The organism is Pseudomonas sp. 18175 (assembly GCF_050432925.1).
Taxonomy (GTDB): domain Bacteria; phylum Pseudomonadota; class Gammaproteobacteria; order Pseudomonadales; family Pseudomonadaceae; genus Aquipseudomonas.
Map to the genome: position 1 here is coordinate 1 of NZ_JBKFTO010000032.1, position 57,671 is coordinate 57,671.

Sequence of the window (57,671 nt, forward strand, 5' to 3'; positions counted from 1 at the left end):
TGCAGCACCCAAGTTTTCTCATCTTCGGTATAGCGACGTTGTTTCAAGCGACAGTCCTACGCCCTCCAGTTTTGAAGAAGCGACAACTATCCTGACATGGAGGGTCTTCCAAAAGTGACCCGCCGTAAGGGCGGAACCCATAGCAGCCGTTACCCAAATAACGGATATGTACCCCGAAAAAATGCCATCGCAGGCAAGCCAGCTCCCACATTTGTATTGCATTTCTCCAGAGCAAGCGTAGTCGCTGATGCAGCTACAGATACCACCCCCACGGCTGGTCACTGACGTACTCCGTCACCTGCTTAACCTCCAGATAATTGTGCAACCCCCATTCCCCCAACTCACGGCCGATACCACTGTGCTTCATCCCACCCCACGGCGCCTCGACAAAGGTGGGCTGTGAGCAGTTGACCCACACAATCCCGGCCCGCAACTGATTGGCCACCCGCGTGCTGCGTTGCGGGTCGGCACTCATCACCGCCGCCGCCAGCCCGAAGCGGCTGGCGTTGGCCATCTGCACCGCTTGCTCCTCGGTCTTGAAGCGCTTCACACACAGCAACGGCCCAAACACTTCCTCACGCCACAGGATGCTGTTATGCGCCGGCTCATCGAAAATCGCCGGCTCCATAAAGTAACCCTCGGCCAAGTGGCCAGGGCGCTTGCCGCCAGTGAGCAAGCGTGCACCGCTGGCCACCCCCTGATCGACAAAGCCGAGCACCTTGTCGTACTGGCCCTGGCTGACCAAAGGCCCAAGCAACACACCCGGTTCCAGGCCCGGGCCGATGGTGATCTTGCGGGTTTCCTCCACCAGCCGTTCGATCAGGCGTGGTGCGATGCTGTCCTGCACCAAAAGCCGCGAGGTGGCGCTGCACACCTGGCCCTGGTTCCAGAAAATCCCGAACAGAATCCACTCCACCGCGGCGTCAATATCGGCGTCATCAAACACGATGAATGCCGATTTACCGCCCAGCTCCAGGCTGATGTTCTTGATGTCCCGTGCGGCCGCCGACATGATCTTGGCCCCGGTGGGCACGCTGCCGGTAAAGGCCAATTTGTCTACGCCTGGGTGTTCGGTCAGCGGGCTGCCCGCGTCGATGCCCAGGCCAGTGACCACGTTCAACACCCCGGCGGGCAGGCCGATGCGGTCGGCCGCTGCGGCCAGTTCCAGGGCGGTGAGGGGCGTCAGCTCCGAGGGTTTGAGCACCACGGTGGCGCCAGCAGCCAAGGCCGGTGCGACCTTCCACGCCGCCATCAGCAGCGGGTAGTTCCAGGGGATGATCTGCCCGGCCACGCCGATGGGCTCATGGCGGATACGGCAGCGAAAACGCTCGTCCGGCAGCGGCAGGGGTTGGTCCTGGCGTCCATCCAGTTCACGGGCAAGGCCTGCGTAATAGCGGAAACAGCCGATAGCATCGCCCACGTCCCACAGCGCTTCGGGCAGCGGCTTGCCGTTGTCGCGCACTTCCAATTCGGCGAGGGCCGGTTGGGCACGTTCCAGTTCGTCGGCCAGGCTGTCGAGCCATTGGCCGCGTTCTTCACCGCTGGTTTGGCTCCAGCCATTGTCGAAGGCGCGGCGTGCGGCGCGTACGGCGTGGTCGATGTCTTCTTCGGTGCCGGCGGCCACGCGCTCGAACACCTGCTCGGTGGCCGGGTCGATTACGTCGAGGTAACCGCCCAAATCCGGGCTGACCCACTGGCCGTTGATATACAGATGGTCACGCATGGGCAGGCTCCTGGGCGCGGCGGTTTTGCAGGTGGCGGGAAGTGAACAGCAGGATCAGCGACACGCAGATGATCACGGTGGACACCGCATTGATCTCCGGCGTTACGCCACGGCGAATCGACGAGAAGATGTAGATCGGCAGCGTGGTTTCAGAACCTGCGACAAAAAACGCGATGATGAAATCGTCAAAGCTGAAGGTGAATGCCAGCAGGAAGCCGGCCATGATCGCTGGGCTGATTTGCGGCAGCGTTACACGCCAGAAGGTTTGCATTGGCGGCGCATAGAGATCCGCCGAGGCTTCCAGCAAGGCCTTGTCGAGGGTGTCGACGCGGCTGCGCACGATCACCATCACCAGGGCCATGGTGAACAGCGAGTGGGCGGCGATCACGGTGAAGAAACCCATGTTCAGGCGCGGTATGCCCGGTATCAGTCTCGCCAGCACAGGGTTGATCAGGTCGAACAGGCTGATGAAGGCGATCAAGGTGGAGATGCCGATCACGATGCCCGGCACGATGATCGCGCAGTAGGTCAGCGCATCGAACAACAAGCGCACTCGCGCCCCGGCCCGTTGCAGGCCGAACACCGCCAGGGTGCCGAACAGCGTGGCGATCAGCGCCGAGCACAAGGCGATAAATGCGCTGTGCCCCAAGGCCTCCATGATGAACGGGTTGCTGAACGCCCGGCCGAACCACTGCACCGAACAGCATTCGAACGCCAGGCCACTGCGCCCGGCGTTGAAGCTGAACAGCACGATCAGGGCGATGGGCGCATACAAAAACAGGTAAAGCGACGTTGAGTAACTGCGCAGCCACATTTCACAGGCCTCCATCGGCAGGGCGGCCGCCGTAGCGCGCCACCAGCTTCAAATACACGCCGATGATCAACAGCATCATCGCCACCAGGGTCATGGCCAGCGCACTGCCAAACGGCCAATTGCGCGATTGCAGGAACAGGTCCACCAGGGCATTGCCGACAAAAAACACCTTGCCGCCGCCCAGGATTGCCGGGATCAGGAACTCGCCCATCAACAGGATGAACACCAGCATCACCCCGGTGATGATTCCCGGTGCCGACAGCGGCAGGGTGATGCGCCGAAAGCTTTCAAAGGCGCTGGCACCCAGGTCGGCAGAGGCTTCCAGCAGGCGCTTGTCGAGTTTTTCCAGGCTCACGTAGATCGGGAACACCATCAGCGGCAGGTAGCCGTAGACGATGCCGATCAGCACCGCCCACGGCGTATTGATCAAGCGCACATCCTCCAGGCCCAGGCTCGCCAGCAGTGCCGGAATGCCCTTGCCGCTGAGGATGAAGATCCACGCGTAGGTGCGGATCAAAAAGCTGGTCCAGAACGGCACGATCACCAGGGTCAGCAGCAGCGAGCGGTTGCGGCTGACCTTGACCGCCAGGAAATACGCCAACGGGTAAGCCGCCACCAGGCACACCAAGGTGCCCAACGGCGCCAGCATCAGCGTGTTGCCGAACGCCGCCGCCCGCGAACCGAGGTTGAGGTAGTTGGCCAGGGTGAAGCCACCGGCATAACCGCCAACGGCACTGCGTTCGCCAAAGCTGAAGACCAGGATGATCACCAGCGGCATCAACAACAGCAGCAGGAACCACAAGGTCGACGGCAACAGCATCAGCAAGGTGATGCGCCGCCCGAGGCTGCGCCGGGGGCGCGTGGGAGCGGGCAGGGTGGTCACCGTGGACGGGTGAGTGGCGGCATGCATGGGGGACTCCTCGGTGGCCATGGCTAGACGATCAGGCAGACTTGAACCGCGCCATCAACTCGGCGCGGGCGGGGCTGGTGAGCGTGGCAGCAGCGCCGAACTCCAGCGGGCTGAGGGCTTCGGCGGCGGGGTACATGATCGGGTCGTCGAGCATGGCCGGCGGCAGCAAGGCGTCGACGCGCTTGTCACCGCTGGGGTAGCCGTGGCTCAGCACTTCGAGCTTGTTGTGCTGCGGGTCGAGCAGGTAGTTGATGAACGCATAGGCGGCGTCCTTGTGTTCCGAGCTCTTGGGGATGGCGAAGAAGTCGCTCCACAATTCGCCGCCTTCCTTGCCCAGGGTGAAGTGCATCTGTGGGATGTCGCGGTGCAACTGCGACGCGTCGCCGGTCCAGGACATGGCCAGCCAGGCATCGCCGCTGCGCATCGACGGCTGGATGTCCGAGTTGATCGCGAACAGGTGCGGCTTGACCTCGATCAGCAGTTTTTCGGCGTCGGCCAGCTCTTTCGGGTCCAGGGAGTTGAAGCTGTAGCCAAAGCTCTTGAGGGCGTTGCCGATGGCCGTCAGTTGGTAGTCGTGGACCATGGTGCGACCGCTGGCCGGGCCTTGGGCGGCGGCCCAGAATTCCTTCCAGCTGGTGGGGCCGCTCTTGAGTTTTTCGGTGTCGTAGCACATGCCGGTGGTGCCCCAGTTCTTCGGCACGGCGTAGACCTTGCCGTCCACGGTGCCCTGGGCGATGAATTTTTGCTGGAACGCCGTGGCATCAAAGTTGGGGATGCGCGACAGGTCCAAAGGCTCGATCAGGCCCAGGCCCACATAGGTGCTGATGGTGTAGTTGGTCGGTACCAACACATCCCAGCCGCTGCCGCCGGCCTGCAATTTGGCGAGCATCTCTTCGTTGGAGCCGAACACGCTCATGGATACCCGCGCGCCGGTGGTCTTGGCGAAGGCATCGAGGTTTTCCTGGCTGTGGTAATTGGGCCAGGTGGCCAGCGACAGGCGATCGCCCAGCTTGCCTTGTTCGGCGGCTTCTGCGGTGGAGGTCAGTAGCCCCGGCATATTGGTTGCGACGACAGCGGCGGCCAGCCCCAGGCCGGTGCGGCCGAGGAATTCACGGCGGCTGATGGAACCGTTCTGCCAGCTGCGCAGGGTTTTTAGAAAGGTTTTCTGGTCCATGACTTGCTCCACATTCGTTTGAGAAAAGTGCTTTACAACGCCATGGCCAGGCCATTGGCATGATCCCAGCCGACGCTGACCGCTGCGCCGTGTTCGAACGCCTGTAGGCCTTGATCCTGCTGGCGTGGCACGCGCACGCAGACCACGCCGAAGGCCTGGGTGCGCACGCGGTATTCGGTGGAGTTGCCCAGGTAGATGCGGTCTTCGACGCAACCCGGCAGGGACACTTCGCGGGCCAGTTCGGCGCCGGTGGCGGCAATGCTGATCAGCTCCGGGCGCACCGCGATGCAGCCTTCGGCGTCTGCCCCCAACGCCTGGCCGGTGGGCGTCAGCGGGCTGGTCAGCTCCAGGCCCTGGGCCGTGCGCAGCACCACCGCGTTGCCTTGTAGGCGGCGCACGGTGCCGTTGAACAGGTTGGACTCGCCAATAAAGTCGGCGACGTAGCGGCTGGCCGGGGTTTCGTAGAGTTGCTCTGGCGTGGCGGTCTGGATGATCGAGCCGTTGCGCATCACGCTGATGCTGTCACTCATCGACAGGGCTTCTTCCTGGTCGTGGGTCACCAGCACAAACGTGATGCCGACTTCCCGTTGCAGGCGCAGCAGCTCCGATTGCATCTCCTTGCGCAGCTTGCGGTCCAGGGCCGCCAGCGGTTCGTCCAGCAGCAACACGGTGGGTTTGTTCACCAGCGCCCGGGCCAGGGCCACACGCTGTTGCTGGCCGCCGGACAGCTCGCTGGGCTTACGCTGGCCGAAGCCGCTCAGGCGCACCATTTCCAGGGCTTCATCGGCCATGCGCAGTTGGGTTTTCTTGTCAGGACGCGGGGTACGGTAGCGCAGGCCGTAGGCGATGTTCTGTGCCACGGTCAGGTGCGGGAACAGCGCGTAATGCTGGAACACCATGTTCACCGGTCGCTCGAAGGCCGGCACGCCCGCGACGTTTTGGCCGGCCAGGCGCACTTCGCCGCTGGTGGGTTGTTCGAAGCCTGCGATCATGCGCAGGGTGGTGGTCTTGCCGCAGCCCGAACCGCCGAGAAAGGAATGGAACGAGCCGCGGCGTACCGAGAAATTCAGGCCATTGACGGCCTGCACCGGGCCATAGCGTTTGACCACGTTGCAAAATTCGATGTCGCTGGGCGATGTGTCGTTCACGGTCGGGCTTCCTCGAGGCGGGTTTGCGTCGAGGGCCAAACTAGCAACGGGGGTTTTGTGCTGTATATATCCCTTGGGGGATAGACCTGAGTATTTCAGGCGACCGCTACTAATTCCTGGCCAGTAAGGTCGCGGATAAACAACCCCAGCAATTCCGACTGGCTACCGATACCCAGCTTGGCGTAGATATTCTTGCGATGGATCTTCACCGTGCCCGGGCTGATGCTCAATTGCTCGGCCACCGAGGCGCTGGAGTGGCCGCGCAATAGCAGTTGCACGATCTCCTGCTCACGGCCGGTGAGGATATGCGCGCCGAACTGGTCGAAGGCTTCGCGGATCTTGAAGTCCAGGTCCTGCGCCGGGCGCGGCTGCTGGGCCTGACGCAAGCGCCAGGCTTCACCAATCACCTGTTCCACCACTGCCTGGGCACATTCGATCAACTGCATCTCATCACGGCTGAATGCGCAGCTGGCGGTAGAGCGCATCAACGACAGTACCGCTGTGGCTCCCGCGCCAAGGTCGACAAAAAACGCAATTTCTTCGGCCAACCCGGTTTGCTGGTAATAGGTGAGGTAGTACTCGCCGAGGTAAAAGTGGTCCGGCGCGAACTGGCGCAAACGCCACAACCCCGGCGCCTGGCCACGGGTACAGGCCAGGTAGAACGGGTCCAAAAGGTAGGGCCCGCACTGGTAGTCGTCCACATACACACCGCGCTTGTCGGCGCAGAACGTGTCGAACATCGCCAACGGTCGGTGGTTGCCTTCATAAACGAACAACACGAAGTGATCCACCGGGCACACCTGGCGCAACCAATGGCTGAGCCCGACAAGCCGTGGGTGGCCGGCAGGCAGGCCCAGCAGTTGGGCGACACCGGTGGTCCAGAGTTTCAGTTCCTTGGGGCGCATGGCGGGTTCAGGTGAGGAGGGAGTGGCAGTGAATGCACGAACTGCGCCATGGCTTTGCAGGCCCGCAGGCACTGGGGCGGCGTGACCGGGAGTGCCCCACGCCGGAGCGAGATGTTACCGAGTGCTACATTTTTGTTTCCACGGCCTTCAAGGCCGTTGCGGTTTCACCGAGGTGCCGAAGGTATTGCCCATGCGCACACTGGTGGCTGCCGGCGTGGACAGCCCCACGGCATTGGGGGCGCGTTTGTCGACGGGGATGTTCTGCGCCTCGCGGTTTTTCTTCGTGGCCTTGGCGGCGTTGCTATCACTGCCCATCTGCTGGCTCAAGCAGCCGTAGTCGGGGGCCTTGTAGCCATCCACCGAAACCTCGGTGCAGGTGCTCGCGGCCTTATCGGCATAGGCAAACAAGGGCAGGGCGCTGCACAGCAACAGGCTGGCAAGGGTGGGTAACCGCTTCATCGGGGCCTCCTGGCGGGCCCGAGGGAGTGGGCCGGTAAGGCTTGCAAGTGTAGTGCAGTGGGCTTGTGGTCACCGTGATGTTTTTTTTGCTATCACCGTAACATCAGATTCATAAACGAGCCTCAGGATGACGGTTTTCTAGGACACGTCGGCCGTGCAGCGATGCAATGCAGGGGGTGAGCAGGGGGCCTGGCGGCGCGCCGTATGCGCCCTGGTCGTGCTGTTGCTGTTGGGCGCAGGCCCGGCAGCGCAGGCGCAGGCACCGCTGCTGAGCCTGAACCTGCCGGCCCAGGACCTGGAACACGCACTGCAAGCGTACAGCCGCGCCACTGGGATCGCCGTGCTGGTGGACCGCGAGTTGACGCAGGGCCGCCGCTCCATCGGGGTGCGCGGGCGCTTTACGGCGCAAGAAGCACTGGCGATGTTGCTGACGGGGAGTGGCTTGATGGCGCGCTATGCACGCGTTGACGCGTTCACCTTGCAACTGCCCGACGTCAGCCAGCCACCCGTGACCCGGGGGGCGGCGGCCCGCAGTGCGGCGCGGATCAACAACAGCTACGCCACGGCGTTGCAGCAGGCCATTGAGGCCAGCCTGTGCCGCACGCCCCTGACCCGGCCCGGCAGTTTTCGCGCGTTGGTGCAGGTCTGGGTCAACCGCGATGGGCTGATCGAACACAGTCGGCTGGTCAGTTCCACCGGCGATGAACAACGCGATGAAGCACTGGTGCGCAGCCTCGGCACGACCCGGGTTGAACGCCCGGCCCCCAGCTCGCTGCGCCAGCCAGTGACTTTACTTTTGATGCCCGACACAACAGGAATGCGCATGGAATGCACAGCAGCGAAGGGAGCCTCGGGCGGATGAAAAATACCGGGCACAGTGCGATGGTCCGCTTATTCCTGGCGTCCTACGAAGACTTCAAGGTGCGTTTGCGCAAGCGCCTGGGCTCCGAAGACCTGGCCAATGACGTACTGCACGAAACCTACCTGCGGGTCGACCGCATGGACGTACCGCCAAACCTTTCACAACCCAACGCCTACCTCTACCGCATGGCCCTGAACATCGCCGCCGACCGCCGCCAGGCCGACGCGCGCCTGCTCACCGGCAGTGAAGTCGAGGAACTGCTGCAAACCGCCGACGAAGCCCAGGACCCTTCACGCGTGGTGGGCGGCCAGCGCGAAATCCAATCCCTGGTCAAGGCGCTCTACGAACTGCCGGCCCGCCGCCGCAAAATCCTGATCGCCGCCCGACTCGAAGAAGCCCCTCACCTGGAAATCTCCCAGCGTTTCGGCATCTCCACACGCATGGTCGAAAAGGAAATCAAGGCCGCCCTGGGCCATTGCGCCAAGCGCCTGGAAAGAAAAGTGATTCAGCGGTTCGGTCCCGGGGCCGGAAAACCGTCTTAGTGTCGAGTCCCTGATAAATCCGTGAGTATGTGCGCGCTTGAATATTTTCAGCTTCCCCACCGCCCGGCAAACCGCTGCCAGCCCCCTGCACGATGAAGCCCGCGACTGGCTGCTCCTGCTGACCTCGGGCCGCGCCACCGTCGCCGACGCCAAGGCCCTGCACGCCTGGCGCGCCCAGAGCCCGGAGCACGCCCAGGCGTTCGAACAGGCCAAGGCGCTGTGGCAGCAACTGTCACCCGCCCTCGATCACGTGTCGCAACCACGCACGGTTAGCCGCCGGGCCTTCCTGGGCGGCGCCGTTGCCGCCTCGGCCGCCGTGGTGATGGTGAGCGTTGGCGTGCCCGGCGGCTTTGCCGGACTCACCGCCGACTACCGCACTGAAGTCGGCGAACAACGCCAGGTGGTATTGAGCGAGGGCGTTAGCCTGGAGCTCAACACCCAGACCCGCATCAGCCGCGTAGGGCAGGGCATTGAGCTGCTTGAAGGCGAAGTCGAAGTCGTCGCCCACGTTGCCCAGCCGCTCAAGGTCCAGGCGGGCGAAGGCTGGGTGAGTGCGGCGCAGGCGCGGTTCAATGTGCGCAATACCGACCACAGCGTATGCGTGACCTGCATCGACGGCTGGCTCTCGGTGGACGTGGCCGGGCGCAACGTGCGCCTGGAGAGCGGGCGGCAATTGACCTACGGCCCGGCCGGGGTGAGTGACGTCGCCAGCGTGGATACCCAGGCCGTGGTGGCCTGGCGTGAGCAGATCCTGGTATTCAATAACGCGACGCTGGCGACGGTGGTGGATGAGATCAACCGCTATCGGCCGGGGATGCTGGTGCTGTTAAACAAGGAGCTGGGCCAGCGCCGGGTGCAGGCGCGGTTCAGCTTGCAGCAGTTGGCGGGGGTGGCGTTGTTGATTCGGGATGCGTATGGGGCCAAGTGTACGGAGTTGCCGGGGGGGGTGGTGTTGTTGAGTTGATTTGTGAATGCCGAGTGTTACAGAGGTCGCCCCGGTTTTATCTTTTTAGGCGTGCGCGAAACGTAGTACACGGATAAATAAATAGTTTATTGAGAAAAGGGCAGCTTCAATGCTTTTGAGGTTGCCCTTTTTTCTTTATATAGTCATCTGGGTGTGTTGCGTTTATTGTATGGGTTGCTGTGTTTAATGTTTGAATATTCGGCTTGCCTGAAACATCTGTCAGCCATGTTTTATTTTTATATAAGAGTGGTCTTTTAAGATTGCAGTGCTTGTTTTGATGGGTGAGGGTAAGGTCGATATATCCTTTTGTGGGAAATATCTCCAATACTGCGATGAAACTTCCCATGTGCAATGCAGGGGCTAGTAAGGAATATCTGAAATAGTTCATTGTAGTTGTGAGGTTGATGGCCATTTCTTGTGTCGGCTCATGTCGTACGAGTGTGCCGTTTCTGCCGGGAACCTGAATCTATTGGCGCTGGTTGAATGTCTGGACAAACCTGTCGGCTGGGTACGTCTAGGTTTCAGTCTTAGTCTTTTGTTGCAAGAAATATCTGAAAGGGATGCGTTATGGCTTCAAACAGTTTTCAAAATGAAGTGCCCAAGGCACGGGTCAATATCAAGCTTGACCTGCATACCGGTGGCGCGCAGAAAAAAGTCGAATTGCCACTCAAGCTCATGCTTATGGGCGACTACAGCAACGGCAAGGAGCAGCGCCCGCTCTCTGAGCGAGGCAAGGTGGACATCAATAAAAACAACTTCAACAGTGTGCTGGGTGAGTTCTCGCCTAGCCTGAAACTCGCTGTGAATAACACGCTCGCCGATGACGCGTCTGACACCTCTGTCGATCTTGTTTTTCAGAGCATGAAGGACTTCGAGCCCGAGCAAGTAGCGCGGCAGATTCCGCAGTTACGTGCGTTGTTGGCCATGCGCAATCTGTTGCGTGATCTCAAATCCAACTTGCTGGATAACGTGACCTTCCGTCACGAGCTGGAGCGCATTCTCAAGGATGACGCGCTCAGTGACGAGCTACGTGCAGAGTTGGCCGCGTTGGCGCCCAAAGATAAGCGCTAATCGATATCAACTGTTTGAAAAGGAAATTTCGTCATGTCTGCAGAGAGTTCCAGCGCCCAACCTGGCAACGCAACAGTATCGTCTGAAGAGAGTAATGGCGTGTATAGCGCTCTGTTTAACAAAATTAACCTTAGCCCTGTTGCCGCGTTAGGCGGTCTAGAGGCTTTTCAGAATGCTGAGGCACTTTCCGAAGTGTCGGCGGATGAACGAGTAACGGCGGCTGTCAGTGTTTTTCTAAAGCTGCTCAAGCAATCCCCGCAAAAAATTGAACGCTTGGACAAGGCGTTGCTGGACGAACATATCGCCTTGCTGGACATGCAGATCAGCCGCCAACTTGACGAGGTCATGCACCATCCGGACTTTCAGCGCGTCGAATCGACCTGGCGTGGTGTGAAGTCGCTTATCGATCAGACTGACTTTCGTCAAAACGTTCGCATAGAACTACTGGACATCAGCAAGAATCACTTGGTGCAGGATTTCGAGGACGCCCCGGAAATTGCCCAAAGCGGTCTGTACCTGCATACCTACACCCAGGAGTACGACACGCCAGGTGGCGAGCCTATTGCTGCGGCGATCTCCAATTACGAGTTCGACCGCAGTCCCCAGGACATCGCCTTGCTGCGCAACATCTCCAAGGTCGCCGCCGCCGCCCATATGCCGTTCGTGGGCTCCGTAGGCCCCGCCTTCTTTGGCAAGGCGTCGATGGAAGATGTGGCAGCCATCAAAGACATCGGCAACTATTTTGACCGGGCCGAATACATCAAGTGGAAGTCCTTCCGTGACAGCGATGATGCGCGTTACATCGGTCTGACGATGCCGCGGGTCCTGGGTCGCCTGCCCTATGGTCCCGACACCATCCCTGTGCGCAGTTTCAATTACATCGAAAGCGTCAAGGGGCCGGACCACGGCAAGTATTTGTGGACCAACGCCTCGTTTGCCTTCGCCGCCAATATGGTCAAAAGCTTTATCACCAACGGCTGGTGTGTGCAGATACGGGGGCCCCAGTCAGGTGGGGCCGTCACGGATCTGCCTATCCACCTATACGACTTGGGCACCGGCAACCAGGTCAAGATTCCTTCCGAGGTGATGATCCCGGAAACCCGCGAATTTGAGTTCGCCAACCTCGGTTTCATTCCTCTCTCGTACTACAAGAATCGCGACTACGCATGCTTCTTCTCGGCCAATTCTGCGCAAAAGCCCGCGCTGTACGACACAGCCGACGCCACTGCCAACAGTCGAATCAACGCACGCCTGCCCTACATCTTCTTGCTGTCGCGCATCGCCCATTATCTGAAGCTGATCCAGCGCGAAAACATCGGCACCACCAAGGACCGCCGCCTGCTGGAGCTTGAGCTGAACAAGTGGATCGGCGGGCTGGTGACCGAAATGACTGATCCGGGCGACGACCTGCAAGCGTCTCATCCGCTGCGAGACGCTAAGGTCACCGTTGAAGACATTGAGGACAATCCGGGGTTCTTCCGCGTCAAGTTGTACGCAGTGCCGCACTTCCAGGTGGAGGGCATGGACGTAAACCTGTCGTTGGTCTCGCAGATGCCCAAGGCCAAAGCCTGATCCATTAGTAGGGAACGATGTTATGAAAATCGATCGCCCTCTATGGGCTGCCGGCGCCTTACTGTCACAGCAGCAATTTCAGCAGCAGGCGCGGTTGGAGTCTTGGGCCAACCAACAGCTTGCTCACCTTTGCGTGACACACCCCTGGGGTGTCCAGGCTGCGGGTTTTGATCAAGAGGCGTTGCGCCTGGGCAAACTCAAGGCGACGCAACTGCGTGTACGCATGCCGGATGGTACCTGGATCGATACTGAATGCATGGACCCACTACCGCCTGCCTTGGAGTTGGCGCAAGTACTGCCGGACGACGCCCAGGATGCTGTGCTGCACCTGGCCTTGCCCCTGGAGCAGGCCAACGGTAACAACTGCCTGTTTGACGGCGGCCACGCTGATCAGCCGATGCGATATCGCCAGGCGTGGCGCGAAGTACAGGATATTTATGGGGATGAGGCGCAGTCGATCGGCGTGCTGGAGCATGCGCTGAGTCTGCGTCTGCACAGTGACAATAATGGCGATTACCTGACGTGTCCGGTCGCCCGGCTGATTCGCGATGGCCAGGGGGCCTGGAGGCTCGACCCAGACTATGTGCCACCGCTGCTGAGCTTCGCAGCCCATGCGGGGTTGGTAAACCAGCTGGACAACCTGTTGACGCAGCTTTCTGCCAAGCGGCAAAGGCTTATGGGCATGCGCCGGGAAAGCAATCAACGGATGGCGGATTTCGCCGTTGCCGATGTGTCGTTGTTCTGGTTGCTAAACGCCTTGAACTCCTATCAGCCGGTATTGGCGGACCTTCGCGATTTCCCCGCACGACACCCTGAACAGGTTTACCAGCCGTTGATCAAGCTGGCCGGAAGTCTGCTGACGTTTTCCCTGGAACACGACATCGACAAAATCCCCGCCTACCGGCACGAACAGTTGGACACGGTATTTGTGCCGTTGATGCGCACCATCTCCGTGTTGCTGGAAGCCAGTTTGCCGTCGCGGGTGGTTGCCTTGGAATTGGAACAGCAGGGCGCCAATCGCTGGCAAGTGACGTTGAACGATCCGCGCCTGCGCGAACGAGATGGTGCCGATTTTTATCTGTCGGTGCGTTGCCGGCTGTCGCCAGCGCAGTTGCAGGATCAGTTCCCGCGCCTGTGCAAAATTGGCACGCCGGACCAAGTCAATCACCTGGTTAATGCCGCGCTTGATGGGGTTCCGCTGCAACCCCTCAGCCATGTACCCGCCGCGATTCCGTTACGTCTCGAAAATCAGTATTTCGTGCTGGATCTCAATCACGCCAAAGGGCAGGCCGTTCTCGATGAGGGCGTCTGCACCTTCTATGTGCCAAGCACGTTGGCTGATGTGAAGCTCGAACTGTTTGCGGTGCTGCGCTCATGAACCTGAACGCTTCCAAGGAACACACCGCTATGACGGTGGACATTGATGAGCTGTTGCAGGACACCTACCTGTTGGTTGTTGAACTGCGCCAAGGTGCTGGCGTGCGAAGCAACGCTGAGCTGACTCGGCTTTGTATGGAGCAGGTTGAACAGGTAAGGCAGCGCTTGGCATTGGCCGGGCTGAAACAGCGCAGCATCGACCATATCATTCACGCGCAATGCGCATTGCTCGACGAAACCGTGCTCAGTTGCGCCACCGACGAGGCCCATGCCACCTGGGCCAGTCAGCCTTTGCAGGCAAGGATTTTCAATCGCCATCAGGCAGGCGAGTTTCTCTACGAGGACATGCGCGAAGTCATGCGTGAGCCCGCCCCCGACCTGCATGTGCTGACCGTATTTCAACGGGTGCTGACGCTGGGCTTCCGTGGTCGTTACGGCGAACTGAGTGATCCTGAGCGCGAGCAACTGTTGCTTGCTGTCAATTCACAGGTTGTACCGCTGAATGCAAGCCAATCACTGGTGACGCAGGTGGCGGGTGGCAACTGGCGCGCAAGTTTGGCCTGGCTGCGTTCACCGCAGGTTCATGTTCTTGCCGTTGTCCTGGTGCTCGCGTCCACATGGTGGGGGTTGGATTACCTGCTAAGTGACGCGCTTGATCCGCTCTTGGCTGGTCAGAGGTGAGGGCGAGATGACCTTTAACCTGTATCGAATCCTCTACCTGTGGGCGGGAGCTCTTGCTCTCGCTTTGCTGGTCATCCTTCCCCTCGGCATAGGGATGCGTACGTTCGGTGTGTTGATCGCAGTGGGCTGTGTCGCGTGGGCTTGGACTCAGTTGGGGCGGCGTGTAACTGAGCAGCGAGGTTTGATCACACTGGCCAATAATGCGGTGCTACCTGCGGCCGCGTTTCGCAGTCCTGTCGTGTTGGTGTGCGGTGATGGCCTGGATGGGCTATTTGGTCCGGTGCCGGCCGAGCAGTTGGCGCTGCGAGTCACAGAACAGGGTTGCTATGTTCGCGTGGACAATCTGGAGCAATTACCGGTTGTGGCCGATAGCCTTCTGGCGCTGCGTCCAGGCTGGGGTGGGCAACTCGGTGTAATGCTCACCGTCAATCCAGGCGCGCACAGCGACCGCGCCGTTCTGGCTGGCGCGATACGCGCATTCAGTCATCAAGTGTCGCTGGTACGTAAGCGTGGCATCGCACTGCCGCTGCTGTTGGTGAGCTACCTGCAAACCCCACGGGGCGAAGAACCTTGGTTCAGTTGGAGCAACGGTCAAGCTGACGCGTGTGTACGTGGCGCGGGTTCGTGCTCCAGCGTGATTGAGTGGCAACAACACAGCGCTGACTCTTCAGCACAAGCGAAGCGGATGTGCGCGACCGTACAACTGAACAGCGTTGCGATGTGGTTGCAGGAGGCGGTGTTGTCACAACTCGCGACGTGCAGCGCTCCCGTGGTGGCGATGGTCTGTGCCGTCAAGTTGGCCCCCGCAGTCCCCCATTCGATCAGCGCCAATCTCTGGCAGCAATGGCTGAGCAGCAAGGTCGCGCTAGCTGACAACAGGTCGGTAACAACGGATGCGCGTCTAACGTTTCCCGACCCCTTGCTTCACCTGCTTGCGCTCGGCCCATTGCAACGCCCAGCACAACGCGCAGCGATCAGCGCATTGTGGCTCTTCGCTGTTGCAGGCGTTATCGCACTCGCCAGCTCTGCTTGGCAGAACACGCTGTTGGTGCGTCAGGTCAGTGACGATCTTCGTCGCTATGCGGCTATTCCCCAGCCGACTCAGCGTGTACAGCGCGCATTTCTCCTGCGTGAAGATGCCGTAAGTGCTCTGCGCCAGCACGCCCGGCGGCTGGACGCTTACTACAGGCACGGCGTGCCCTGGGCCGTTGGCATGGGCTTGTATCGCGGCGAACGCCTGCGTGCACAGCTGCTGGCCGTGCTGGGTGCCCATGTGGAGCCTGCGCCGACCCCGCCTGCTGCACAGGTGGCGAGCCCGGTCCGGCTTGACAGCCTGTCGTTGTTCGCCACTGGCAGCGCTCAACTCAAACCAGGCTCAGCCAAAGTCCTGATCAGCGCATTGGTTGAGATCAAGGCACAGCCCGGCTGGCTGATCGTGATCTCAGGGCATACCGACGCTACCGGCGATGCGCAACACAACCTTCGGCTTTCAAGCGCCCGCGCCGCTGCCGTGCACGCCTGGATGCGACAGATGGGCAGCATTCCCGACAGCTGTTTTGCGGTGCAGGGCTTCGGCGCCAGCCAGCCGATCGCCAGCAATGACACCGAGGCGGGGCGCGCTGCCAACCGCCGCGTTGATATCCGTCTGATCCCTGAGGAAGGGGCGTGTGCGCGCTCTGACGTGGGGCCGGACAGACAACCTCTGTCGCATCCCGCGACAGTTAAATTTCCGAGAAAGGAGCTTCATATGGCAATTCCCGTTTACCTCTGGCTGCAAGACGACGGTGGCGCAGAGATCAAAGGTTCGGTGGACGTGCAAAAGCGCGAAGGCAGTATCGAAGTGGTTGCCCAGGACCACAGCCTGTACATCCCCACCGACAACAACACCGGCAAATTGACCGGTACACGGGTGCACACCCCGTTTCTGTTTTCCAAAGAAATCGATGCGTCCAGTCCTTACCTCTACAAGGCAGTGACCACAGGGCAAACCCTCAAGAGTGCGGAGTTCAAGTGGTACCGCATCGACGATGCCGGGCAGGAGGTGGAGTACTTCATCACCAAACTGGAAGACGTCAAGGTGGTGAAAGTCGCTCCCAAAATGCACGACGTCAAAGACCCGAGCAAAGAGAAGCACAACCACATCGAGCAGGTTGAATTGCGCTACGAGAAGGTCACCTGGACCTACAAGGACGGCAACATCATTCACTCCGACTCCTGGAATGAACGCCAAAGCGCTTGATATGCATACAGCCTGCGGTGTGCAGGGTTGAACGTCCGTTCGCGGACGTTCAGCCAAGCACATCAAGGTACAAACCCATGGCTGGCTGATTGACGACACGCCCAGATCACCGAGCAAGGAAGTAACCGTATGACCCAGAACGCCACCCGCTTGCTTCGCCGTCTTAACCCTTACTGCGCCCAGGCGTTGAGTGCGGCTGCCTCGCTGTGCCAAACCAGAGCCCATGCGCAGATCACCATTGAGCATTGGTTGCTCAAGTTGCTGGGGCAGGGGGAGGGTGATCTGACCGTGATCGCACGCCGTTACGAGTGGAACATGGAGACGCTGTGGTACGGGTTGTTGGAGCACATCGACCACCTGCCACGCAGCGTGCAGAGCAAGCCGCAATTGTCGCAGCCGTTGCAGCAATTGATCAAAAACGCCTGGTTGCGTGCCTCGCTGGACGAAAATAACGAGCATCTGCGTTCTGCACATTTGCTGAGCGCGCTGATAGAAACACCCAGCCTGTTGGCGTGTGACGCTGCCTGGCCACTGCTGAGCCTTAGTGAAGCTCAGTTGCAGCGTTTGATGGTGCTGCTGGATCAGACCTCCGAAGAACGTCCGGGTGTACAGGAGGCCACTGCTTCAGACATTCCCCCAGGCGCTCCAGATGACCTCGTCGTTCTCCCTCCCGCTTCCACCCACAATGAGGTACTGGAGCGGTTTACCCACGACCTAACCGTCCAGGCTGCAGAAGGGAGGATTGATCCGGTATACGGTCGTGACGACGAAATTCGCCAGGTCATCGATATTCTCAGCCGGCGGCGCAAGAACAATCCGATCCTGGTAGGTGAACCCGGTGTCGGCAAAACGGCGTTGGTCGAAGGCCTGGCCCTGAGTATTGCCCAGGGCAAGGTACCGAACAGTCTAAGGTCGGTCAGCGTGCGCACATTGGACCTCGGGTTGCTGCAAGCCGGGGCAGGGGTAAAAGGGGAGTTTGAACAACGCCTGAAAAATGTGATTGATGCCGTGCAGCACTCCGACGCGCCGGTGCTGTTGTTTATCGATGAGGCCCACACCCTGATTGGCGCCGGCAACCAAGCCGGTGGTGCCGACGCGGCTAACCTACTCAAGCCCGCACTGGCCCGAGGTGAATTGCGCACTATCGCTGCAACCACCTGGAGCGAATACAAACAGTATTTCGAACGCGATGCCGCGTTGGAGCGGCGTTTTCAAATGGTCAAGGTTGACGAGCCGGATGACGCCAGCGCCAACCTGATGTTGCGCGGCCTCAAGGTGCGCTACGCCAACCATCATGGCGTGCATATCCAGGATGCGGCGGTGCAAGCCGCAGTCAGCCTGTCGCGCCGTTACCTGACCGGGCGCCAACTGCCGGATAAAGCCGTCGACCTGCTGGACACTGCCAGTGCCCGGGTGCGCATGAGCGTCGACTGTGAACCCCAGGCATTGATTCGCCTGGGTGCCCGGCAGGTGGCCCTCGAACTGGAAGCCCAAGCTCTGGAACAGGATCAGCGTCTGGGTGGCCACGGCGGCGATGAGCGCCTGACGGTTATCGCCGTACAACACGCAGAGCTGCAACGCCAATACCTCGAACTGGAGCAACAATGCCGGCAGGAACGTGAGCTGGTACAGCAACTGATTGAAGCGCGCCAGGCGCAACCGCCCCAACGGGAAACCTGCACGCAGTTGCAACGCCAGCTAAACGAAATCCAAGGCAACCAAGCATTGTTATCCCTGGACGTTGATGCCCGCAGCGTGGCCGAGGTCATTGCCGATTGGACCGGCGTACCACTGGGCAGTTTGCTTAAGGACGAACAGACCAACCTGTTATTGCTTGAGCAGCAACTGGGCGAGCGCGTGATTGGGCAGGCGCCGGCTTTGAGTGCCCTGGCGCAACGCCTGCGTGCTGCCAAAACCGGGCTGACCAATGACCGGGCTCCCCTGGGGGTGTTCCTGCTGGTGGGCACCAGCGGCGTAGGCAAGACCGAAACCGCCCTGGCCCTGGCCGATAGCCTGTTCGGGGGCGAAAAGTCGCTGATCACCCTCAACCTTTCCGAGTACCAGGAAGCCCACACGGTTAGTCAGCTCAAAGGCTCACCGCCGGGTTATGTCGGTTACGGTCAAGGAGGCGTGCTCACCGAAGCCGTGCGCCAACGCCCCTACAGTGTGGTGTTGCTCGATGAGGTGGAAAAGGCCCATCGCGACGTTCTCAACCTGTTCTACCAAGTCTTCGATCGCGGCTTCATGCGCGATGGCGAAGGGCGCGAAATCGACTTTCGTAACACCGTCATTCTCATGACCTCCAACCTTGGCAGTGACCTGCTGCAAACCTGCGTGCAGGAGCAGCCTGACGCACCAGACTCCGTGCTGCATGAACTGCTGCGGCCCATTCTGCGCGAGCACTTTCAACCCGCATTGCTGGCACGTTTTCAGACCCTGATCTTCCGGCCGCTACAGGCCAACGCACTCAAGCGCATTGTGGCGATCAAGCTGGGCCAGGTCGCCACACGTTTGCAGCGTCATTACGGCCTCAATTGCCAAATCGACGACGCCTTGAGCGACGCGTTGGTTGCCGCCTGCCTGCTGCCCGATTCCGGCGCCCGCAATATCGACAGCCTGCTTAACGAGCAAATCCTGCCGGTGCTCAGTCAACAGCTGTTGGAGCGCCAGGCGATACAGCAACGCACCCAGGGTGTGCGGCTCGGCTACAGCCACGATGAGGGCATCAGCCTGTGCTTCATCGATGCTTTGGATACGGCTAAGTCCGGCGCCGTGGAGGTATGAGCATGCAAACGTTCTTTGACCACAGCCGCCACACCCTGCGAGTGCGCAACCTCAACGCTCAGCTCGACGTTTTGTCCTTTGAGGGCCACGAACAGCTGAGCCAACCGTTCAACTACTGCGTGAAATTCACCAGCACCGAACGTGACCTGGCCGCCGACTCACTGCTAGGGCAAGACGCCCATTTCAGCCTGCACGCGCCGCCGCAAAAGCTGCCCCTGCTGAGCCTGAACCCACCACCGATCAAACCGCTGCGTACCCTGTATGGCGTGGTCACCGGCTTCAAGCGCCTGTCCGGCTCCAACGACCAGGCCACGTATGAAATCACCCTGCAACCGCGTCTGGCCCTGTTGGATCGTGGCCGCCAATTCCGTATCTACCAGCACCAGTCCGTGCCACAGATCGTCGAAAACGTCCTGCGCAGCCGGCATGGCTTTGAGGGCCAGGACTTCCTGTTCAGGCTGGTGCGCGACTACCCAAAACGCGAACAGGTCATGCAGTACGGCGAAAGCGACCTGCACTTCATTGCCCGCCTATTGGCCGAAGTCGGCATCTGGTACCGCTTCACCAGCGACGAGCGCCTGGGGACTGATGTGGTCGAGTTCTGCGACGATCAGCGCCACTACCAGTTCGACGTCAAACTGCCCTACCGCCCGCAATCCGGCCTCGGTAGCACCGGGCAGGATGCGGTGTGGCACCTGCAATCGCAGCACAAGGTGGTTGAACAACAGGTGCATTTCCGCGCCTACCACCACCGCGATGCCCGCGCGCGCCTGAGCGGCGAAGTCGATCAAACCCGAGGCGCCACCACCACCTACGGCGAGGCCTACCACTACGCCGAACCCTACACCGCCCTCGGCGACCGCCTGGACCAGGACGAAGACCTGCAAAGCGAAAGCGGCTACTTCTACGCCCGCCTGCGCCACGAACGCTACCTCAACCCCCAGACCCAACTGCGCGGCACCAGCAGCAGCGCCATGCTCGCGCCGGGGCAGGTGCTCAAGATCACCGGCGGCGCCCCCCAGGCCTTCACCCCCGGCGCGGTTATTACCAGGCTTACCCTGACGGCCGCCCGCGACCAAAGCCTGGAAACCACCTTCGACGCCATCCCCTACTCAGAAACCGTGTGCTTTCGCCCGGCGCTGGAACAAAAGCCCAACATCGCCGGCACCGTCCCGGCCCGCGTCACCAGCCCCCAGGCCAACGACCTCTACGGCCACATCGACCTCGAAGGCCGCTACAAGGTCAACTTCCTGTTCGACCGCGACACCTGGCGAGCCGGCGCGGAAAGCGCCTGGCTGCGCCTGGCCCGACCTTACGCAGGCGACACCCATGGCCTGCACCTGCCCTTGATTCCGGGCACCGAAGTGGCAGTGGCGTTTGAACAAGGCGATCCAGACCGGCCCTACATTGCCCATGCGTTGCATGACAGCGAACACGTCGATCATGTGACCCTGCGCAACTACAAACGCAACGTGCTGCGTACGCCCGCCAACAACAAACTGCGCATGGATGACACGCGGGGGCAGGAGCACATCAAAGTCAGCACCGAGCACAGTGGTAAGAGCCAGCTGAATTTGGGGCATTTGGTGGACAACCAGCGTCAGCCCCGTGGCCAGGGCGCTGAGCTGCGCACCGATGGGCATGCGGCTATTCGGGCGGGCAGCGGCGTTTTCATCAGCGCGGATGCCCAGCCAAAAGCCCAGGGGCAGATGCTTGAAATGAGTGCCGCGGTAGGGCGGTTGCAGCAGGCCGGTGAGCAATTGGAAACCTTGTCGGCCGATGCCCAGGCCGCCCATGCAGCCCCGGCCGATGTGCAGGCACAGCTGAGCATGCTCAAACAGGATCTGGAGCAGCTCAAATCCTCCGTGTTGATGCTCAGCGCGCCCGATGGCGTGGCCATGACCAGCGGCCAGCACCTGCAACTGGCCGCCCAAAAAAACCTGATGATCAACGCCGGTGCACAGGCGGATATCAGCGTGGTCAAGCGCCTGTTCATCGGCGTGGGGCAGGGGGTGAGCCTGTTTGTGCGCAAGCTGGGCATCAAGCTGATCGCCAACCAGGGCGAAGTGAGCATCCAGGCACAAAACGACACGCTGGAACTGATCGCACGCCATGGGTTGAGCATTACGAGCACTGAAGACGAGATCCATATCACGGCGAAGAAGAAAATCACCCTCAATGGCGGTGGCAGTTACATCACTTTGGATCAGAGCCGCATCGAGTCCGGGACTCAGGGGGATCACCTCATCAAAGCGGCGTATTTCGATTTCTTGAGCTCTGCGCAGCAGGTTCTTGATATGCCGCAGCCACCTCAATTGACCGAGCATAAATCCAAGGTCCAAGGGCCTTCGGTTTTCTCTGGCTGATCCCTTTTACTGGCAAGGAGTGAACCACAACATGGCTAACTTGTTCTCTCGGATACTCGATCTTTTCAGCCCAGGCCGCCAGGAGCCCATTTACGTATCGGATCCTCCAACGTGGCCGACGCAGATACCGTCATCCGCCCAGTCTCAATCCGCTGGGCAAGTGAGCAATGACACCCTGACCCCCTTGAAAAACTGGAGCCATCCCTTCAAGGACAAAAGTAACCCCCTCTCCCAACTCACCCACATGGCCAAGGCCGCCGCAGGTTACTACCCGCTGGGCCGCAATGGTCTTTGGCACGGCGGTGTGCATTTCGACAGCGGTACCGCCGGCACTCTGGATCAATCCAGCGTGCATTGCCTGGCCGATGGTGAGGTCGTGGCTTACCGCATTGACGAGCACTCGCCCACCACTGACTACTTCGTCAATGAACTGCCCGTGAAATACCCCTTTTCGCGCAACTTCGTGCTGGTTCGTCACCGCCTTGATGCACCCAGCATTGAGGGCAGCACGGATGTACCGCCCAGCCTGATCTTCTTTAGCCTGTATATGCACCTGCAAGACTGGGCGGTATACCGCAACGATCCTGCCATTTCCCGCCCTACGTTTTGGCCCGAGGGCCAGACCCGCCGCGTCAAGGCGAGCACCCGAGACGTCATTCCAGGTCAACCCGAACAGATGGGCTTGAATGTGCGCAACCAGGCGCAGAGGGGCAAGGTGCTAACGCTACTGCCAAGGGGCGCGGAGGTAAGCGTCAGCGGCGAGGGGGAGTACCGCAAGTTGGAAAACACCAACGGGCCGGACATGCTGAAAAATTCCGATGGCTCATTGCGCGGCTATGTCGCCTATGAACATCTGGAACTCATTGCGACGGGAAACTATCGAGTCAAGGTGTCTTCCCTTAACGTTCGCGCCGAGCCCAATGCCGGGCTCAATACGCCCGTTATTACGCAACTCCCTCAGGGCACCGAAGTTGTGGTGAGCGGCGAGGGTGAGTTTCGCAAGCTGGAGCGCGTGAACCTGTACGTACACTTCAACTCGCTGGAAAGCACCCTGGAACCGATCGCCGGCCGCATTGTGGTGCTGGACCGACCCATAGCGATCAAGGCGGGCGACCTGGTTGGCCACCTGGGCGAATACCAAGACAACTGCGATGAGTACCCTCAAAAGAAACTACATCTGGAAGTCTTCAGCGATGACAGCGTGGAGCAATTCATCCCAGCCTGCCGCACTTGGGCACAACGCCTGCCCGACAGCGGCAAGACCCTGCTGAAACTGGTCAAGGGCACCGCCGTCATAGCGCATCAGGAACATTTCAGTGCAGCACGCCCACCGAGCCTAAGTGCCACCAGCACGGCGAGCAATGCTGATCTATGGGTGCCCAAAAGCGTGCTCGATGGCCTGCCCGCTGAAAACAAAATCGCAGTCGCCGCAAGCGCCGGGCGCAAAGCCTGCAACTGGTATCGACTGGATGGGCTGCTGCACGACGCGAACAGCGTGTTGCTCAACGGTTGGGTGTGCGAAGAAGTGGGGGTGACGCCGTGGGTGAGTCCCTGGGCGTGGGAGGGTTTTGACGTGATCTTCAACCACGACATGCCTCGGCAAGCCCTGGCCTCTTTTTTTCGAGCGGCAAAGCGCTTTAGTGAGGAGCAACTCGAACGTTATGGAAGCTTGGCCGATATGGCCGATGAAGGACCGCTGAAAAAGCGCCTGTACGACATCATCGACCGCGACCGTAATGGCGTGATGACTGCCGAAGAATTACAGGCTGCGATAAGCCTGCCGGCACACGCGCAGTCGCTGTCGCAACTGATCGTCCACTATGAAAGTGAGTGGATGCACGAACCGCATAAGTGGGATGCGTTGGATGAAGTACTGGGCCATAGCGGCTCGACGCCGTTGTTGAACTGGTTGGCGGAGAAGGATCGGATCAAGGAGATCAGTTGGTGGAATGAGGTGGCGGAGAAAGTCGGGTTGCCGGGGCATGGGCAGGTTTATCACCTACACCCCATAGGTATAGCGAGTTGCTTTGGCGTTAGTTCTAAGCGTCAACTTATAACTCTCGCAATGTTAAAAAAGTCAAAGTCGACTATATCGGACTCTTACTGTGAAAGGGTTCTACCATTTCTTAATAAGTATGCGGAGCTATATGAGGTCAATACACCACTTAGGATTTCTCATTTTTTGGCTCAAGTAGGCCATGAGAGTGGGTTTAAGGTTAGAGAAGAAAATCTTAACTATTCAGCTGTTCGAATGAGGGAGATATTTGGTTGTAGGAATAATCAGGCCGGATATGATAAGTCAAAAGATGAATGCGTTTCCTTTCCAAGGCTTCGCCCTAAGCTTTGGAGTGACGCAGGCGTTTATGCTAATAATCCTGCTAACTTAGGAAGTTATGTTTATGCTAACAGAAATGGTAATGGGGATGAGGGGAGTCAGGAAGGGTATAAGTATCGTGGGCGAGGAATTATACAGTTGACCGGTAAAAATAATTATCGTGAATACTCTCGTATACATAATATAAAGGATCCTTCTGACGTGAGGGATTTCGTTTCTGATCCGGATTTAATCGTTTCCGAATTAAAGTATGGGGTCGAATCAGCTTTCGTTTGGTGGAGTATGGTTGGGATGAATGATGAGATCGAAAGTTCATATGCGGCGAGAACGGAAGCGGATATTTTTGGGCATGTCGCGGATATTTCGAAAAAGGTGAATGGTGGCACTATCGGGTTGGAGGATCGTATCCGTCTATTTAATGAGCTGCGTAAAATGATTGATGTGGAGTTAAATGGCTGATGATTAATCTCTTTATTTTAATTTTATGTTGTTTTTCAATGTTCGCCCTCGCGGAGGGTAGGATCTATTCTTTAGACTCGAATGACCACGGGTGGAGTTCGGCGGAATTCACATGGGAGGGGGAAGGCGCCGGTGAGCGAACTATAAAAGGATATCTTAGAAGCAAGGATGGAGTACGGTACGGACTTCCTGATGAGTGTGAGCCTGAGGGGGGGAATGCTGAGCTAGTAGACGCTTATATGGTAAGAGGAAAAAAAGAGTACTTTTTGTTTGTTTGCGCCTGGTCGGTTCAACACCCCGGTATTGGAATTAATGGAACTCAGTATGAGTTTTTCGTTTATAGGGGCGAGAACCTAGGGCGGGTCGTAAAGGATATGGATCTATCATCAAGTCTATCTGCTTATGAGGGGAGCTTAGAGGGTGGCGGGATTAGTCATGCCTGGTACACGGTACGGAGGATTTCTATCAGTAAGCTACTTGAGCTCGAGGCTGGAAATTTGGTTGACTCCCTTGCTCTGGCGCATGAAATTGTGCAGGGTCGCTTGAAAGATAATGACATTCAGGCAATTAGAAATTACTTGACGTCTGAACGTGTTTATCAGTTGTTTAGAGATGCCCCCATCAATAATCATACTGCTGCGATCTATAATGACCTTGGATATGCTTTGTGGGTGGCGGGTAATGATTTTATGTCTTATGAAATATTAATGAAAGTTGAGGCGGTCGATCCGAATAGAATTGTTCTGAAACTAAACATCGCTGATGTTTTATGGTCGATTGATCGGGGGGCGTCTAGAGATTACTATGAGAAATATGTTGATTTGATGAGGGGGGAAGGTAAGGAAACGCTAATTCCCACAAGGGTGTCTGAACGTTTGGTTGCTCAGTGAGTGGTGGGGAATGCTTGGATGGGATTAGTGTATTAATTAAATTGCTGGCTGAAAGGCCGATGTGTTCTGCAGGTGCGAAGCCGCGAGCTGTAGAGGTTGTTTGGGTTAATATGAAAAATGGCTTGGTTTGAGGAAATAGTTTATGACTTTTCAGGTTGCTGGGGGGTACATAAAAAATAGCAATTTTGTATTTGTAAGCGAGATTGTTTTGTGTGGGAGAGATAATGTTAGGTTATATCGGTGGCGGTACAGTTGACTACGTTTCTGCGAGAAGAATAATAAATGCTTTGGATGAGGCGGAGTTGATAGCTTCATATGCGGAGCGGTTTGAAACTATTTTAAGAGCAACGTCAGCGTTGCCATTGGATTTGTAGTCATGAGAAAAAAATATTTTGTAGGGTTGGTGTTTTTTTTGATTTTTACTGGTTTGGTGGTTGCTGAGGAAATTGTAGAAGGTACTAGTCCGGGAAGCGTTGTGCTTCATACAAAACGGGGGAGCGTAGTCTATGAAAATATAACGGGCAATAGATATGGTGTCGATAGAAGTCTTGTGCCTATTAATGGCAGGCCCGGGCTGTTGGTTCTTTCCAGGGATAATCTGTATTTTACATTGTCGGTAAAAGGACGAGGCGATAGTTGTTGATTGTACTTACTCTGACTTAAGAAGCCGTATTAATGGTGCAAGAATGACTGCTGGCATATGTGGGCTTGATGAGAAATTGGTTGAAAGCTATGATGATGTTATATATGGTTATTCAAGTTTTTGGAGTAGATCCGTTTACTCATTCGACACCGGAAGTTTATTTGCTGGAGAAGTAGGGAAGCATTTTTATCTGGGAAAGATAGGTGGTGTCGAAATTTTTGATAACTATCCAACAATTGATTCCTTGGAAGACTCGAAGCCCAAAAAAGTAATTAAAAGTAGTTCTGGGTGTGCGAATCTTGGCATGGTTGTTGGGTTTTTGGTTTTTGAGGATGCGAATAAGCCAGTCCTCAAATATCTTGATTTGCTCCGTTCTGAAGATCCTATATTTTTGCAGCGTATGGGAGAGGAGGATTTAAAGAAAATGGCAGTTGGTAAATGCAATATTTAAGTGGGTATGTTGCATTTTTGATTGCCGTCGCGATGGTTCATGACGGATTTCAAAAAAACAAGTGCGCGATTTTTTCGGTCTAATATGGGACGAGCTCTAGTTTTAGATCAGGATGTTAACGCGCCTGGTAACGTGGTGCGTAGCCATTAAAAATGCAATTGATGTTTTGCGGAGTAGAAATCCTGGGCTCAGTTCAGATCCGGATCACTGGGGCGAAAATCGTTTGCAATATGAGAATGAGTCGGTAGAGATTTATGGGCTGTCTCGCAGTATGAACTCCCCAAGAGAATGCTATAGTCATCTCCGTGGCTTATTGTAAGAGGTCTAAAATGAAAAGTTTTGTGTTGTTTTTATTTTGCTTAATGGTCTCATTTAGGTTAGTGGCCGCTAGCAATCAGAGCACTGCTGGAACTTTGGTTTACTCAGATGGTGTTGGCCAAGAGTTTAGGTCTCTGGACTATAAAACAAGGTCAGGACGGGTGCTAAAAATATTCGATGAAGGATTGAGGTTTAGCTATGATAGTCAACATGATAAAGCTATATCTCCTAATAAAGCGTATTCAGTAGTGCACTTCTCTGAGGAGGGTGTAGGAGAGAGTGATGCACGCCCGGATACTAAATACCTTTGTGCGTTTGTAAGAATGGTTGATGGTTGCGTTGTCAACGTTTCTGCTGGTGAGCAATGCGGGGGTGAGTGGAGTACGTCAAGTCTTTGGTTGAGCCAACAATCCAACTCTGGTTATGATTTTTCTAACGACTCTCCAACGGTTGAAGGTGTTTATAGGGACTATATGTCTGGAAGGAAGGATCAATTTAAAGTGACTACCCCTAGAGTTCTTGCCTATCTTTTAGAGGGTACAACATTTGATAATATATTGGCCTGCGATCCTCCCAGTAATTTAAATATAAAGACTTATAATGAGATGCTGATGTCGCTAGAGCGAGACGGTGATAGTCATAATTTTTTGAAGTTAAGAAATGCTTTGGACTTGGCGGGTCTGTGGCCTGTGAAATACTAAGTTTGAATGGCTACTAATTTTTTAATGATAAGTACTTACTGTCGTAGTACATGGTCAGTTAGGCGGATTTTGCATGGAGCGGTTGTATGTATATATGTTATGTTGTTTTGGGTGTTTAAAGTGCCTTGACTTTCTCCGCTCTGAGGAACCTGTATTGCTTCAACGTATGGGGAAGAGCACTTGAAGAAAGTAATAAATGACGCTTAACCCAAGCGTAAAGAGCTTACACTCACTCCCAAGGAGTATTGTTAACTTCAGTAATCAATAGAGGGTTATCTTTCTACCGGCCAGATCCTCACTCTCGGTTGGAGATGAAACAAATCGGCAATGACTTATCGAGTCTTGCTCCAGAAGCATTCTTTCTAGAATCCGTTCAACGAAAGACTGTGGGAAGGGAAAGCCGTGCGTGGAGGGCTAATAATTCGCCAAGAAGAAGCAAAGCTTATTTAACGAGGTCTAAAATGCGAATATTTTCAGTGGTTGTATTTAATTTTTTTGCAGTATTTGCTTCATTAGCTTTTGCGGGTAATGGCTGCAACAAGGCGAGCTTGCTAACAAGAGCCATCTTTCAGTGCGCAAGCGGTTTGTATGAAAAGGTAGACAAAAAACTTGACGAGCAATACTCGATAGCGCTTGACTCGCTTTCATCTCTCAATAAAGTTTCACTTGTAGAGGTTGAGCGCGTGTGGCTTAAGTATAGAGATGCTCATTGCAATAACATTTACGAATCTATTTCTCCAGGAGAGGAAGCCGGAATCGAAAGAGCTGCATGTCTGACTTCTTTGACCGCATCTAGGCTGACGGAGTTGATTTATTTGGAGACGGGAGTCAGCAGTGACGGGTTTTATAGTTCAGTCTCTTTTGTGAGTAATCTTTCTCTCAGGACTAGAGATGACATGATTTTGTACATTGAAGGTTTAAAAAGTACTTTAGAGGCAGTCGAGTACTTCAATAAAAACTGCGAGCTGATGGGTGTTGTCCATTCGGAAGACGGAAGGCTTTGTCGAGCTAGAATGAAATTTCAATCCATGTAGGTATCAGTATCAATAGTAAATTCAGAAGCCAACGACTGCTAGGCGGGAGAAAATCTACGTACTGTTGGTGCGCAGGCGCAGCACGCATGTATTTGTTCTGTTTGAGTTAATATAATAATGGCTTGACTCAAAAAAAATTTTCGATTTGTTAATTTGTTGGCGGGAGTGTGATAACACAAGAGGGCGTTTGTATTGGAAAAAATATATATCATGAGGGCGGCGTGGATCCTTTTTTGCTGCTTGTTTTCGTCCGCACCTTCATTCGGTGCAACCTCTCTGCCAATATTAGCGATTCAGGACGGTACTCCGATCAAATTGGCCGTGTTTGAACGAGGTGTTTTTCTGAGTCTCGCCGTTCCTGATGCTTTTATGCGGGAGGTTGAAGGTCTGTACGAAGAAGTATATCTAAAAGATCTTACAGGCGACGGCATTGCGGAGTTTGTCTTCCGTTTGGGTGGGGAGGGGGTAAATTCTTGCTCGAGAGTGTTGCGATATTATCGTGAAGGCCGCTCCTTGAGTGAATTGGAATTCGGTCGTGGCGGACTTTGTAATTTTAAGGTTGCGCGTAATTATATTGTGAGTTCTTACAGGGATGGGGCATCTTGGAATGAGGATGTTTACGAGATTAAGGATGGAGCGGTCCGTATAAAGTTGTCAGATCGCTGTATCGGTTGTGGTGAGGTCAATCGTCTTGAGTATCACCCGGGTGGACTTTTGAAGCGTTCGTTGGTTTCTGATGATGGTGATTTTGAAAAGCGTGCCGTGTTGACTGCTAATGTTATTTCCAATAAGGCGAATATTTACTCTTCTCCTGCTGGAACCCATTCAACACAAAAATATTTGATGCAAGGAGATAAGGTTACGCTTCTAGGCTTTCACATCTCAAATAATGAGCGCTGGATGGAGTTCAGGTTCGAAGGTGCTGTTGTTACTGAAGGGTGGTTGAGGTGTGGCGATACTGATAGGGCGATAGAGTGTTTGAAGTTGCGTTAGGTAAGCTGGTTGTAGTGACTGTGTTGGCATTAGGGCTATTGAGTTGCATGGATATCCCATAATTAATGGGTTTGTTTTTAACTATGGAGGGCACATGAAAAACATAATTCGAATAGGCGACAAGACAACAAGCGGCGGCACTGTTAAAGCCGGTTCAACCGTCATGTTTTTCAGAGGCATTGGCGCCGCCCGCAAGGGCGATCCAGTCGATTGCCCGATCCCAGGCCATGGTCGAACAGAGATTGCCGAAGGCCATCCAACTTTTAACGACCACGGTATCCCTGTCGCGTTTCACGGGCATCGTTGTGCTTGTGGCTGCACCTTGATTTCATCGCTCCCTCAAGCGAGTGCGCACTAGTCATGCCAGTCAGGATGGATCAGGTCCCCCCAATCTCACTAAGGCCCAGTCGGCCGAATGGCTGGCTTTGGTTAGTTGGGCTGCCATTGCTGCTTTTGCTGTTGGGTGTAGGCGCAACGTTTTTGCTCAGCTCGCCATGGCTAAACCAGCAACCTGTAATTTTTTGGGGGCTGGCCTTGGGAGCGCCCTTTATGGGCTGGTGTGTGCTGAGCTTCGGCCGTATTTCGCTGTATCTGGGTCAGCACCGGGTGGCAGATGGGTGGGACAAGGCGCGTGACGAGGACTTGATCCGTAAGGTTCGCCAAGGCCGGCGCGTGCAGCAAGTGTTAAGTGTAAGTCTACAAACAGCCTTGCGAGAGGCGAACGCATCGCCAGCTATACAGTTGGATTCTTTACGCAGTGAAGCCAAGGCGACCATGGCTCAGCCGTCCAGAAGAGCCCCCGCAGTGTCGCGACACACTCGTATTGCGGGCGAGCAGAGTCATGGTCCCGCGCAGGCGTTGCTCAAACTATTAAAGCAAATGCTTGCCGATTTGATACCTGCTTTAAATAAAACGTCGAGTAACGCGCCATTGGCATTGTTACTGGAGGTCGATACAGCCATGCCGGAGCGAATGTGGCGGGGTTTATGGCAGCAGGCGTGGAGCGAATCCGGTATCCGCCAACCTCTTGCGCCCTGCGAAGGAAGCGGACTCGCTGCGCTGGACCAATGGCTCGATCAACGCATTGACGACGAAGCCTCCTTGTTGGTGGTGGCGTTGCAATTTGATCCGCCACAACCAGAAGGTACGGCTGAAGCGGCGGTAGGGTTGCTGTTCGGCAATCGTCTCACCCAAACCGCTCTACCTCCCATTGCGTACCTGCATCGCCCCGAACAACAACTTGGGTCTGGCGCCGAGGGTTTGCTCTATGCCGCGCGCCAGGCATTGGACTGGGTACCGCTCGATGTGCAATCAGTCGAGCACGTATGGCAGTCGGGCATCGACGCTAGCGAAAGTGAAGCCTTGTCCACTGTTTTGAAGAACATGGCGCTTCCGGCAGAGCACAAGCAAGGGGTTTACGACTTGGATGTCTTGCTGGGAAACCCAGGCAAAGCCTCTCCCTGGCTGGCGATTGGCGCAGCGGCGCAAACCATACAAAGCGGCGCTGGGCCGCAATTCATCTTCAGCAGTGGCGGCGACGTCGATGCAGGGCTCTGGAGCACTGTTTTGACACCCGTACCAACGCTCTGGAAGCAGGAGCCTTAGGATGCAGTTTCGACGTGTTGTCTGGTTGACGGTTCTGGTCATCGTGCTGTTGATGGTCGGTATGACCGTGGGTCTACTGGTTTGGCATTATCCGCAGTTGCTGGCGCTTCGCTCAGGAAGTGTCGGGCAAACCATAGCTTTGTGGGGCGTTGGTGCAACAACCTTAGTTCTGGTGATGTTCTTGATGGGTTATCACTTTTTAGGGCACCAGTTGGGTCGTACAACGTACCGTCAAGAGCAGGCGGATGACGTGCCCGAATCGACCGCGTCTGTTGGTGCAGCCTCGCGTGAAACCCAAGCCGCGGAAGATGCAGGCTCTTTGAAAGCTTACATGCGCGCCAACTACGGATTTTTCTGGCGCCGTAAAGTTCGCCTGTTACTGGTGATCGGCGAGCCAGCTCAAATCAAGGCCATTGCCCCAACCCTGATCGAGCAACGGTATCTAGAGTCCCAGCGTACCGTTGTACTGTGGGGAGGCAGCGCCCTGGCCCCGCTGGAAGATGCTTTCACAGCAAGATGGAGCCACTTGAGTCGAGGGCGTGCCCTGGATGGTGTGATCTGGGCCTTGAGTAGAGATCAGGCCTGCGATGATGCCGCAATGAGCCTGGGCGTCAGCCATTTGCAGGGTCTTGCTCGGCGCCTGAACTGGCAACTGCCGTTGTACCTGTGGCAAGTCTGCGACAGTGGCTGGTCGCAAGACTCCAGAGAAGCTCAGCCGGTTGGGTGCTTGTTGCCAGCGCGCCTTACGGCAAAGCAACTGGAAACATCGCTGGTTGGCCTGCTGGAGCCTCTGCGTCGGGCAGGCTTGGCGCAGATGCATGAGGCCATGAACCATGACTTTCTGCTGCGGCTGTCTCGTGACTTGAAAGCTGATGGCATCGCCCGGTGGCGTCATACGCACGCAGCTTTGGTCGGCAAATATGCCTGTGGCGTGCCGCTGCGAGGCGTGTGGTTCAGTCTACCGGTGCAGCCCTCGCCCCACGATTCGGTAAATCATTGGGTGGCAGCTCCGGTTTGGCAAGGCGTGTTCAGCGATAAGGCTAGCGGTACCAATTTTGGTTGGAGTAAGGCTCACATCGCCTATGTGTTGACGTTGGGCGTAAGCCTTCTATGGGCCACGGGTTTATTGGTGTCCTTCACCACCAACCGCCTACTAATCAACCAAGCCCAAACCTCCCTCGCAGCCTTGCAACAACCGGGCAACAGCGACCAACAACTCATCGCCCTCAACGATCTGGTCCGCGAGCTCTCCCGCCTGGATGATCGCGTCCAAAACGGCGCGCCCTGGTACCAACGCTTTGGCCTGAATCAAAACCAAGCCCTGCTAGAGGCCCTATGGCCACGTTATGTCGAGGCCAATAATCGCCTGATCCGTGACCCTGCCGCCGCCGCGCTGCGGGAGCATCTCAATGCGTTGATCAAATTGCCCCCGGACAGCCCGCAACGTGCAGAACGTGCCCGCCATGCCTACGCCCAGCTCAAGGCCTACCTGATGATGGCCCGCCCGGAAAAAGCCGAGGTCGATGTACTGGTCAAAACCTTGAGTGAAGCAGAGCCCGCTCGCGCAGGTATATCACCAGGCCTCTGGCAAACTCTCTCACCGACCCTGTGGCAGTTCTACGGCGAACACCTGGCGGCAAATCCAGAGTGGCGCATCGAGACTGATCGTCGCTTGGTCGCGCAGGTTCGCCAGGTGCTGCTTAGCCAATTGGGCCAACGCAATGCCGAAGCCAGCCTGTACCAACAACTGCTCGATGAATCCGCCAATCATTACCCGGACCTGAGCCTCCACCAATTGGTTGGGGACACCGACGCACAGGCACTGTTCACAACCGACGCCAGTATCCGTGGTGTCTTCACTCGCCAAGCCTGGGAAGGCCAGGTGCGCCACGCCATCGACGAAATCGCCGACGCTCGCCGTGAAGAGATTGATTGGGTGCTCAGCGATAGACCCGCAGACATCGATACCCAATTGAGCCCGGACCAGCTTCGTGAGCGCCTCACCGAACGTTACTTCCAGGACTACGCGAGCGCCTGGCTGCATATGCTCAATAGCTTGCGCTGGCAGGAGGCAGCAAGCCTCGACGAAGTGATCGACCAGTTGGCGCTGATGAGCGATGCGCGCCAATCCCCCTTGATCGTGCTGATGAACACCCTGGTCTATCAAGCCCAGGCTGGCAGCCGAAGCCAAGCGTTGGCCGACTCGCTGATGGAGTCTGCGCAAAAGCTTATCGGGCGTGACAAGGCCCCCGTGATCGAGCAGTTGCCGGCCGTGCCGAGTGGTCCGCTGGACGCCACCTTCGGTCCATTAGTGGCGTTGTTGGCCACAAACACCCATGACGGTTTGAGCCTTCAGTCATTCCTAACCCGAGTCACGCGGGTACGCCTGAAGTTGCAGCAGATCAGTACCGCGCCCGACCCCTTGGAAATGACCCAAGCGCTGGCGCAAAGCGTCTTTCAAGGGCGCAGCATCGATCTGACCGATACCCAAGCCTACGGCAGCCTGATGGCCGCCAGTCTGGGAGCGCAGTGGGGCGGGGCGGCGCAGACGCTGTTTGTGCAGCCGCTGGAGCATGCTTGGCAGCGTGTTTTGCAACCTTCAGCCGCAGGTATCAACAGCCAGTGGCAACGCTCGATCGTCAGCCACTGGAACGAGGCCTTCGCCAGCCGCTACCCGTTTGCGGCCACTGCCAGCGACGCGTCTTTGCCGATGCTGGGGCAGATGATTCGGGCGGATTCCGGGCGTATCGAACAGTTTTTGCAACGCCAGTTGAGTGGGGTGCTGCGCAAGGAGGGCAGCCGTTGGGCGGCTGACCCACGCCACAGCCAAGGCTTGCGCTTTAACCCGCAGTTTTTGGCAGCGATCAATCAGCTCAGCGAGTTGGCCGATGTGCTCTACACCGACGGTGGCATGGGCTTGAGCTTTGAGCTGCAAGGCAAGGCCGTGCGCGACGTGGTGCAAACCACTTTTATCCTCAACGGCGACAAGCATCAGTACTTCAACCAGAAAGAGAGCTGGCAGCGTTTCCATTGGCCTGGGCGCAGCGACTATCCAGGCGCAAGCCTGAGCTGGACCAGCATCTACTCCGGTGAACGGTTGTTTGGCGACTACCCCGGCACCTGGGGCCTGATCCGCTTGCTGGAAAAAGCCCAGGTCACCCCGTTGGACGACGTCGACAGCCGCTACCGCATGGTGCTCAAGGCGCCCGATGGGGTGAACCTGACCTGGCACCTGCGCACCGAGCTGGATGCGGGACCGTTGGCGTTGCTCAAGTTACGGGGCTTCGAGCTGCCTCGGCAAATCTTTCTCAGTGAGAACGTTGCCCAAACGCCTTATACATACGACGAGGTTTACCCATGACCCTGCGCACCTTGATCGCCCGTTGCCTGGGGGAGCGTGACGCGCTGTCCATCGCCCGCGAGCAGGCTGCCCACTGGCAGCCGTGGCTGCACCCCATCAGCGCTGAATCTCCCGCAGGCGAAGACCCCGGCTACGATGATGACTTCCAGCGCATGCGCGACGAGGTCAACAAACTGTCGGGCGCCGATGCCGAGCAGGTCGCCCAACTGGCGCAAAAGCTGCTGACCCACAGCTGCAAGGATCTGCGGGTGGCGACTTACTACCTGTGGGCCCGCCTGCACAAGGACGGTGAAGTCGGCCTGGCCGATGGGCTGAGCCTGTTGGCGGCATTGCTGGAACGCTTTAGCGATGCGGTGCTGCCCAATCGTCCCAACAGCCGCAAGATGGCGCTCGAATGGCTGGCCAGTGGCAAGGTGCTCGACACGCTGTCCCTTCACCCGGAGGTGGTCAAGGCCGAGGCCGAGCGTACCGCTGCCGCACTGGCCTGGCTGGAGCGTGGGTTGGGCATGTGGCCGCAGGAACAACGGCCTGATCTGGCGCCGTTGTATGCCGCCTTGTCCGCAAGGCTGGCGCAGTCCGGTGGGATGGAGGCGCTGGTGCCGCAAAACATCGCCAGCCATGAGGCGCCAACGCCACAGATAAAATCCGGACGCGATCTGTTGGACAGCGGCCGCGCCCTGGCGGGTTATCTGCGTGAACAACCGTTGGGCTGGCTGGCGGCCCATCGACTGATGAAAAGTCTGCGTTGGGACACCGTGCATCAGGCGCCACCCCAGGAGGCCAATGGCAATACGCGTTTGACACCGCCACGCGGTGACTACCGCGCGCAGCTCAAGCGCCTGTACCTGCAACAGAGTTGGGCGCAGTTAATCGAGCAGGTCGAGCGAATCTACGCCGAAGGGGTGAACCATTTCTGGCTGGACTTGCAGTGGTACCTGTACCAAGCACTGAGCAAGCAGCCCGCGCCGCCGGACCGCTGGGCCGATATCGCCAAGCGCGACCTGGGTATGTTTCTTGAGCGCCTGCCGGGGCTGGAGGTGCTGTGTTGGAGTGACGGCAGTCCCTTTGCCGATGAGACCACCCGTGAGTGGATTGCCCAACACGTCAGCGGCAACCAGCCCCAGCAATGGCTGCCTGTCACTCCGGTTGTGCCGGTCACGGGCGATGTCGACATCCTGTCCCTGGAAGATGAGGCCGTGGCTCAGGCCGACAGTGAGGGCGTGGACCAGGCGCTGGCCTGGCTGGCCACACGTCCCGAGATCCATACCGGGCGCCAACGCTGGTTGCTGCGCCTGTTGATGGCGCGCGTGGCCGAGCAATACGGCAAAAACGACTTGGCTATCCACTTGTTGGGCGAGCTCGATGCCATCGCACAGCGCCAGGCCCTGGCCGAGTGGGAGCCTGAGCTGAACTTCGAGGTCAAGGCCCGGCTGCTCAAACTGCTGCGGGTCAAAGCCCAGCGCAACGACGCCGACAAACCCGGTTTGGCGCGGCGCATGGAAACCCTGCTGGCCGCGCTGGTAGCCATCGACCCGGTACGCGCCGCCGTGCTTTGCGGCTAACTCTGCGACATTAAGGAGTCTTTTTGGTGAGCATGGACAATCTGACACTGCGTTACTTTGATGCCGAAATGCGCTATCTGCGCGAAGCCGGCAAGGAGTTCGCGCAAGCGTTTCCGGACCGCGCGGCCCAGCTCAACCTGGACAAACCGGGTGCGCAGGACCCGTATGTGGAGCGCCTGTTCGAGGGCTTTGCCTTTCTGATGGGCCGCCTGCGGGAAAAGCTCGACGATGACCTGCCCGAGTTGACCGAAGGTTTGGTCAGCCTGCTGTGGCCGCATTACCTGCGCACGATTCCGTCGCTGTCGGTGGTCGAGTTGGTGCCTGAACTTGCGCAGATGAAGCGCAGCGAGTGGGTTGCCCAAGGTTTCGAGGTGCTGTCGCAACCCATCGGCGCGCAGGGCACCCGTTGCCGTTACACCACCACCCAGGATCTGACCCTACAGCCCTTGGCGTTGGAGTCAGTGACGCGTAGCCATGAAGCAGACGGTCGCTCGGTGCTGCGTCTGCGTTTTGCCTGCGGGGCTCTGACCGACTGGAGCCAGGTAGACCTGCGCCGTTTGCCGTTGTACCTGAACGCGGATGCACCGCTTGCCAGTGCGCTGCATCAGGCCCTGACCTTGAACGCGCAAGCCCTCTACGTGCGTTGGCCAGGCCGCCCCGAACGACAGCCACTGGCCGGCCATTTCGAGCCCAAGGGATTCGGTGAAGAGGACCGTTTGTGGCCTAAGGGCGATAGCGCTTTCAGCGGTTATCAGCTGCTCCTGGAGTACTTCAGCTTCCGTGAAAAATTCATGTTCGTGACCCTGTTGGGGTTGGAGCGACTGGAGATCGTGCCGGGCACCGCCTGGTTCGAACTTGAAGTGGTATTGCGTGAGCCCTGGCCAGCCAACTTCGACCTGAGTAATGAGCACATTCGCCTGCATGCAGTGCCGGTCATCAACCTGTTCCCACTGGAGGCCGACCCGCTGAGCCTGGCGCCGTTGCAAACTGACTACCTACTGCGCCCCATGCGCTTGCAGGATGGCCACACCGAGATCTATTCGGTAGACCGGGTCACCGCCGCAAAGAACGCAGAGCGCCATGACTATGTGCCTTTCACCAGCTTTCGCCACAAGGGCGGCATGCTGCGCGACGATGCCCCGGAGCGCTACTTCCACACGCGCTTGAAGCGCGCGGCCAATGGGTTGCATGACACATGGTTGATCCTCGGTGGTGAGGGGTTCGACAAAGATCGGCTGGGCGAGCGACAAAGTCTTTCCCTGCGCTTGACCGGAACCCACGGCCAGTTGCCGCGCAAAGCCTTGCAAAGCACCTTGCTCGATACCCTGGTGCAGTCCGCCCAGGTTGATGTGCGCGTGCGCAACCTGTGTGCACCGACCCTGCCGTGCTATCCGCCCAATCGCGATCGTTTTCACTGGCGCGTGCTCAGTCACCTGGGCTCCAACTTTCTGCCGATGCTCGACAGCGCCGAGGTGCTGCGCGGCACCCTCGCGCTGTATGACTGGGCGGGCAACGAACTCAACCGTCGACGCCTGGCGGCCATTGTCGAGGTTAGGCATCACCTGGTTCAGCGTTTTGAAAAGGGCTTTCTGCTGCGGGGCGTCGATATCGAAATAACCCTGGATGCCAATGGTTTTTCAGGGGAGGGCGATATCAGCCTGTTCGGCGAGATGCTTAACCGCTTCTTTGCGTTGTATGCCGACATTCATTTGTACACCCAGCTCACGCTGATCCTGCAACCTACTGGAAAGTGCCTGCGATGGAACGAGAGCCACAGTCAGCGTATTCCCGGCTAAATACCAGCGGTCTGCTGCAAGCCCTGCACGGGCAGGTGGCCGAAGCCAATCTGTACCGGTTTTGCCAGTTACTGGAACAGGCCTTGCCCGGTCACCCGCCCTTGGGCAGCACTGCGCAGCCTGCCGATGACGCGGTGCGCTTTCGTCCCGACCCGGGCATGGGTTTCCCCGCCGCCGAATTGAAAGCCATTGAACTCGATGCCGCTCGCCCGGACCGCCCGGCAACAGTCCGCACCCGTCTACTGGGGTTATACGGGGTTGATTCACCGCTGCCGACGGCGTTTCTGGATGACATCGCGCAGCGGCGGGAAGGGCATGAAGCGCTGGAAGCCTTTCTGGATATTTTCAACCACCGGATCTTCACCCAGTTCTATCGGATCTGGCGCAAGTACTCCTACCCGGCGGCGTTTGAAGCGGGGGCGCTTGATGCGACTTCGCAATGCCTGTTGGGTTTGATCGGCCTGGGTATTCCTGGCACCGCGCAGCAGATCGCCACGCCTGTCTCACGCTTTCTCGCCCTGCTCAGTGTGATGCGCCTGCCGACGCGCAATGCTGAAGGCATCGCGGCATTGGTCGCCTTGCTGGCGCCCAATACCCAGGCGAACACCACCGCGCGATGGCCAAAAAAAGTGCTGCTGAAAGAGCCCGCCGGCCTGTCGCGCCTACGCCCGGTGAATCTCAGCCAAGGCACGCCCCTGGGAAGCGTCGCCTTTGATGCCAACAGCCAACTTCGCCTGACGCTGTACACCGAAGATACGCAGGAAGCTCAGGGCTGGTTACCGGGTGGCGCGTTGTACGGCGACCTGCTGGTGCTGCTGCGCGTATACCTCGGTTGGCGTTGCACGGCGAAACTGCGCTTATCGCTGCCGGTGTGCAGCTTGCCTGAACCCATGCTCGGCCACGCCACGATTCGGCTTGGCATGACCGGGGTATTGGGGGTGGGTAGCGATACCTGGCAAGGGCGGCAGCACGACATCCTCACCATTAACCTGGGCCTCTACCAAGGCCTTTTGATCAACCCCCACAACAGAGAGGCACAGCATGTTACGTACTGTTTTTAGTCTCGTGATGTTCGCGGCACTCAGTGGCTGCGGTCTGGTTCAGACCGTGGCCGATGGCACAGCGTCCACCGCCCGAGCGATCTTCTACAAACAGGTGAAAACCCTGCATCTGGATTTCAGTGCGCGCACGGCACTCAATACCCATGCTGCGGACATGAACGCCTTGTCGATACCCACCCTGGTGCGCGTGTACCAGCTACGCGACAACAAAGACGTCGAGCAGGCGAGCTACAACAGCTTGTTGGGCGATGACGATCAACTGCTGGCAGGCTCACTGTTGGACAAGCGTTCGGTGGTGGTGAAGCCCGAAGAGGGCGCACAGTTGAACGTGCCCTTGGACAAGGATGTGCAGTTCGTCACCGTGGTGGCCTTGTTTCGCAACCCCGACACCCAACTCAATACCTGGCGCCTGACGTTGAACCGTGACGACCTGGATGCGGATTGGCCGCGGGTCATCGAATTAGGGGATAACCGCTTGACCCTGCGGCCCCTGGCCAAGGACTGAGCCATGATCGAGTACAACCCCTCGCTGTATGAACTGCTGCTGCAAAACTTCGACGGTGAGCTGGACCTCCATCACGTCAGCGAGGAAGACCAGTATGCCCTGTCGGTGCTTGACAACCTGCGGCGCATCCTCAACAGCCGCGCAGGCAGCCTCAGCCACCTGCCGGATTACGGGCTGCCGGACATGGGCGTGATCCTGCAAGGGCTGCCCGCCACGGCCCATGGTTTGATTACCACGATGACCGCCACCTTGCTCAAGTACGAACCGCGCCTGGCGGCAGTCTCCATCGAGCTGTTGCCCCAGGCGCTGCCGGGGCATCTGGAATATGCCCTCGACGTGCAACTCCAGGATGGGCAGCACGTCAGCTTCGGCGCCACTCTGGCACCCGAGGGCAAAGCGCTGGTGCGCCATTTGAAGCGACAGAACTACCTATCCAATTCATGAGCCGATAACCCCCGAGGCAGACCGATGACGGCGTTATTTGAGATGCGTATTCGAGTCGGCGGTGATCCGCGCGGCTTCCCTGAGTTTGAACGGTTGCGCAAGGAACTGGCCAAGCTCAACCACCCGGCGCGCCCTGATGTGGACTGGGCCAAGGTAGAGCAAGGCTGCCTGGCGTTGTTCGAGGCAAATGGTGGGGATCTGCAAACCGCGTGTTTCTACACCTTGGCACGCGGTCAGCGCCGTGGGCTGGAGGGGATCACCCAAGGCGTGGTGTTGCTGGAAGCGTTGAGCGGCGAATGGGCGCACCTGTGGCCGCCGATGCAGTCCGTGCGTGTGGACCTGTTGGAATGGCTGTTCGAGCAACTGCAACTGCTTCTGCGCAGTTTGGCAATCACGGCGCACAATGGCCCTGCACTGATTCAATTGGACACTCAACTGGCGCGCTTGCAATCTGTGCTGCCCAGCCCGCTGCTGGCGCTGGATGCTTTGCGTTATCAGGTGGGCAACCTGGTGCTGCGTCTGGAGCGCAGCGTTACGCCGGTTGAAACCCTACCTATCAGGATAATGGCGCCGACCCTAGTGACGCCCATTGTCACGCTGCCACCTCCCCAGGTGAAGCCCCATAGGCGGCATCGGGCGCTGTGGCTGTTGATTGGAACACTGCTCATCGCTGCGTTCGCAGGGACCGCTTGGCGGGTGTGGCTCGCAGATCAAGCCAGTGCACCCCTTATGCCCGAGCCGATACGACTGGACAGTCTGTCGCTGTTCGAGGCGGGCAGTGCCACCCTGAAACCCGGCTCGACCAAAGTGCTGGTCAACGCGTTGGTTGGCATCAAAGCCCAGCCGGGCTGGCTGATAGTGATCGCCGGGCATACCGATGCGACTGGAACCCTGGAGCGTAATCTCGCTTTATCCCATGCCCGCGCCACCGCTGTACGTGACTGGATGCAACGAATGGGCGACATCGCCGACAGCTGTTTCGCGGTACAGGGCTTCGCCGCCAACCAGCCGATCGCCAGCAATGAAAGTGAGGCCGGGCGTAGCACTAACCGGCGTGTCGATATCCAACTGGTCCCTCAGCTTGGCGCCTGTGAGGAATCAGGCTGAGGTTGAGCCTCTTATCTCAACGGCCCCACCACCTGCCGATACCGCTCCATCCCCTGCGGCGTCTCCCGCACCAAGCCAATCTCCAACCCCATCGGCTCCTCCCGCCTGTTCCCACTCAACTGCCTCCAGCCCTTATCCACCTCCCAGACCCTGACTTGCAGGTCACTCACCCCGGTCAACACCTCCACGCCATCCTTCGCCGCTGGCAGCGGGAAGCGATCCCGTGCCGGCGCCACGGCTCGGTACAGCGAATCGCCCTTGAGCCACCAGCGCACCCGTTGCAGGCCATCCCCCGCAACCGGGGCGCTGCGGATTATGTCTAGGCGAAAGCCTTTGGTGTCGGAGCTGCGCACGGTTACCGCCGCCAGCCCTTCGACTTCCGGTGTACCGGGTAAAACCAGTTCCACGCTGGCGCGCAGGCTGATATCCCGTTGCATCTGGTTCAATGCCCGCAGCAGCACTTCGGTTTGCTCGGTGCTCGCCTGTAGGTGGTGATCGGCACGGGTGACGCTATCGAGCCCGCGCCAGGCGATGACGCTGACCAGGGCCATCAGCATGATCGCGACCATGACTTCGATCAGGGTGAAGCCTTGTTGCGATCTTTTAGCTGAGAACCCTTGGTTGTGGTGAATGGGCTCGTTGTGGTGAGCGGGCTTGCCCCGCGCTGGGCTGCGAAGCGGCCCCAAAACCATACGCCGCGGTCTTTCTGAAACACCGCGGAGTCCTTGTTGGGGCGGCTTCGCCACCCAGCGCGGGGCAAGCCCGCTCACCACAACAAGCCCGCTCACCACAGTAATAAGCCCATTCACCCTCGCAAGCGCGCTCATCACAAAGCGGTTCATGGCTGGCTCACCACGCGCATCAACCCCGCACCATCCCGCTGCAGGCTCAGGCTGTGCTGCCCGTCCGACAGCACCACGCGCAGTGGCGGGTTGATCCATTCGGCATTGAGCACCAGGGTTTGGCGGGGTTCGAGGGTGATTTGCATCGGGGTGCTTTCCCATAGGCGCGGTCGCAGTGAGTCGTCGTTTTTGAATACCTCGACGCCCAACCCATCATCACTGCGGCGACTGAACCGAAACCCCTTGGCATCGGCGCGCAGGGTGATGGGCCGGCCATCGGCGTGGGCTTCTAACTGGGCCACTTGCAGCAGTTGGCTGAGGCGGTCGGCGTCTTTGCGCAGCAGGTGCAGGGGGTCGGGTTTGATGGTGAGGCTGACGGCCGCGCTGGCGATGCCGATGATCACCAGCACCACCATCAGTTCGATCAGGGTGAAACCTTGCTCTTTCATCGCTGGCTTCCTGGAGAACTGGGGAGTCTGTGAAATAAAAGCGTGCGAATTGGCCTGTAGGCTAATGCCACGGACAAACAGGAGGTCCTCCCCATGGCATTCGCCCTTCGTGTATCACCGGCCCATGGCGTGCAAGCGCTGGCCTTGCTGGCGGCATTGGCGGGGGTGGTGGTGTGGACGCCGCTGTTGCTGACGTCCGCCGAGTCCCACACGCCCCAAGCCACGCCCCAGGCGCTGGCGGCGCGCAGTGATAACCCAGCGTTGCAGTGGTTTTCCACTGTGGCGACGGCCCCGCAGATAAAAGTCACCGGGGTGCTGGCCGGTGCCCGTGGTGCGGTGGCGATCCTCAGCGTGAACGATGGGCCGCCGCGCAGCTTTTTGTTGGGTGAGCGCCTCAGCCCTGGCGTGCGGTTGACCGCCATTGAAGGCGACGGGGTTGAGATTGAACACGCGGGCGAAAAGGTTCGCGTCAACCTCGACAAGTTGCCGGACGGGCCTGCGCTGCCGCTGCTCACTCGGCCATGACCTGGGTGTCCAGCCGCGCCAGCGGCGGGTTGTCGCGGCTGGCGTCCAGCACCGATACCGTCACATCAAACAGGCGGCCCTTGCTGTTGATGGTTTGTTCGCAGCGCAGTTTCAAACGCCCCTGATCGCAATCGAAGGTCTTTTTGCCGCTGCGCAAATGGCCTTCCAAGCGCAGTTCCGCCAGGCGACTTTGCGCCGCCAGCAACGCCATGGACTTATCCCGCAGCAGCCCGTTGCTCTGGGTCATCAACCCGGCCACGCGCACGGCGGCGGCCATGGCCACGGCGATGATCGCCAGCGCCACCAGCACTTCAATCAAGGTAAAACCTTGCGCGTTGCGACGGCCGTACATGGCGCTCTCAAACCCGGGAAACAGGCCCGCAGACTAGCGCCGGGAGTTGACCGATTGGCGACCGAACCTCCCGAGGATTTTCAATACGACTGACATGTGTTCTTGCAACACTTCGGCTCCAATTGCTCTCAAGCCAAGGAATGTCGAGATGGATATCGCGCGCCTAACGTCCCCATTGCCAGGCCCTCGCGGCCAGCGTGGCTTCACCTTGATCGAGATCATGGTGGTGGTGGTCATCCTCGGGATTTTGGCGGCGATGGTCGTGCCAAAAGTGCTCGACCGGCCGGACCAGGCGCGTGCCACGGCGGCCAAGCAGGACATCGGCGGGTTGATGCAGGCGCTCAAACTCTATCGGCTCGACCACGGCACCTACCCGAACATGAACCAGGGCCTCAACGTGCTGGTGGAGCGCCCGGCAGATGCGAAGAACAGCAACTGGCGCGCCTACCTCGAACGCTTGCCCAACGACCCTTGGGGCAACCCGTATCACTACTTGAACCCCGGTGCCAATGGTGAGGTGGACGTGTTCTCCCTGGGCGCCGATGGCCAACCGGATGGCGATGGCGTCAATGCCGATATCGGCTCCTGGCAGTTGTAAGGCGCGCCATGAAACGGTATTCGCCCACAGCGGCGAAGCAGCGCGGCATGGCGATTATCAGCGCCTTGCTGATCGCTGCCGTGGTGGCGGTGCTGGCAGGCAGCATGCTCACGCGCCAGACCGTGTTCACCCGCAGCCTGGAAGCCGAGCAACTGCGAATCCAGGGCCAATGGCTGTTGCAAGGCGGCCTTGAACGTAGCCGGTTGATGCTCTGGGAGGCGCGGCAAAAGGACGTGCTGACCCGTCTTGATCAGCCTTGGGCGCGCGCCCAAAGTGGTGAATTCCAGGGGCGCATTGACGACGAACAGGGCAAGTTCAACTTGCGCAACCTGGTCAATCGCGAGCAACTGGATGTGGAGCAATTGCAGGCGTTCGAGCGGCTGTGTCGCACGCTGGGGATCGACCCGGCGGTGAGCCGGCGGATCAGCCAGCGGGTGGTCGCCTCGTATCTGCCGCCGGCCAAGTACCCGATGCTGCGCAGCCTGGACGACCTGGGCGATATCGAAGGCCTTGACCCGCTGCTGTTGCGGCGCCTGCAAGGGTATATGAGCGTGTTGCCCGGCATTACCTGGGTCAACGGCAACACCGCCAGCGCCGAAGTGCTCAGCGCCGTCGTGCCCCAGCTCAGCCTGTCCCAGGCCCATGGTTTGGTGGCTGAGCGCGACAGTGGGCAGTGGTTTATCAACCGTGGGGATTTCGTCAACCGGTTGCATCTGCCGCAGGTGGTGGTGGACACGGTGCAGGTCGGTATCACCAGTGAGTGGTTTCGTGTGCAAGGCCAGGTTCGGCGTGAGCAGCGCCGGGTGACCATTGATGCGTTGCTGCATCGGCCCGAAGAGCGCCAGCCCCAGGTGATCTGGTCGCGGGTGGGCGTATGAAGCGCCTGCGTATTGGCTTGCCGCCTCTGGATCAACTGACCGCAGACAGCCAGGTCCGCTTTGCCTGGCTGGACCGTGGTGTGGTGGTGGAAGAGGGCACCGACAGCCTCGCGCACTTGAGCAAGGCACGTATCGCGATGGACTGTTTCCTTCACCCGCGCGACAGCCTGCTCACCAGCCTGGAACTGCCACCGCTGCCCGCTGCGAAAGCCGCTGCGGCCGTGGCCTGTGCCGCGCAAGCGTTGATCTTAGGCCCGGTGGAACACATGCAGGTGGCCCACGGTCCCCGTGAAAGCGATGGGCGTGTGCAAGTGGCCTGGGTGTCCAAAGCCGGGCTGGAACGGTTGTTTGCACTGCCACTCAAACTGCGCGGTGTGTACCCGGCGCCTTATGCTTTGCCGGTGGGCGCGGCGGCGTTGGACGAAGGTTATTTGTTGACCCGCGACAGCCTGCAACAAGGCGCGGTACACCCGTTGGGACAGCAGGCGTTGGACCTGCCGTTGGTGGACCTGCCGTTGGTGGACATGGCACAGCGCTGGAGTGGCCCCACCCCCAACTGGGGCTTGCATGGCCGCCTCAGCCAACCCGCCAGCGGCGGATGGGGCAGGGCGCTGGGGTATCTCGCGCTGGCGACGGCTATCTGGACCCTCGGCCTCAACCTGTACGCGGCACGCCAGGTGGATGAAGGCCAACGGCTCAAGGCGTTGATGAGCCAGCAGGTGCGCCAGGCCTTTCCCGAATTGCCGGTGGTGCTCAACCCCTTGCAGCAGGCGCGTCAGCAACTGGCCGCGCGGCAGAGTGGCGCGGCTACCGACCCTGGCCAGCGTTTCAGTAGCCTGCTGCAACTGGTGGGCAGCAACTTGCCGTTTATGGTCGCCAGCGTCGACAGCCTGAGCTTTGAGCAAGGGCGTCTGCACCTGGAATTGCTCGCCGACAGCCGTAACCCGACGGCGCAGGGCGATTGGCAAACCGCGTTGACCCAGGCCGGCTTCAGCGCCAGCCGCGACGAGCATGGCTGGAGCATTGGCCCGGTAAAAGCGGGGGCCGGCGATGAATAAAGTGCAGCGCATGCGCAACCAATCCCAGCTGTTCTGGGGCGGCCTGGCCCTGCGCGAAAAACGCATGGTGAGCGGTGCAGGCCTGGTCCTGGCGAGCCTGTTGACTTGGCTGGTGCTGGTGCAGCCGGCGTTGAAAAAGATCGATTACTGGCAGGCCGAAACCCCCAAGCTGCGCGCCCAGGCCGCCGCCTTGCAGGTGCTGTTGCAGGGCGTCGCAGCACCGAAGACAGCCGATGACACGACGCTGCGCCAAGCCCTTGATGGTGCTGGCTTACAGGGCCGTTATCAGTTGCAGGCCGAGGCCCCCGGCGGCTGGCGCCTGACCTTCGACAACGCTCCGGCCGATGCCGTGGTGGACTGGTTGCTGGGCAACCCTCGTTCGTTTTCCCTGGAGGTGTCCGAGGCGCGGTTGCAACGTGCCCAGGATGCCGTCGATAACTCGGCCGGCACTGTGTCCGGGACCGTTCGCATGGATCAGGCGCTTGGCGCTAAGGAAGCTTCATGAAGTGGTCAGTCCCGCCTTTTCGTTTGGCCGCACCGCTGCTGGTACTGGCCCTGAGCGCATGCAGCAATAACCCGTCCACTAAGCCTTTGCTGGTGGACAGCGAACTCGGCCAGCCGTTGGCCGAGACCCGCCGCAGCGATACCGCGCTGGACCGTCAACGCGAACCCGCCCCCCAACCGCCAGTACAACACCGCGTGACCAACAGCGCCCGTGGCTCTGCCCCGGCCGTCGTGAAGGCGCGCAACCCGTTGGGGGACCAGCCGGTACAGCTCAACTTCGTCGATGCGGATATCCAGGCGGTGGTGCGCGCACTGTCCCGCGCCACCGGCCAGCAGTTCCTGGTGGACCCACGGGTGAAGGGCAACCTGACCCTGGTCAGCGAAGGCCAGGTTCCGGCGCACCAGGCTTACGACATGTTGTTGGCGGCCTTGCGCATGCAGGGTTTCAGCGTGGTGGACGTGGGCGGCGTGGCCCAGGTGGTGCCGGAGGCCGATGCCAAGTTGCTTGGCGGGCCGATCTACAGCGCCGGCAGCAGCGGCATGCAGACCCGCACCTTCCGCCTGCAATATGAAAACGCCGTGAACCTGATCCCGGTGCTGCGCCCCATCGTGTCACCCAACAATCCGATCAACGCCTACCCCGGTAACAACAGCATCGTCATCACCGACTATGCGGAAAACCTCGCGCGGGTGGCGCAGATCATCAGCGGTATCGACACCCCCAGCGCCATCGACACCGACGTGGTGAAGGTGCAGAACGGCATTGCCGTGGACATCGCGGCCATGGTCGGCGAACTGCTGGAGACCCAGGGCGCCGACCAGACGCAAAAGATCAACGTGGTGGGCGACCCGCGCTCCAATTCGATCATCATCCGTTCCGGCAGCCCCGAGCGTACGGAGCTGGCACGCAACCTGATCTACAAACTCGACAACGCCCAGAGCAACCCCAGCAATATGCACGTGGTGTACCTGCGCAACGCCCAGGCGGGCAAGTTGGCCCAGTCGTTGCGCGGTTTGCTCACCGGCGAGAGCGACGCGGGTGTCAGCGACGATGCGCGGGGCAAGCTCAGTGCCATGGGCGGCACCGATAAAACCACCCAAGGCACCAGCAGCACACTCAACAGCAGCGGTACGCCCACCGGCAGTGGGGTGCAATCGGGCTACAACCAGAACACCCCTTCCACCGGCACCAACAGCAAGGACCAAGACACCGCCTTCAGCGCCGGCGGCGTGACCATCCAGGCCGACGCCACTACCAACACCCTGCTGATCTCCGCGCCAGACCCGCTGTACCGCAATCTGCGGGAAGTGATCGACATGCTCGACCAACGCCGCGCCCAGGTGGTGATAGAAAGCCTGATCGTTGAAGTGGGCGAAGACGATGCCACCGAGTTCGGCGTGCAATGGCAGGCCGGCAACCTGGCGGGCAAGGGTGGGTTTGGTGGCGTCAACCTGGGCGGCACCGGGGTTGTCGGCACGCCCACCAGCCCCACCAGCATTGATGTGCTGCCCAAGGGCCTGAATATCGGCCTGGTCAACGGCACGGTGGACATTCCGGGGATCGGTAAAGTGCTCGACCTCAAGGTGCTGGCCCGCGCCTTGAAGAGCAAGGGCGGTACCAACGTGCTGTCCACGCCAAACCTGCTGACCCTGGACAACGAGGCGGCGAGCATCTTTGTGGGCCAGACCATTCCGTTTGTCACCGGCAGTTATGTGACGGGCGGCGGGGGCACCAGCAACAACCCGTTCCAGACCGTGCAGCGTGAGGAAGTGGGGCTGAAATTGAATGTGCGGCCGCAGATTTCCGAGGGTGGCACGGTGAAGCTGGATATTTACCAGGAGGTCAGCAGCGTGGACACGCGGGCCTCGGTGGAGGCGGGTACGGTGACCAACAAGCGGGCGATCGATACCAGCATCCTGCTGGATGACGGTCAGATCATGGTGTTGGGCGGCTTGCTGCAGGATGGCTACAGCCAGAGCAATGATGCGGTGCCGTGGTTGTCGGATATTCCGGGGTTGGGGGCGTTGTTTCGCAATGAAAAGCGCAGTGTGAGCAAGACCAACCTGATGGTGTTTTTGCGGCCCTATATCATTCGTGACAGTGGGGCGGGGCGCAGTATTACGTTGAATCGGTATGAGTTTATGCGTCGGGCCCAGGGTGGGTTGCAGCCGGAGCGTAGTTGGGCGATGCCGGATGTGCAGGCGCCGCAGTTGCCTTCGGTGGATAAGGCTATTCCTCAGTCGTTGGGGCCTCGGGCGGTGATTCGGGCGGTGCCGCAATGATTGGGGGCATATCCGTTATTTGGGTAACGGCGGCTTATGGTTCCGCTCTTACAGCGGGTCACTTTTGGAAGGACCCAAAAGTAACCAAAAGGTCCTCGCCCCACCACTCGGCACCTCGCCTAGGCTCGGTGTGCCCTCACTCCGGCTTGAATCCGTGGGCCGCCGCAATGGGCCATCCATGGCCCAGTGCGGCTAACCCGGCGTCCTGCCGGGTTACCCACGGATTCAAGCCTGCGTTCGGCCAGCGTGGTTTAACGGGGCGCCTCAGATCAAAAGCCAAAGCGCGGCGGCCTTATAGCCGACCGATATTGTCTGTCGACCGCCGCTCAAATGTGGGAGCGGGCTTGCTCGCGAAGACCTTGAGGGCGCCGCATTGAATCGGGTCTCCCGCGTTATCGTTAACCACCATCGCGGGCAAGCCCGGCTCCCACAGGGAAGCGCGTGCGCCCCAGAGACCCGGTCGGCTACCAGGCCGCCGCGGCTCGCTTTTGATCTGAGGCGCCCCGTTAAACACGCTGGCCGGAATTCGGCATGGATTTGGGGGGTAAACCGGCAGGGATGCCGGTTTAGCCGCCCCGCGCCATGGATGGCGCGTGGCGGCGGCCCCCCAAATCCATGTCGAATTACGGGCATACCGAGCCTAGGCGAGGTACCGAGTGTTGGGGCAAGAGCCCTTTGGTTACTTTGGGGCTTTTCCAAAGTGACTCGCCGTAAGGGCGAAACCAATATCAGCCGTTACCCAAATAACGGATATGTACCCATACAAGCAGGGCCAACCCCATGAGCCTATTGCCCTACGCCTGGGCCAAATCCCAACGCATCCTCCTGCGCCCCGGCAGCGAGGGCATGCTACTCACGGTGTGCCCCTCAACCCCCGGCTGGTCCATCAGCGAAGTCCACCGCCAGTTCGGCCAGTCGAACATCGAACACGTCCGCGATGACGAGCTAGACGGCCTGCTCACCAGCGCCTACGCCGACACCGGCAGCGCCGCCGCTGTCGTCGGCGCCGCCGAAAACGAAGTCGACCTCGACCGCCTGATGCAAGACATGCCCGAAGTCACCGACCTGCTGGACACCCAGGACGGCGCCCCGGTGATCCGCATGATCAACGCCTTGCTCACCCAGGCCGCCCGTGACGAAGCCAGCGACATCCACATCGAACCCTACGAAACCCACTCCGTCGTGCGCTACCGCGTCGACGGCACCTTGCGCGACGTCGTGTCGCCACGCAAGGCATTGCACGGCGCGCTGGTGTCGCGCATCAAGATCATGGCCCAGCTCGATATCGCCGAAAAACGCCTGCCCCAGGATGGCCGTATTGCCTTGCGCGTAGCGGGGCGGCCGATTGATATTCGGGTGTCCACGGTGCCCACCGGGCATGGCGAGCGAGTGGTGATGCGCTTGCTGGACAAACAAGCCGGGCGTCTGCAACTGGAAACCCTCGGCATGGAGCCGCAACTGTTGGCGCGCCTCGATACGTTGATCCGCCAGCCCCACGGCATCGTGCTGGTCACCGGACCCACCGGCAGTGGCAAGACCACCAGCCTGTACGCGGCGTTGGCGCGGTTGGACGCTAGCACCAGCAATATCCTCACCGTGGAAGACCCGGTGGAATACGACCTGCCGGGTATCAGCCAGATCCAGGTCAACGCCAAGATCGACATGACTTTCGGTCTGGCCTTGCGCGCGATCCTGCGCCAGGACCCGGACATCATCATGATCGGCGAAATCCGCGATCTTGAGACCGCGCAAATCGCCGTGCAGGCCTCGCTCACCGGTCACTTGGTGCTGGCAACCCTGCACACCAACGATGCGGTGTCGGCGGTCAACCGGCTGATCGATATGGGGGTCGAGCCGTTTCTGTTGGCGTCGTCGTTGTTGGGGGTATTGGCCCAGCGCCTGGTGCGCCGCCTGTGCCCCCATTGCAAGCAAGAAGACCCGGCAGCCCCCGGCACTTGGCGCCCGGTGGGTTGCGCGCAGTGCAACGGGATCGGCTACAGCGGGCGTACCGGTATCCATGAGCTGTTCTGCGTCGACGACGATGTGCGCAGCCTGATCCACCAGGGTGCCAACGAGCAGGACCTGCGCGTGGCGGCCCGCCGTGCGGGGATGTTCAGCATGCGTGAAGACGGCGAGCGCTGGGTACGCAGCGGCGCCACCGCGCCCGAAGAAATCCTGCGCGTGACACGGGACGCCTGATGAATCGCTATCGCTATGAGGCCGCCGATGCCAGCGGCAAAGTCGAGGCCGGGCATGTGGAGGCCGACAGCCAGAGTGCGGCGTTCGCCAACCTGCGCAGTCGTGGGCTGACGGCGTTGCTGGTGCAGCTCGAAGGCAATCAACCCACGGCCGGCAGCGCCAGCCTGTTCAGCGCCAAGCTGTCGGACAACGACCTGGCCTGGGCCACGCGCCAGTTGGCCAGCCTGCTGGGCGCCAGCCTGCCGCTGGAGGCTGCGCTGAGCGCGACGGTGGAGCAGGCCGAGAAAAAACACATCGCCCAGACCCTGAGCGCAGTGCGCGCCGATGTGCGCGGCGGCATGCGCCTGGCGGATGCGTTGGCCGCACGGCCACGGGACTTCCCGTCGATCTACCGCGCGTTGATCGCAGCAGGGGAGGAGTCCGGTGACCTGGCCCAGGTGATGGAGCGCCTGGCGGATTACATCGAGGAGCGCAACAACCTGCGGGGCAAGATCCTCACTGCGTTTATCTACCCCGGTGTGGTGGGTTTGGTGTCTATCGGCATCGTGATTTTCTTGCTCAGCTATGTAGTGCCCCAAGTAGTCAGCGCGTTTTCCCAGGCGCGCCAGGACCTGCCAGGGCTGACCCTGGCCATGCTCAATGCCAGCGACTTTATCCGTGCCTGGGGTTGGTTGTGTTTTGCCGGAATCGTTGGTGGTTTCTGGAGCTGGCGCTTGTACCTGCGCAACCCGGTGGCGCGTTTGAACTGGCACAGCCGGGTGTTGCGCCTGCCGTTGATTGGGCGATTTGTGCTGGGTTTGAACACGGCGCGATTCGCTTCTACCTTGGCGATCCTCGGCGGTGCCGGGGTGCCGTTGCTGCGGGCCCTGGAAGCGGCGCGCCAGACCTTGTCCAACGACCGGCTCGACCAATGCGTCACTGACGCCACCGCCAAAGTGCGCGAAGGCGTCAACCTGGCGCCCGCGCTGGCGGTGGAGAAAGTGTTCCCGCCGGTGCTGATCCACCTGATCGCCAGCGGCGAAAAAACCGGTTCGTTGCCGCCGATGCTGGAGCGCGCGGCGCAGACCCTGTCCCGCGATATCGAGCGGCGCGCCATGGGCATGACGGCCTTGCTTGAGCCGCTGATGATTGTGGTGATGGGGGCGGTGGTGTTGGTGATCGTCATGGCTGTTCTGCTGCCGATCATCGAGATCAACCAACTCGTTACCTAAATGTGGGAGGGGGCTTGCTCCCACATGGGATCTACGTTTTTCAGTGATATCTCCGGGCTCCCGACCAACCTCGGGTTCCTCATTCCGTCACATCTCACCCCCTGCGTGGCCTCCAGCAGCGCTCGCTGAAACCCCGCTGTCATCTCCCCCCAAACCACCCAAAACCATGACCAAAACACCCGAGAATCTTTTTAAAAATCAAGCATTTCCTCCCGAGGTTTTTTCCCACAAACGTCATCGGAAACTGCGACTTTCTCTCCATGGTTTTCACCCCTGGCCACCCCCCTTCTACACGGCTTGGGACCGAAGCCATGGCGTCATGCAAGAGCCATCTACCCCAAACGTACAAACACGACGAAAGGAGCTTCTTCATGTTTAAGCGCAACGTTCTCGCGGTATCCATGACCCTCGCTGCACTGTGCTCGGCCCAGGCTGCACTGGCTGACATCAACGGCGGCGGCGCAACCCTGCCACAACCGCTGTATCAAACCGCTGGTGTACTCACCACCGGCTTCGCCCCCTACATCGGCGTGGGCAGCGGCAACGGTAAGGCGGCCTTCCTGACCAACGACTACACCAAGTTCGTGGCTGGCGTGACCAATAAGAACGTGCACTGGGCCGGCAGCGACGCCAAGCTCACCACCACTGAATTGAACGACTACGCCACTGCCCACGCAGCGGCTTGGGGCAAGTTGATCCAGGTGCCTTCGGTGGCCACTTCGGTCGCTATCCCGTTCAACAAGGCCGGTGCTGCACTGAACCTCAGTGTTGACCAGCTGTGCGGCGTGTTCTCCGGCCGCTACACCACGTGGGATCAGGTCATCGGTTCGGGCCGTACCGGCGCAATCACCGTGGTTTACCGTGACGGCAAGAGCGGCACCTCCGAGTTGTTCACCCGTTTCCTGAACGCCAAGTGCAACCCGTCGCTGGAAGGCGGCACCTTTGCGATCACCCAGGAATACAAAAAGAGCTTCTCCCTGGGCCTGCGCGGTACCCAGATCAGCCCGCTGCAACAGGCTAACCCTGCCGGTGGCTTCTACGCCGACACCAGCGAAGGTGTGATGAGCACCCTCAACGCTGCCGACAGCCGCGTGACCTACATGAGCCCGGACTACGCCGCGGCCACGTTGGCCGGTCTGGATGACGCCACCAAAGTCGCCACGATCGCCGGTGTTTCGCCTGCGCCTGCCAACGTGTCGGCCGCCATCGCTGCCGTCACCCCGCCTGCCGTGGCCAACCGTGGCGATCAGAACCGCTGGGTGCCAGCGTTCGGTGTCGATGCTACCGACCCAAGCGTTGTGCCTTACCCAACCACCGGCTACCCGATCCTGGGCTTCACTAACCTGATCTTCAGCCAGTGCTACGCCGACGCGACCCAAACCACCCAAGTGCGCGCGTTCTTCAACCGCCACTACGGCAACGCCATCAACAACGACACCGCTATCACCAACAACCGCTTCGTACCCCTGCCAACCGCTTGGAAAACCGCTGTACGCGAGACCTTCGTCACCGCGTCCAACGGCCTGAGCATCGGTAACACCAGCGTGTGCAACGCCATCGGTCGTCCGCTGTAAGCCACGCTTACAACGACCTGCAACCCCGATCAGCAACGGCCTGTGCCGTTGCTGATTTTTTTTGCGTTAGCAGCGATTTGTGAACTTTGCATGACAGAAGTTCAGTCGCGCCCCTCGCCAACCGCCTAACCCTCATACGTGTCACTCTCAACAAGGAATCTTCCCGATGGTCCGCTGCAAACCGACGGTTAACCGAAAAGCCCAGACCGTGCTGCGCCTTGCGCCCTTGGCCCAGGCGATTGCCTTGTTGATGGTGGCGGCCAACGCCCATGCGGCCACGCCGTTCAGTCCCGCCTGGTTTGCCAACAAGGGCGCGACCCAGGCCGCGACGGCGGCACGGGTCAACGCGGGGCAGGTGGGGCGCATTCCAACGTTGAGTGAGCAGGCACGGGTCAACCAGCAGTTGGCTCGCTCCATCAGCAGCCTCAACACCACGGTGGCCTCGATTGCGGCCCAGCAGGCCGCGCAGGCAGCGGGGCGGCAAGCGGCGTTTGGCCAGGTGTCGAACATTCCTGATGGCTTGGGCAAAGGCGGCCTGCAGGTCGACAACAGCCTGACCCAGGGCTGGACCAATGCCAAGAACCCAACCCAGGTCCAAGCTGGCGGCAAGACCACGGTGACCATCGAGCAGACCGCCGACAAGGCGATCCTCAACTGGGAGACCTTCAACGTCGGGCGCAACACCACGGTGGATTTCCAGCAGCAGGCCAACTGGGCCGTGCTCAACCGCGTCAACGACCCGAATGCGCGGCCCAGTGAGATCCAGGGCCAGGTCAACGGCGCCGGGACCGTGATGATCATGAACCGCAACGGCGTGGTGTTCAGCGGCTCAAGCCAGGTCAACGTGCGTAACCTGGTGGCGGCGGCGGCGACCATCACCGACGAGCAGTTCACCCAGCGCGGCATTTACGTGGACAGCACCGGTACCCAACCAACCTTCACCGACGCTGCCGGCAAGGTCGAGGTGCAGCGCGGTGCGTTGATCCAGACCCATAACGCGGCCACCTCCACCGACGCCGGTGGCTACGCCTTGCTGCTGGGTTCCGAGGTGGAAAACGCCGGCACCATTATTACCGCCAAGGGCCAGACCACCCTGGCTGCCGGTGACAGCTTCTATATCCGCAAAGGTGTGGGCACCACGGCGAACGAACGCTCTACCACCCGTGGCAATGAAGTGGCCACCAGCCTCAAGGCCGGCAGCAGCGCGGGCAAGGTCACCAACAGCGGCCTGATCATGGCCTCCACGGGCGACATCACCCTGACCGGCCACCAGGTGCAGCAAAACGGCGTGGCCCTGGCCAGCACCTCGGTGGACACCCGTGGCACCATTCACTTGCTCAATTCGGCCAGCGACACCACGGGCAGCGTGACCCTGGGCGAGGGCAGCACCACTGCAATCCTGCTGGACGCCAGCGGCAGCACCGCCCTCAACAGCCAGAAAGGCAATGGCCTGACCAGCTTCGATGGCCTGGCCGCCAACCTGATCACCGGCCAGTTCAACAACCTCAGCGCCGTGGCCGACCGTACCGACCAGTCGCGCATTGAGATCGTCAGCGGCGGCACCGTGGACTTCCAGAACGGCTCGATCACCCTGGCCACCGGCGGGCAAGTCGCCGTCAGTGCCGCTGGGCGCAGCCTGGTGCGCGATGGCGCGATGATCGACGTGTCGGGCGCAGTGGGCGTCAAGGTGTCGATGGAAGCCAACAACATCAAGATCAATGTCCAGGGCAACGAACAGCGCGATGCACCGGTCAACCGTGACAGTGGGCAACTGATCAACAACGATGTGTGGGTCGACCTGCGTGAGCTGGTGTTTGTGCCGGCAGGCACCAACGGCTATGCCACGGACCGCTGGTACACCGCCGGCGGCCTGTTGGAAGTGGGCGGTTACCTGGGCACTCAAGGCCACTCGGTGGGCGAGTGGATGGCCCAGGGCGGCACGGTGACGTTTACCGGTAAGGACGTGGTGACTCAACAAGGCGCGCAGATCAACCTGTCGGGCGGCACCGTGGATGTGCAGGGTGGCTATATCCAGCAAACCTGGCTCAAAGGCCCCAATGGCCGTTTGTACGAGCTGTCGCGGGCACCGGGGGACATTCTGTATTCGGGCATCTACAAGGGGTTTGAGTCCACCAGCGAACGCTGGGGCCAGACCGAGTATTACTACAACCCGATGATCGCCCCGCAACGCCGTTATGAGTCGGGCTACACCGTGGGCCGCGACGCCGGCAAGCTGGTGGTGGGCACCTCTAGCGCAGTGCTGGAAGGCCAGGTGATCAGCGACGTGTTCCAGGGGGATCGCCAGACCCAGGCGGCCAATATCAACCTGGACGGCTACCAGCAGTCGCAGAAGGCTATGGCCCAGCGCGCGCAGTTGATCATTGGCCAGTACATCCCGATCTACAACAAGACCACCGGCACCCTGCGCTATGCGCTCAATGGCAGCGCCGATCAGGTAATGATCGACACTAACACGCAGAAAATCGCCGACGGCCTGGACCTCACCACGGTGCTGCCAGCGGATCGCCAGGGCCAAGTGCTGCTCGACAGCGACCAGCTCAACGGCTTCCAACTGGGGGCAATCAAGGTCGGTGCCAAGCAGCAGATCACCGTCAACGGCGCCCTCGGCGTGGCGGACGGCGGCGACATCACGCTGTACGGGCCGCAGGTCACGCTTAACGCCAACCTGACCGCCCATGGCGGCAGTATCAATGCAGGCAACATCCTCACCCAGGTCGACCTGAATAAAAGCAACGCGGTGGGCGATGTGATCCTGGCCGGCAGCGGGCGCCTCGATGTGGCCAGCGGCGTCAAGCTCGATACCAGTGGGCGTTGGAACAACCTTGCCCTCGACCCCAACCTGCGCGAGGGCGTGGCTTTTATCAACGGCGGCAAGGTGTCGCTGCGCAGTACCAGCGCGGTGAACCTGGCAGCGGGCAGCCTGGTGGATGTGTCCTCCGGCGCCACCCTCGACCAAGACGCCAAGCTCAGCGGCGGCAAGGGTGGTGACGTGAAGCTGGGCGGGTTGGGGTCCCTCGACCTGGGCGGTGAAGTGCGCGGGTTCGGCGTCAACGGCGGCGGCACGCTGACCCTGCAGGCCCATAAGGTATTGATCGGCGCGGGCGCGGCGGATGCCGGCACCCTGCAACTGGCCGGCGACTTTTTCAACAAAGGCTTCTCGGCCTATGACATCACGGGCAACGAAGGGCTGATCGTCGCGGACGGCACCCAGGTCGATGTGAACACGCCGGTTTACCGCATAGGCGCGCAGACCAGCACGGCACTCACTGGCAGCGACCCGGCGAGTGTGCTGGAGCGCTGGACCCCGCTGCTGTATCAGGAAGATGCGACCAAGGGTGTGTTGACTCAGCGCCGTGGCGCCAGTTTGAGCCTGAGCGCCGGGCACAACCAATCCAGCGCCGCGCAAATGGCGACCACCGCGCTGAGCGTGGGGCAGGGCGCGGTGATCACGGTTGATCCCGGCCAGGCCATTAACCTTGCCAGCGTCGGCCAGCTTAGCGTGAACGGCACGCTCAATGCCTGGGGCGGCAACGTCAGCCTCAAGGGCTTGACCACGGCGGCTTCGGAAACAGTCGAGGCCGCCGGGCATGGCCGGTCGATCTGGATCGGTGAGCACGCGCTGATCGATGTGGCGGCCCGTGCCGTCACGGCCGTGGATGCGCGCGGCAATGTCTACGGCCAGGTGCGCAACGGCGGGCAAATCAGCGTGGGCGGCGATATCGACCCAGCCACGGGGATTGCCACCACCAGCGATTTGTTCGTGGTGGTGCGCGATGGCGCACGGCTGGATGCGTCCGGTGCCCAGGCGCAGTTGACTATCCCAGGCCAGGGTTTGACGAATGTGGCGAGCAACGGCGGCACGATTGCCTTTGCATCCAACAACGGGCTGTACCTGGACGGCAGTTTCGTCGCCAATGCCGGCGGTGCAGGGGCGGCGGGCGGGCGCCTGGCGCTGGCGCTGGAGTCGCCGTATTACCTCAAGTCGGCGGTGACGGATCGGGTGCTGCCGATACGTGAATTGACGCTGAGCCAGCAGCATCAGGCCTCGGCGCTGCCGGATGATGTCGACGCGGCTGCGGGCTCGTTGATCTACGGGCATGCCCGGCTGGGTGTGGACCAAGTCACGGCGGGTGGCTTCGACAACCTGGCCTTGTTGGTCAACGGTGAGCTGAACTTTGCCGGCGATGTGTCGCTGAACATGGGCCAAAGCCTGGCGCTGTACAGTAACGCCATGCGCTTGGCGACGGCCGCGCCAGCGGCCTCTCGGATTAACCTGAGCGCGCCCCATGTGGTGCTTGGCGGCATGCTCGCAACCGTGCGT

47 protein-coding genes and 1 pseudogene (1 of these 48 running past the window's edge) are annotated in these 57,671 nt (G+C 59.5%); 37 read left to right on the forward strand and 11 right to left on the reverse strand.

The features are described 5' to 3' along the window. Positions 1–253: 253 nt before the first annotated feature. The 7 genes from ACLD1Y_RS28820 to ACLD1Y_RS28850 form a co-directional block, all read right to left on the reverse strand. Positions 254–1,723 carry an aldehyde dehydrogenase family protein gene (locus ACLD1Y_RS28820; protein ID WP_429481066.1) on the reverse strand — a complete coding sequence of 490 codons (1,470 nt, stop codon included), beginning with the start codon at positions 1,721–1,723 and terminating at the stop codon, positions 254–256. Next, entirely contained in the window at positions 1,716–2,537 is an 822-nt protein-coding gene (locus ACLD1Y_RS28825) for an ABC transporter permease (protein ID WP_429481067.1), read from the reverse strand. The genes ACLD1Y_RS28820 and ACLD1Y_RS28825 overlap by 8 nt, the downstream gene beginning before the upstream one ends. A 1-nt stretch (position 2,538) precedes the next feature. Beyond that, a complete protein-coding gene (locus ACLD1Y_RS28830) occupies positions 2,539–3,447 on the reverse strand; it encodes an ABC transporter permease (RefSeq protein WP_429481068.1) in 909 nt (302 codons plus the stop codon). Between the two features lie 31 nt (positions 3,448–3,478). Then, entirely contained in the window at positions 3,479–4,621 is a 1,143-nt protein-coding gene (locus ACLD1Y_RS28835; RefSeq protein WP_429481069.1) for an ABC transporter substrate-binding protein, read from the reverse strand. A 32-nt stretch (positions 4,622–4,653) separates the two neighbouring features. Further along, positions 4,654–5,769, reverse strand: coding sequence for an ABC transporter ATP-binding protein (locus ACLD1Y_RS28840; RefSeq protein ID WP_429481070.1), 1,116 nt, complete (start codon positions 5,767–5,769; stop codon positions 4,654–4,656). 95 nt (positions 5,770–5,864) lie between these two features. Further along, positions 5,865–6,674 carry a response regulator transcription factor gene (locus tag ACLD1Y_RS28845; RefSeq protein ID WP_429481071.1) on the reverse strand — a complete coding sequence of 270 codons (810 nt, stop codon included), beginning with the start codon at positions 6,672–6,674 and terminating at the stop codon, positions 5,865–5,867. Positions 6,675–6,821: 147 nt separating this feature from the next. Then, positions 6,822–7,133, reverse strand: a complete 312-nt coding sequence (locus ACLD1Y_RS28850; RefSeq protein ID WP_429481072.1) for a hypothetical protein — start codon at positions 7,131–7,133, stop codon at positions 6,822–6,824. 217 nt (positions 7,134–7,350) lie between these two features. On the opposite strand from ACLD1Y_RS28850, the gene ACLD1Y_RS28855 reads away from it, so the two are divergent. Genes ACLD1Y_RS28855 through ACLD1Y_RS28865 form a run of 3 tightly spaced genes read left to right on the forward strand, consistent with a single transcriptional unit; the run spans position 7,351 to position 9,501 of the window. Next, positions 7,351–7,995 (forward strand): secretin and TonB N-terminal domain-containing protein, encoded by a 645-nt coding sequence (locus tag ACLD1Y_RS28855; RefSeq protein WP_429481109.1) that lies wholly within the window; start codon positions 7,351–7,353, stop codon positions 7,993–7,995. Continuing rightward, the gene (locus ACLD1Y_RS28860) at positions 7,992–8,537 is read left to right on the forward strand and encodes an RNA polymerase sigma factor (RefSeq protein WP_429481073.1); all 546 of its coding nucleotides are present in this window, start codon (positions 7,992–7,994) and stop codon (positions 8,535–8,537) included. Before ACLD1Y_RS28855 ends, ACLD1Y_RS28860 begins: the two co-directional genes overlap by 4 nt. Positions 8,538–8,574: 37 nt before the next feature. After that, the gene (locus ACLD1Y_RS28865; RefSeq protein WP_429481074.1) at positions 8,575–9,501 is read left to right on the forward strand and encodes a FecR family protein; all 927 of its coding nucleotides are present in this window, start codon (positions 8,575–8,577) and stop codon (positions 9,499–9,501) included. A 106-nt stretch (positions 9,502–9,607) separates the two neighbouring features. On the opposite strand, the gene ACLD1Y_RS28870 is transcribed toward ACLD1Y_RS28865, so the two are convergent. Next, positions 9,608–9,913: a hypothetical protein gene (locus ACLD1Y_RS28870; RefSeq protein WP_429481075.1), complete on the reverse strand. Its 306-nt coding sequence runs from the start codon at positions 9,911–9,913 to the stop codon at positions 9,608–9,610. A 155-nt stretch (positions 9,914–10,068) separates the two neighbouring features. Here ACLD1Y_RS28870 and tssB point away from each other — a divergent pair, with 155 nt between their 5' ends. The 24 genes and pseudogenes from tssB (at position 10,069) to ACLD1Y_RS28990 (ending at position 40,856) form a co-directional block, all read left to right on the forward strand. After that, a complete protein-coding gene (tssB, locus tag ACLD1Y_RS28875) occupies positions 10,069–10,572 on the forward strand; it encodes a type VI secretion system contractile sheath small subunit (RefSeq protein WP_429481076.1) in 504 nt (167 codons plus the stop codon). 33 nt (positions 10,573–10,605) lie between these two features. Next, positions 10,606–12,144, forward strand: a complete 1,539-nt coding sequence (tssC, locus tag ACLD1Y_RS28880) for a type VI secretion system contractile sheath large subunit (RefSeq protein ID WP_429481077.1) — start codon at positions 10,606–10,608, stop codon at positions 12,142–12,144. Between the two features lie 22 nt (positions 12,145–12,166). Next, a complete protein-coding gene (gene tssK / locus ACLD1Y_RS28885; protein WP_429481078.1) occupies positions 12,167–13,522 on the forward strand; it encodes a type VI secretion system baseplate subunit TssK in 1,356 nt (451 codons plus the stop codon). Continuing rightward, positions 13,519–14,202, forward strand: a complete 684-nt coding sequence (tssL, locus tag ACLD1Y_RS28890) for a type VI secretion system protein TssL, short form (RefSeq protein ID WP_429481079.1) — start codon at positions 13,519–13,521, stop codon at positions 14,200–14,202. Before tssK ends, tssL begins: the two co-directional genes overlap by 4 nt. A gap of 1,213 nt (positions 14,203–15,415) precedes the next feature. Beyond that, a pseudogene (locus tag ACLD1Y_RS28895) lies at positions 15,416–15,772 on the forward strand (OmpA family protein); the annotation flags it as partial. Positions 15,773–15,949: 177 nt separating this feature from the next. Next, positions 15,950–16,441 (forward strand): Hcp family type VI secretion system effector, encoded by a 492-nt coding sequence (locus ACLD1Y_RS28900; RefSeq protein WP_429481110.1) that lies wholly within the window; start codon positions 15,950–15,952, stop codon positions 16,439–16,441. 129 nt (positions 16,442–16,570) lie between these two features. Next, positions 16,571–19,225, forward strand: coding sequence for a type VI secretion system ATPase TssH (gene tssH / locus ACLD1Y_RS28905; protein ID WP_429481080.1), 2,655 nt, complete (start codon positions 16,571–16,573; stop codon positions 19,223–19,225). Continuing rightward, complete coding sequence (locus ACLD1Y_RS28910) at positions 19,222–21,591, forward strand: type VI secretion system Vgr family protein (RefSeq protein WP_429481081.1); 2,370 nt, start codon at positions 19,222–19,224, stop codon at positions 21,589–21,591. Before tssH ends, ACLD1Y_RS28910 begins: the two co-directional genes overlap by 4 nt. 31 nt (positions 21,592–21,622) lie before the next feature. Next, the gene (locus ACLD1Y_RS28915; protein WP_429481082.1) at positions 21,623–24,385 is read left to right on the forward strand and encodes a hypothetical protein; all 2,763 of its coding nucleotides are present in this window, start codon (positions 21,623–21,625) and stop codon (positions 24,383–24,385) included. Beyond that, a complete protein-coding gene (locus tag ACLD1Y_RS28920) occupies positions 24,385–25,275 on the forward strand; it encodes a hypothetical protein (protein ID WP_429481083.1) in 891 nt (296 codons plus the stop codon). The genes ACLD1Y_RS28915 and ACLD1Y_RS28920 overlap by 1 nt, the downstream gene beginning before the upstream one ends. A 376-nt stretch (positions 25,276–25,651) precedes the next feature. Beyond that, positions 25,652–25,918 carry a hypothetical protein gene (locus ACLD1Y_RS28925; RefSeq protein ID WP_429481084.1) on the forward strand — a complete coding sequence of 89 codons (267 nt, stop codon included), beginning with the start codon at positions 25,652–25,654 and terminating at the stop codon, positions 25,916–25,918. Positions 25,919–25,961: 43 nt separating this feature from the next. Then, the gene (locus tag ACLD1Y_RS28930; protein WP_429481085.1) at positions 25,962–26,369 is read left to right on the forward strand and encodes a hypothetical protein; all 408 of its coding nucleotides are present in this window, start codon (positions 25,962–25,964) and stop codon (positions 26,367–26,369) included. 329 nt (positions 26,370–26,698) lie between these two features. Further along, positions 26,699–27,388 carry a hypothetical protein gene (locus ACLD1Y_RS28935; protein ID WP_429481086.1) on the forward strand — a complete coding sequence of 230 codons (690 nt, stop codon included), beginning with the start codon at positions 26,699–26,701 and terminating at the stop codon, positions 27,386–27,388. Positions 27,389–27,699: 311 nt separating this feature from the next. Further along, positions 27,700–28,422, forward strand: coding sequence for a lysozyme inhibitor LprI family protein (locus ACLD1Y_RS28940; protein ID WP_429481087.1), 723 nt, complete (start codon positions 27,700–27,702; stop codon positions 28,420–28,422). Positions 28,423–28,614: 192 nt separating this feature from the next. Beyond that, positions 28,615–29,415 (forward strand): hypothetical protein, encoded by an 801-nt coding sequence (locus ACLD1Y_RS28945; protein ID WP_429481088.1) that lies wholly within the window; start codon positions 28,615–28,617, stop codon positions 29,413–29,415. A 163-nt stretch (positions 29,416–29,578) separates the two neighbouring features. Further along, positions 29,579–29,773, forward strand: coding sequence for a PAAR domain-containing protein (locus ACLD1Y_RS28950; RefSeq protein ID WP_429481111.1), 195 nt, complete (start codon positions 29,579–29,581; stop codon positions 29,771–29,773). An 86-nt stretch (positions 29,774–29,859) separates the two neighbouring features. After that, complete coding sequence (locus ACLD1Y_RS28955) at positions 29,860–31,020, forward strand: hypothetical protein (protein WP_429481089.1); 1,161 nt, start codon at positions 29,860–29,862, stop codon at positions 31,018–31,020. A gap of 1 nt (position 31,021) precedes the next feature. Next, positions 31,022–34,381, forward strand: a complete 3,360-nt coding sequence (locus tag ACLD1Y_RS28960; RefSeq protein ID WP_429481090.1) for an ImcF-related family protein — start codon at positions 31,022–31,024, stop codon at positions 34,379–34,381. Next, on the forward strand, positions 34,378–35,943 hold the full coding sequence (gene tssA, locus ACLD1Y_RS28965; protein ID WP_429481091.1) for a type VI secretion system protein TssA: 1,566 nt from the start codon (positions 34,378–34,380) through the stop codon (positions 35,941–35,943). Before ACLD1Y_RS28960 ends, tssA begins: the two co-directional genes overlap by 4 nt. Before the next feature lie 26 nt (positions 35,944–35,969). After that, positions 35,970–37,739: a type VI secretion system baseplate subunit TssF gene (gene tssF, locus ACLD1Y_RS28970; RefSeq protein WP_429481092.1), complete on the forward strand. Its 1,770-nt coding sequence runs from the start codon at positions 35,970–35,972 to the stop codon at positions 37,737–37,739. After that, on the forward strand, positions 37,703–38,800 hold the full coding sequence (gene tssG / locus ACLD1Y_RS28975; protein WP_429481093.1) for a type VI secretion system baseplate subunit TssG: 1,098 nt from the start codon (positions 37,703–37,705) through the stop codon (positions 38,798–38,800). Before tssF ends, tssG begins: the two co-directional genes overlap by 37 nt. Then, positions 38,781–39,305 (forward strand): type VI secretion system lipoprotein TssJ, encoded by a 525-nt coding sequence (gene tssJ / locus ACLD1Y_RS28980; RefSeq protein WP_429481094.1) that lies wholly within the window; start codon positions 38,781–38,783, stop codon positions 39,303–39,305. The genes tssG and tssJ overlap by 20 nt, the downstream gene beginning before the upstream one ends. 3 nt (positions 39,306–39,308) lie before the next feature. Then, entirely contained in the window at positions 39,309–39,749 is a 441-nt protein-coding gene (gene tssE, locus ACLD1Y_RS28985; protein WP_429481095.1) for a type VI secretion system baseplate subunit TssE, read from the forward strand. Between the two features lie 24 nt (positions 39,750–39,773). Further along, complete coding sequence (locus ACLD1Y_RS28990) at positions 39,774–40,856, forward strand: OmpA family protein (protein ID WP_429481096.1); 1,083 nt, start codon at positions 39,774–39,776, stop codon at positions 40,854–40,856. 11 nt (positions 40,857–40,867) lie between these two features. Here ACLD1Y_RS28990 and ACLD1Y_RS28995 read toward each other — a convergent pair whose 3' ends face one another. Together ACLD1Y_RS28995 and ACLD1Y_RS29000 are read right to left on the reverse strand one after the other, a co-directional pair. Further along, on the reverse strand, positions 40,868–41,488 hold the full coding sequence (locus ACLD1Y_RS28995) for a prepilin-type N-terminal cleavage/methylation domain-containing protein (RefSeq protein ID WP_429481113.1): 621 nt from the start codon (positions 41,486–41,488) through the stop codon (positions 40,868–40,870). Between the two features lie 206 nt (positions 41,489–41,694). Continuing rightward, on the reverse strand, positions 41,695–42,147 hold the full coding sequence (locus ACLD1Y_RS29000; RefSeq protein WP_429481097.1) for a prepilin-type N-terminal cleavage/methylation domain-containing protein: 453 nt from the start codon (positions 42,145–42,147) through the stop codon (positions 41,695–41,697). 93 nt (positions 42,148–42,240) lie between these two features. Between ACLD1Y_RS29000 and ACLD1Y_RS29005 the strand changes: the two genes are divergently transcribed. Next, a complete protein-coding gene (locus ACLD1Y_RS29005) occupies positions 42,241–42,672 on the forward strand; it encodes a type II secretion system protein N (RefSeq protein WP_429481098.1) in 432 nt (143 codons plus the stop codon). Here ACLD1Y_RS29005 and gspI read toward each other — a convergent pair. Further along, positions 42,659–43,024: a type II secretion system minor pseudopilin GspI gene (gspI, locus tag ACLD1Y_RS29010; protein WP_429481099.1), complete on the reverse strand. Its 366-nt coding sequence runs from the start codon at positions 43,022–43,024 to the stop codon at positions 42,659–42,661. The two genes, ACLD1Y_RS29005 and gspI, sit on opposite strands and share 14 nt — an antisense overlap. A gap of 148 nt (positions 43,025–43,172) precedes the next feature. On the opposite strand from gspI, the gene gspG reads away from it, so the two are divergent. The 9 genes from gspG to ACLD1Y_RS29055 form a co-directional block, all read left to right on the forward strand. After that, entirely contained in the window at positions 43,173–43,622 is a 450-nt protein-coding gene (gspG, locus tag ACLD1Y_RS29015) for a type II secretion system major pseudopilin GspG (protein WP_429481100.1), read from the forward strand. An 8-nt stretch (positions 43,623–43,630) separates the two neighbouring features. Continuing rightward, positions 43,631–44,500 carry a type II secretion system minor pseudopilin GspK gene (gene gspK, locus ACLD1Y_RS29020; protein WP_429481101.1) on the forward strand — a complete coding sequence of 290 codons (870 nt, stop codon included), beginning with the start codon at positions 43,631–43,633 and terminating at the stop codon, positions 44,498–44,500. Beyond that, the gene (gene gspL, locus ACLD1Y_RS29025; protein WP_429481102.1) at positions 44,497–45,558 is read left to right on the forward strand and encodes a type II secretion system protein GspL; all 1,062 of its coding nucleotides are present in this window, start codon (positions 44,497–44,499) and stop codon (positions 45,556–45,558) included. The genes gspK and gspL overlap by 4 nt, the downstream gene beginning before the upstream one ends. Further along, positions 45,551–46,063: a type II secretion system protein GspM gene (gspM, locus tag ACLD1Y_RS29030; protein WP_429481103.1), complete on the forward strand. Its 513-nt coding sequence runs from the start codon at positions 45,551–45,553 to the stop codon at positions 46,061–46,063. Before gspL ends, gspM begins: the two co-directional genes overlap by 8 nt. After that, complete coding sequence (gene gspD, locus ACLD1Y_RS29035) at positions 46,060–48,345, forward strand: type II secretion system secretin GspD (protein WP_429481104.1); 2,286 nt, start codon at positions 46,060–46,062, stop codon at positions 48,343–48,345. Before gspM ends, gspD begins: the two co-directional genes overlap by 4 nt. A gap of 780 nt (positions 48,346–49,125) precedes the next feature. After that, entirely contained in the window at positions 49,126–50,544 is a 1,419-nt protein-coding gene (gene gspE, locus ACLD1Y_RS29040) for a type II secretion system ATPase GspE (protein WP_429481105.1), read from the forward strand. Beyond that, positions 50,544–51,755, forward strand: a complete 1,212-nt coding sequence (gspF, locus tag ACLD1Y_RS29045; protein ID WP_429481106.1) for a type II secretion system inner membrane protein GspF — start codon at positions 50,544–50,546, stop codon at positions 51,753–51,755. Before gspE ends, gspF begins: the two co-directional genes overlap by 1 nt. A 371-nt stretch (positions 51,756–52,126) precedes the next feature. Then, the gene (locus ACLD1Y_RS29050) at positions 52,127–53,329 is read left to right on the forward strand and encodes a substrate-binding domain-containing protein (RefSeq protein WP_429481107.1); all 1,203 of its coding nucleotides are present in this window, start codon (positions 52,127–52,129) and stop codon (positions 53,327–53,329) included. Positions 53,330–53,495: 166 nt separating this feature from the next. Beyond that, positions 53,496–57,671 carry the start of a filamentous haemagglutinin family protein gene (locus ACLD1Y_RS29055; protein WP_429481108.1) on the forward strand. 8,460 nt of this gene lie beyond the right edge of the window, so 4,176 of the gene's 12,636 nt are visible here — the first part of the coding sequence; the start codon lies at positions 53,496–53,498; the stop codon falls past the right edge of the window.

Excerpts from the sequence above, each read along its gene's own strand:
- ACLD1Y_RS28820 (WP_429481066.1), bottom strand. The coding sequence starts at position 1,723 with ATGCGTGACCATCTGTATATCAACGGCCAGTGGGTCAGCCCGGATTTG.
- ACLD1Y_RS28825 (WP_429481067.1), bottom strand. The coding sequence starts at position 2,537 with ATGTGGCTGCGCAGTTACTCAACGTCGCTTTACCTGTTTTTGTATGCG.
- ACLD1Y_RS28830 (WP_429481068.1), bottom strand. The coding sequence starts at position 3,447 with ATGCATGCCGCCACTCACCCGTCCACGGTGACCACCCTGCCCGCTCCC.
- ACLD1Y_RS28835 (WP_429481069.1), bottom strand. The coding sequence starts at position 4,621 with ATGGACCAGAAAACCTTTCTAAAAACCCTGCGCAGCTGGCAGAACGGT.
- ACLD1Y_RS28845 (WP_429481071.1), bottom strand. The coding sequence starts at position 6,674 with ATGCGCCCCAAGGAACTGAAACTCTGGACCACCGGTGTCGCCCAACTG.
- ACLD1Y_RS28850 (WP_429481072.1), bottom strand. The coding sequence starts at position 7,133 with ATGAAGCGGTTACCCACCCTTGCCAGCCTGTTGCTGTGCAGCGCCCTG.
- ACLD1Y_RS28860 (WP_429481073.1), top strand. The coding sequence starts at position 7,992 with ATGAAAAATACCGGGCACAGTGCGATGGTCCGCTTATTCCTGGCGTCC.
- ACLD1Y_RS28870 (WP_429481075.1), bottom strand. The coding sequence starts at position 9,913 with ATGGCCATCAACCTCACAACTACAATGAACTATTTCAGATATTCCTTA.
- tssB (WP_429481076.1), top strand. The coding sequence starts at position 10,069 with ATGGCTTCAAACAGTTTTCAAAATGAAGTGCCCAAGGCACGGGTCAAT.
- tssC (WP_429481077.1), top strand. The coding sequence starts at position 10,606 with ATGTCTGCAGAGAGTTCCAGCGCCCAACCTGGCAACGCAACAGTATCG.
- tssK (WP_429481078.1), top strand. The coding sequence starts at position 12,167 with ATGAAAATCGATCGCCCTCTATGGGCTGCCGGCGCCTTACTGTCACAG.
- tssL (WP_429481079.1), top strand. The coding sequence starts at position 13,519 with ATGAACCTGAACGCTTCCAAGGAACACACCGCTATGACGGTGGACATT.
- ACLD1Y_RS28900 (WP_429481110.1), top strand. The coding sequence starts at position 15,950 with ATGGCAATTCCCGTTTACCTCTGGCTGCAAGACGACGGTGGCGCAGAG.
- tssH (WP_429481080.1), top strand. The coding sequence starts at position 16,571 with ATGACCCAGAACGCCACCCGCTTGCTTCGCCGTCTTAACCCTTACTGC.
- ACLD1Y_RS28910 (WP_429481081.1), top strand. The coding sequence starts at position 19,222 with ATGAGCATGCAAACGTTCTTTGACCACAGCCGCCACACCCTGCGAGTG.
- ACLD1Y_RS28915 (WP_429481082.1), top strand. The coding sequence starts at position 21,623 with ATGGCTAACTTGTTCTCTCGGATACTCGATCTTTTCAGCCCAGGCCGC.
- ACLD1Y_RS28920 (WP_429481083.1), top strand. The coding sequence starts at position 24,385 with ATGATTAATCTCTTTATTTTAATTTTATGTTGTTTTTCAATGTTCGCC.
- ACLD1Y_RS28925 (WP_429481084.1), top strand. The coding sequence starts at position 25,652 with ATGAGAAAAAAATATTTTGTAGGGTTGGTGTTTTTTTTGATTTTTACT.
- ACLD1Y_RS28930 (WP_429481085.1), top strand. The coding sequence starts at position 25,962 with ATGACTGCTGGCATATGTGGGCTTGATGAGAAATTGGTTGAAAGCTAT.
- ACLD1Y_RS28935 (WP_429481086.1), top strand. The coding sequence starts at position 26,699 with ATGAAAAGTTTTGTGTTGTTTTTATTTTGCTTAATGGTCTCATTTAGG.
- ACLD1Y_RS28940 (WP_429481087.1), top strand. The coding sequence starts at position 27,700 with ATGAAACAAATCGGCAATGACTTATCGAGTCTTGCTCCAGAAGCATTC.
- ACLD1Y_RS28950 (WP_429481111.1), top strand. The coding sequence starts at position 29,579 with ATGTTTTTCAGAGGCATTGGCGCCGCCCGCAAGGGCGATCCAGTCGAT.
- ACLD1Y_RS28960 (WP_429481090.1), top strand. The coding sequence starts at position 31,022 with ATGCAGTTTCGACGTGTTGTCTGGTTGACGGTTCTGGTCATCGTGCTG.
- tssA (WP_429481091.1), top strand. The coding sequence starts at position 34,378 with ATGACCCTGCGCACCTTGATCGCCCGTTGCCTGGGGGAGCGTGACGCG.
- tssG (WP_429481093.1), top strand. The coding sequence starts at position 37,703 with ATGGAACGAGAGCCACAGTCAGCGTATTCCCGGCTAAATACCAGCGGT.
- tssJ (WP_429481094.1), top strand. The coding sequence starts at position 38,781 with ATGTTACGTACTGTTTTTAGTCTCGTGATGTTCGCGGCACTCAGTGGC.
- tssE (WP_429481095.1), top strand. The coding sequence starts at position 39,309 with ATGATCGAGTACAACCCCTCGCTGTATGAACTGCTGCTGCAAAACTTC.
- ACLD1Y_RS28990 (WP_429481096.1), top strand. The coding sequence starts at position 39,774 with ATGACGGCGTTATTTGAGATGCGTATTCGAGTCGGCGGTGATCCGCGC.
- ACLD1Y_RS29000 (WP_429481097.1), bottom strand. The coding sequence starts at position 42,147 with ATGAAAGAGCAAGGTTTCACCCTGATCGAACTGATGGTGGTGCTGGTG.
- ACLD1Y_RS29005 (WP_429481098.1), top strand. The coding sequence starts at position 42,241 with ATGGCATTCGCCCTTCGTGTATCACCGGCCCATGGCGTGCAAGCGCTG.
- gspI (WP_429481099.1), bottom strand. The coding sequence starts at position 43,024 with ATGTACGGCCGTCGCAACGCGCAAGGTTTTACCTTGATTGAAGTGCTG.
- gspG (WP_429481100.1), top strand. The coding sequence starts at position 43,173 with ATGGATATCGCGCGCCTAACGTCCCCATTGCCAGGCCCTCGCGGCCAG.
- gspK (WP_429481101.1), top strand. The coding sequence starts at position 43,631 with ATGAAACGGTATTCGCCCACAGCGGCGAAGCAGCGCGGCATGGCGATT.
- gspL (WP_429481102.1), top strand. The coding sequence starts at position 44,497 with ATGAAGCGCCTGCGTATTGGCTTGCCGCCTCTGGATCAACTGACCGCA.
- gspM (WP_429481103.1), top strand. The coding sequence starts at position 45,551 with ATGAATAAAGTGCAGCGCATGCGCAACCAATCCCAGCTGTTCTGGGGC.
- gspD (WP_429481104.1), top strand. The coding sequence starts at position 46,060 with ATGAAGTGGTCAGTCCCGCCTTTTCGTTTGGCCGCACCGCTGCTGGTA.
- gspE (WP_429481105.1), top strand. The coding sequence starts at position 49,126 with ATGAGCCTATTGCCCTACGCCTGGGCCAAATCCCAACGCATCCTCCTG.
- gspF (WP_429481106.1), top strand. The coding sequence starts at position 50,544 with ATGAATCGCTATCGCTATGAGGCCGCCGATGCCAGCGGCAAAGTCGAG.
- ACLD1Y_RS29050 (WP_429481107.1), top strand. The coding sequence starts at position 52,127 with ATGTTTAAGCGCAACGTTCTCGCGGTATCCATGACCCTCGCTGCACTG.